We start from the raw sequence: 48,626 nt of genomic DNA, 5'->3' as shown, positions 1-48,626 counted from the left end.
CCCCACTGAACCGCCGCCTGGTCCCCAGCCCCGGTGGCACTCCCCCACAGCCGTCCCAGCGAACCGGCCCTCTCCTGTGAAGGCTCGCGCGGGGCAGCGGGTGGTAGGACGCCTCCGCCCACGTCGGTGCCCGCACGATCCGCGGCGCCCTCCTGCGCACGCACGAGTCCGCTCGCTGCCTCACCTTCGTGCCAGCTCATGGCAGCAGGTAGAAGAACACCTCCGCCTAGGTTGGTGACCTCACGGTTCACGGCAGAGCTTTCCTGCACCTGGCTCGCATATCCATCCGCCAGAGAACTTGCTGAACGCCCGCGCATTACGGCGAGTGGGAGAACAGTCCCGCCTCTACCTGCGCTTACGTCCACGCCCCCACCCGCCTCGGCCGTGCCCTCCTGCGCCCTCACGGATCCACCCGCCGGAGAACCGGCCGTCTCCGGTGGAAGTTCGTGCAGTGCGGCGGGGAGGAGAACACCCCAGCCCACTGCGCCCAGGTCGGCGGCTACCCCGCGCGTATGCATAGGGATGGCGTTTCCTGGGGTGAGCGTGCCGTCATCACGGGGCGATACCTCGGAGGTGTCCCATCCTTCGGTGGCCGTGTCTGTCGCGCTCTGAGGGAGCCGGGAGGCGGCATGCCTTTCCGCCGCCACCCACTGGACCGCGCCGGGCTTTCCCGGGACGGTCCATGGGGTTTCCGCGATCGGGCTCGTCTGGGGGACGAGGGTGACGCCCGGAGGCAGCTCGATGGCGGCGTAGATGTCCCGGGTCGGCGCATTGCCGATGTTGCGGACGCGCATGGCCACGATGCCGTCCTCGCCCCGTACCAGGGAGCCCATCGCCGCTACGGAGGCGCGCAGGCGGGCCGTCCTGCGCTCACTGGACGCCCCCACCCGCTCGCGCTCCGGACGGCTGGCGCGTTCCCCTCCAGCCTCGTCCGAGGAGGACCGGGCGCGGTCCCTCCTCGGCTCACCGGACGAGGAGCCATCGCGATCCCGACCGGACGAGGAACCACCGCGATCCCTTCTGGCCTCACCAGGCGAGGAGCCGGCACGCTCCCGATCAGGCGTGCGTGACGAGGACCCGGCGCGATCCCTTCTCGGGTCACGGGACGAGGAACCACCGCGATCCCGGTCAGGCATGCGTGACGAGGAACCAACGCGGTCCTCTCCCGGGTCACCGGACGAGGAACCGGCACGCCCTCGATCAGGCCCACCGGGTGAGAAACCACCGCGCTCCCTTCTCCGGTCGGACGAGGAATCACCGCGATCCCGGTCAGGCTTGCCGGACGAGGAACCGGCACGCTCCCGAGCAGGTCGGCCGGGTGCGGAACCGTCGCGGTCGGCGCTGGCCCCGCTGGACGAGGAACCCGCGTGCTCTCGGTCAGGCGGGCCCGTACGGTCGCGGCTCGCCTCGCCGGGGGAGGCACCGGTGCGGTCCCCGCTGGCATGGTCGGGCGGGGAGCCTGTGTGGTTCCCGTCGGGGTCGTGGTGTGGGACGAGGGCGGGTGGGCGGCCCGAGGGGACGCCTGCGCGGGACGGGCCGTGCGGGCCCATCGCTGACGGCCGGTCAGCGGTGCCTGCCTCGCCGTGCAAGCCCGAGGCCTTGGAGTCCGACGGCGAGGCGGCGGCTGGGGTCCCCGAGCCTTGCGTGCTCGTGTCCTGGGGGGCCGCGTCCGACGGGCCGGCGGACTTCGAGCCTTGGGAACCCGTACCGCTGGAGGACCGCGCTTGCGCACCAGAGCCGTTCGCGTCGGAGCCGCCTGGGCCGGATCCGTCTTCACCCGAGCCATCCGAGCCTGGGCCGTCCGCGCCTGACCTGTCGCCGCCGGAGCCGTCTGAGCCCGAGCCACCCCCAGTGGAGCCGTCCGAACCCGAACCGCCCGTACCGCCCGCACCCGTATGGGAGAGGTTCTCGCCGTACGGGCCGACGTGGTCGTACTGGTCGGCGGCGGAGCGGGGGTGGGTGCCGGGGCGGGCTCCCACGTCCTGGCCCGACACCACGGCGAAGGCCGCCGCCACCGCCATCACCGTGGCCGCCCCGCCCGCCACCGCGACGTGCGTCCGCCGCATCCGGCCCAGCGTCCGCCGGGGAGCGGGGGCGGGCCGGGACAGAGCCTCCAGATAGCCGGCGGCCACGTCGCCCAGCACCAGGGGCCCGATGACCGTGCGCAGCCCCCGGTTGACGTCGGTGAGCTCCCGCAGGACGGTGTGACAGTTGGGGCAGTCGCGCACGTGCTCGTCGACCGACCGCGAGTCGCGCCGGGTCAGCCCGCCGCGCACGTACGCGCCCAGCTTGCCGATCACCGCCTTGCACTCGGGCGGCGGCGACCCCGTCAGGTAGAGCTGCAGGTACGCCTGCCGCAGCCCCTCACGAGCCCGGTAGGCCAGCGCCGAGACCCCGTTGGCCGACAGCCCGAGCAGCGGCGCCACGTCGGCGGACCGGGCGTTCTCCACCTCGGTGTGCCACAGCACCGCCCGCCACCGCTCCGTCAGCGACAGGTAGGCCTGGGCGATCAGCGACCCCTCCAGGCGGGCCGACGCCGGGTCGGCGGGCATGGCGGTGTCGGACAGCTCGATCTCGCCCGTCACGCGGGTGCGGTCGTGGACGGTGCGCCGGACCACGATCAGCAGGTAGGTGCGGAAGGCCGACGCCGGCCCGCCGCCACGGCCCACGTGGTCGAGCACCCTGGTGAACGACTCGGCGACGACGTCCTCGATCTCCGCCTCGCCGTACACGAGCTGCCCGGCCAGGGCGCGTGCGGCGGCCACGTGACGCTCGTAGAGCTGCCCGTACGCGGTGGCATCACCCCCTCTGACGGCATGCAGCAGGTATGCGTCGCTCTGCGGTGTTTCCACACTCATGGTGACCTCGCGGTTACGAACCGTTGCCCGTTCAGTCATTCCGCACTCACGCCCATGGCTAAACCGAGCGCGTCTCTTTGCCGTCGAGGACCGGCTCTAAGCTGAACCCATGAGCGACCGTGACAGACTGCTGGCCGAGATCGAGAAGAAGGCCGTCGTGCACGGCCGGGTGGTGCTCTCCTCAGGGCAGGAGGCCGACTTCTACCTCGACCTGCGCCGCATCACGCTCGACGCCGCGGCGGCCCCGCTGGTCGGCGGCGTGCTCCTCGACCTGACGGCCGACCTCGACTACGACGCGGTGGGCGGGCTCACGCTGGGCGCCGACCCGGTGGCGACGGCCATGCTGCACGCCGCGGCGGCGCGCGGGCGTTCGCTGGACGCGTTCGTGGTGCGCAAGGCGCAGAAGGCCCACGGGATGCAGCGCCGGATCGAGGGCCCCGAGGTGAAGGGCCGCCGGGTCCTCGTGGTCGAGGACACCTCGACGACCGGCTCGTCCCCGCTGACGGCGGTGGAGGCGCTGCGCGAGGAGGGCGCCGAGGTGGTCGCGGTGGCCACGATCGTCGACCGGGGCGCCGCGGCCAGGATGGCCGAGGAGGGCCTCGACTACCGTTCCGCCTTCACTCTGGCGGACCTCCGACTGTGAACGCCTCCCGCTCCCCCTGCTCGCCCCGCGGCCGGAGGGTGCCGTTCTCGGTGACGCGGACGGTGCCGGCGTCGGAGATCACCACGTCCAGCTCGGGCTCGAAGTAGCTGACCTCCTCGCCCTCGGTCATCTCTCGGTGCTGCAGCACGTCGCCGCCGGGGACCCGTACGGTGACGAGCGGGCAGGTGGCGGCCACGCACTCGATGCGCACGGTCGGCACCGGAGCGGTGACCGTGGGCGTGGCGGACGTCCGCTCGGGCGCGGCGTCCTCTGTGTCGAGCGAGTCGAACAACGCCCGCCCGCCGATGACCAGCAGCACCACGAGGGCCGCTGCCGCCAGGACGGCGAGCGCCAGTCGGGCGAGGCCCATCGGATCTGACCTGTGGCGTCCCACGCGCCGAGACTATCCAATGGTAAGACGGCTTTCCCGATGTGTTTCGAATGCCGACGGCCGACACCGAGACCGGGACGGTCAGCTTCTCGGCCGTGAACGACCGAGCTTGCGGCTCCTCACCGTCCATGGCTTCGACGGTTCAGCCGCTTCAGCAACCGCTTAGCCGATGTGGTCTGCTTGGCCTGCAGGCGGCGGCGCAGCCGCCCTCCCAAGCTGCCGTTTCCTCCCGGACGTGAACGCCCGCGGGGTTCCATGCCGGATTATGCTGAACAGCGCGAAGCCGTTACTTCTAGGGAGATGACTCATGCCCATCGCGACTCCTGAGGTCTATGCGGAGATGCTCGATCGAGCGAAGGCAGGCGGGTTCGCCTATCCGGCGATCAACGTGACCTCTTCCCAGACGCTGAACGCCGCTCTTCGCGGCTTCGCCGAAGCGGAGAGCGACGGCATCATCCAGGTGTCCACGGGCGGCGCCGAATACCTGTCCGGTCCGACGGTCAAGGACATGGTGACCGGTGCGACGGCGCTCGCCGAGTACGCCCGGGTGGTGGCCGCGAAGTATCCCGTCACGGTGGCGCTGCACACCGACCACTGCCCCAAGAACAAGCTCGACGGTTTCATGCGCCCGCTCGTCGACATCTCGCTGGAGCGGGTGTCGAAGGGTCTCGACCCGCTGTTCCAGTCCCACATGTGGGACGGCTCGGCCGTGCCGCTGGAGGAGAACCTGGAGATCGCCAAGGAGCTCCTCGACAAGTGCGCCCGCGCCCGGATCATCATGGAGATGGAGATCGGCGTCGTCGGCGGCGAGGAGGACGGCGTCGTCGGCGAGATGAACGAGAAGCTCTACACCACGACCGGTGACGCGCTGGCCACGGCGGAGGCCGTCGGCCTGGGCGAGCAGGGCCGCTACATGCTCGCCGCCACGTTCGGCAACGTCCACGGGGTCTACAAGCCGGGCCACGTCAAGCTGCGGCCGAGCGTGCTGAAGGAGATCCAGGAGGCGGTGGGCGGCAAGTTCGGCAAGGAGAAGCCGTTCGACCTGGTCTTCCACGGCGGCTCCGGCTCGGCGCTGGAGGAGATCCACGAGGCGATCTCGTACGGGGTCGTCAAGATGAACGTCGACACCGACACCCAGTACGCCTTCACCCGGCCGGTGGCCGACCACATGTTCCGCAACTACGACGGCGTGCTGAAGGTCGACGGCGACGTCGGCCAGAAGAAGACGTACGACCCGCGTTCGTGGGGCAAGTCGGCCGAGACGGGCATGGCCGCCCGCGTCACCGAGGCGTGCGAGCACCTCAAGAGCAGTGGGACGAAGCTCTCCTAGCCACGAAGACGGCCCGGCGGGTATGACTTGTCCTATGGATAACCTTCTCGCCGGGCCGCCCCCGACGCAGCTGCCGGACACGCCCGAGGCCAGGGAGGCCCTCGATTCCGGCGTCAAGGCCTCCGACGTGGCCGCCCGTTTCCCCGCCTACCCGGCGGCCTGGGCGGCGCTCGCGGAGGAGTACTTCGCCCAGGGCCACGCCGTCACCTCCTACGCCTTCGCCCGCACCGGCTACCACCGCGGGCTCGATCATCTGCGCCGCAGCGGGTGGAAGGGGCATGGGCCGATCCCATGGGAGCACGAGCCCAACCGCGGGTTCCTGCGCTGCCTGTACGCGCTGAGCCGGGCCGCCCAGGCGATCGGCGAGAAGGACGAGGCCGAACGGTGCCTGCAGTTCCTCAAGGACAGCAGCGAGAGCGGCTATGACGCGCTGACCAAGGGGTAGCTCTTGGGACGATAAGCCCCACTCGGGTAGTCTCTCCACGCAAGAGCCCCTGTCGCGCTTGCGCCAGGGGTTTCGTTTTGTGTTCGGGAGACTTCACCATGCCGGCTGCCGTTCTCGTGGGTGCCCAATGGGGCGATGAGGGCAAGGGCAAGGCCACCGACCTGCTCGGTGGCGACGTCGACTACGTCGTCCGTTATCAGGGTGGCAACAACGCGGGCCACACCGTGGTCATCGGCGACCAGAAATACGCGCTGCACCTGCTGCCCACGGGCATCCTGTCGCCACACGTGGTGCCGGTGATCGGCAACGGTGTCGTGATCGACCCAGGGGTGCTGCTGGGCGAGATCGACGGCCTGGCCAAGCGGGGCATCTCCGCCGAGCGGCTGCTCATCTCGGCCAACGCGCACCTGATCATGCCTCACCACAAGGCGCTCGACAAGGTGACCGAGCGCTACCTGGGCAAGGCCAAGATCGGTACGACCGGCCGCGGCATCGGCCCGGCCTACGGCGACAAGATCTACCGGGTCGGGGTGCGGGTGCAGGACCTGCTCGACCCCGGCATCCTGGCCAAGAAGATCGAGGTTGCGCTGGGCGAGAAGAACCAGGTGCTCACCAAGGTTTACAACCGGCGCGGCATCGAGGCCGACGCGGTCGTCGAGGAGTATCTCGGCTACGCCGAGCGGCTCAAGCCGCACATCGCCGATACCTCCCTGGTGCTGAGCAAGGCGCTGGACGAGGACAAGTTCGTGCTGCTGGAGGGCGGTCAGGGCACGCTCCTCGACATCGACCACGGCACCTACCCGTTCGTCACCTCCTCCTCGCCCACCTCGGGCGGCGCCTGCGCCGGCGCGGGCATCCCGCCGAACCGGCTCACGAAGGTGATCGGCATCCTCAAGGCCTACACCACCCGTGTCGGCTCCGGTCCGTTCCCGACGGAGCTGGAGGACGAGATGGGCGAGTGGCTGCGCCGGACGGGCGGCGAGTACGGCGTCACGACCGGCAGGAACCGGCGCTGTGGCTGGTTCGACGCGGTGATCGCCCGCTACGCCACCCGGATCAACGGCGTCACGGACTTCTTCCTCACCAAGCTGGACGTGCTGTCCGGCCTGGAGCGGATCCCGGTGTGCGTGGCGTACGACGTCGACGGGACGCGGCACGACGAGATCCCGATGACGCAGACGGAGTTCCACCACGCCAAGCCGATCTACGAGGAGCTGCCGGGCTGGCAGGAGGACATCACGGGCGCCAAGACGTTCGAGGACCTGCCGCCGAACGCCCAGGCGTACGTGCGCGCGCTGGAGGAGATGAGCGGCGCGCCCATCTCCGCGATCGGCGTGGGCCCGGGCCGCGACCAGACCCTGGTGATCCGTTCCCTGGTCTGACCAGCGGTCAGCCGGTGAAGACCGCCGCCGTCATGGGTGAGCGGAGCCGCCAGCCGAGGCTCTCGTAGAGCTTCCTGCCCTCCGGGGTGGCCACCAGGACACCTGTGGTGGCGCCCCGGGAGACGGCGGTGGCGGCGAGCGTCTTCATGACGACGACGCCCAGGCCGCGGCGGCGGTGGTTCTCGGCGGTCTCGACCCGGTCCACCACGGCCGCCCAGCCGGCCGTGGCGAGCTGGCCGCGGGCCGCTATCTCGCCCGCGTCGGTCAGCAGGCGGGCGACGGTGACGCCGGCCCGGGTGGTCACGGCCAGCGTGTAGCCGGGCGGCGCCGCCGCGTGCTCGCGGGTGAGCGTGCCGGTCATCAGATACTCGGGCGGGTCGATGGCCCAGCCCGGAGGCAGCCAGGGGGCGATCAGCTCGGCCGGGGCGCAGAGCTTCAGCCAGGTGCCTGGCACCTTGATCGCGGACGTCAGCCGCTGGATGAGGGCGGGCGTCGGGTCGGGGACGACGTGGCGGGCGACGTGGCCGGGCAGGCCGGTGTCCACCCGCAGCCCCCAGGGCTCGGTCACGGGCGGCGGGGTGCCGCGCGAGACCGTCCACCCGTCCACCCAGGCCCGTACGGTGTCGAGCCGGGTGGATTCGAGAGCCTTGGTCATAGTTGCTCAGCTTATTGCAATATTGTTGTATTTTTTGCCAAAAAACTGGGTGCACAGTGGGGTAACGCCTGCTTAACCTCCTCCCATGGACATCCGTCGCGTCACCCGGTCCGAGGCCGTCGAGGAGGCCGGTCACCTCTTCGACGCGGCTCCCCAGAGGTTCGCGGACGAGGGCTGCCATCTCCTCGTCGCCTACGTGGACGGGTTCCCCGCGGGGATGGTGACCGGGGTGGAGATGACGCACCCCGGCAAGGGCACCGAGATGTTCCTGTACGAGCTCTCCGTGGACGACCGCTTCCGCGGCCGCGGCATCGGCCGGTCACTGGTCACCGCGCTCGCCCGGCTGGCCCGCGAGCGGGGCTGCCAGGGGCTGTGGACGGCCACCGGCGAGGACGACAGACCGGCCGATGACGAGGACCAGGCCGTCCACACCTGGGAATTCGGCCGGCCGTAGCTCCGGTCGGGCGTGGCACTGCCTGAACACGGCCCGCGCCAGATAGGGTCCCGGTGTGCGCGTTGAGATACATGGTCATCGGGGGGCGAGGGGCCTCTGGCCCGAGAACACGCTGCCCGGAATGAGCCGGACGATGGAGCTCGGGGTGCACGCTCTGGAGCTCGACGTCGCGCTCACCGCCGATCGCCGGCTCGTGCTCACGCACGACCTGACGGTCTCCGCCGTCACGAGCGCCGACACGCGACCGGTCACGCCGGACGACCCGGCTTTCCCGTACGTCGGAAAACCGATCAACTCGCTCACCCTCGCGCAGCTCCGCACCCTCGACGTGGGGGTGCGCTTCCCGCGCCATCCGCAGGACCCGTTCGCGCTGACCCAGGTGGCGATGCCCGAGACCCGCATGCCCACGCTCGGGGCCGTGCTCGGGCTGGTCAACGCCTACCAGGCGGCGGGCGTACGGCTGCACATCGAGCTGAAGTCCGACCCGACGCGGCCCGCGCTGTCGGCCGCCCCCGAGGAGTTCGCCGAGCTGGTGCTCGACGAGCTCGACCGGCACGGCAGGCTGCACAACGCGGCGATCCTGAGCTTCGACTGGCGGATCATCTCGCGGGTGGCCGAGCTGGCGCCCGACGTCCGGCGCTTCGCGCTGGTCGAGCTCGACACCCTCGGCTGGAACGGCCCGCTCGGCGACGACGTCCCCGCCGCCGCCCGCGCCGCCGGCGCCACCACGCTCTCGCCCGAGCACGTGATGGTCGACGAGCGGCTCATGGCCCAGGCCGCCGCGGCGGGGCTCGACGTCGCCGTCTGGACCGTCAACGACACCGCGCTCGGCGCCCGCATGCTCGACCTCGGCGTCTCCGGGATCGTCACCGACTATCCCGACCGGATGCGCGAGCTGTGGCGGGAGCGCGGGCTTGAGCTGCCCGAGCCGGTCGGGCCGCTCAAGCCGGTCGGCGTCTGACTAGAGCCAGCCGTTGCGGCGGAAGCCGCGGTGCAGCAGCACGCACACCGTGACCATCACGGCCAGCACCGCGGGATAGCCCCACACCTGGCGGGTCTCGGGCATGAAGTCGAAGTTCATGCCGTAGATCCCGGCGATCATCGTCGGCACCGCCAGGATGGCCACCCAGGACGAGATCTTGCGCATGTCCTCGTTGGCCAGCGCGTTCGAGCGGGCCAGCGCGGCCTGCAGGATCGAGCTGCACAGCTCGTTGGACGACTCCACCTGCTCGCACACCCGCGCCAGGTGGTCGCCGACGTCGCGGAAGTATTCACGCATGTCGGAGGGGATCACCCGGCGCTGCGGCAGCGCGGCCAGCGGCGCCTGCAGCGGGGTGACCGCCCGCTTCAGGTCGAGCATCTCGCGCTTGAGCTGGTAGATCCGGTTGATGTCGCGGGAGCTGACGTCGGCGAACACCGTGGCCTCGACGTCCTCCAGCTCCAGCTGCATGAGGTCGGCGACCTGGAGGTAGCGGTCGACGACGTGGTCGGCGATCGCGTGCAGCACCCCGGCCGGGCCGCGGGCCAGCAGGTCGGGACCGTCCTCGATGCGCTCGCGCACCTCCGTCAGCGGGCAGTGCTCGCCGTGGCGCACGGTGACCACGAAGTCGGGGCCCAGGAAGATCATGATCTCGCCGGTGGCGATGATCTCACCGGCGGGCTCGGCGCTGTCGAGGTACGCGATCGTCTTCAGCACCATGAACATCGAGTCGCCGTAGCGCTCGACCTTGGGGCGCTGGTGCGCCTTGACGGCGTCCTCGACGGCGAGCGGGTGCAGCCCGAAGACCTCGGCCAGCCACTCGACCTCCGGCGCCGCCGGCTCGTGCAGGCCCACCCAGACGAACGCCTTGGCGCCCTCGGTGATCCTGTTGTGCCGGCGGACCAGCTCCAATGACTCGACGATGCCCGCGGCCCGGGTCTTCTCTCCCTCGATGTACGCGGCGTACTCCACGATGGAGTCGACAGGTGGCACGCACGCCTCGGTCACGGTCTGGAGGCGCGGACGCGGCTGGTGCCGCTGAACGGGGTGACGGTTGATGCGACGGAAAAGCGTGGACGAGCGCATGGCAGTCCCTTTCCGCCCGACCTGGCACGCTCCACGCGCGTGATGCGACATCACCTCTTAAAAGCGGGAATGCGTGGAGGCACGATCAGGCTGCCGGATTGGAGTGGTCGGGGGTATTCGAGATGTACGTGAACGAGCACGTACTGCTGGGATCACCAGGATTCATCCCGGACCACCTCCAATCACACGAGAAGCCATAAAGCCGCCCCAATTTACCACGGGGCGGGGAACGCACCTGACTGTACTAGCCTGACGGCCGCCGGATCCGGTAGAAGCTGCCGAAGAAGCCGGGACCCTTCTGGCATGTCCCGGCAGCTTGCTTCTGCCCCCGCCGCAGCCTTCCAATCCAGCCCCGAGGGGCTGAGGGGGGCGCGGGGCGCCGGGGCTGCGAGAATGGGCGGGTGCGCGTACTCGTTATTGGTTCCGGAGGGCGGGAGCACGCCCTCTGCCGTTCGCTCAGGCTGGATCCGCAGGTCACCGAGGTGCACTGCGCGCCCGGCAACCCGGGCATCGGGCAAGTCGCCGAGCTGCACGCCGTCGATCCCGTCGCCCCGGAGGCGGTCGCCGGGCTGGCGAAGCGGCTGGGCGTGGATCTGGTGGTCGTGGGCCCGGAGGCGCCGCTGGTCGCCGGGGTCGCCGACGCCGTGCGGGAGGCCGGCATCGCCTGCTTCGGCCCGTCCAGGCAGGCGGCGATGATCGAGGGCTCCAAGGCCTTCGCCAAGGAGGTCATGCTGGCCGCCGGGGTGCCGACGGCCGAGGCGCGGGTGTGCGACAACCCCGACGAGGCCGCGGCGGCGTGCGCCGAGTTCGGCGCCCCGTACGTGGTCAAGGACGACGGCCTGGCCGCCGGCAAGGGCGTCGTGGTCACCGGCGACCTGGAGGAGGCGCTGCGCCACGGGCGGGCGTGCGGGCGGGTGGTGATCGAGGAGTTCCTCGACGGGCCCGAGGTGTCGCTCTTCGCGCTCTGCGACGGGAGCACGGCGGTGCCGTTCCAGCCGGCCCAGGACTTCAAGCGCGCCTACGACGGCGACGCGGGCCCCAACACGGGCGGCATGGGCGCCTACACGCCGCTGCCGTGGCTCCCCGAAGGGCTCACCGAGCAGGTGATGCGCGAGGTCGTGCACCCGACGATCGCGGAGCTGGGCCGGCGCGGGCTGCCCTACCAGGGGGTGCTCTACGTGGGGCTGGCGCTGACCGCCAAGGGCCCGAAGGTGGTGGAGTTCAACGCCCGGTTCGGCGACCCGGAGACGCAGGTCCTGCTCGACCGGCTGGAGACGCCGCTGGGCGGGCTGCTGATGGCGTGCGCGACCGGCGAGCTGGGGCTCGACCCGGTGTTCAGTCCGGGCGCGGCGGTGACCGTGGTGCTCGCGGCCGAGGGCTATCCGGCCGCCCCGGTCAAGGGCGACGCGATCACCGGGCTGGAGCCGACGGACGACGCGTACGTGATCCACGCCGGCACGGCGCTGAAGGACGGCGAGCTGGTCTCGGCGGGCGGCCGGGTGCTCAACGTCGTCGGCACGGGCCCCGACCAGGAGACCGCCCGCCGCAACGCCTACGAGCTGGTCGAGCGGATCCGCATGCGCGGCGCCCACTACCGGACGGACATCGCCGGATGAGACACCTCCACTCCGGCAAGGTCCGCGACCTCTACGAGACCGGCGAGGGGACGCTGCTGATGGTCGCCTCCGACCGGATCTCGGCCTTCGACCACGTGCTGGAGTCCGAGATCCCCGGCAAGGGCGCCATCCTCACCCATCTGTCGCTGTGGTGGTTCGACCAGTTGCGTGACGTGGTGCCCAACCATGTGGTGTCCGCGGGGCCCGACACGCGCAGCGTGCTGGTGAAGCCGCTCAAGATGGTGCAGATCGAGTGCGTGGCCAGGGGCTACCTGACGGGTGGCGGGCTGGGCGAATACCGCGCCACCGGCGCGGTGTCGGGCATCCCGCTGCCGCCGGGCCTCGAAGACGGGTCGCGGCTGCCCGAGCCGATCTTCACGCCGTCCACGAAGGCGCCCGCGGGTCAGCACGACGAGCCGATCCCGTACGAGCGGGTGGTCGCGGAGGTGGGCGAGGAGACCGCGGCGGAGCTGCGCCGCATCACGCTCGCGGTCTACGCGCGGGGGGCGGAGATCGCCCTCGAGCGCGGCATCATCGTCGCCGACACCAAGATCGAGCTGGGCTACGACGCCGACGGCGTGCTGACGCTGGGCGACGAGGTGCTGACGCCCGACTCGTCGCGGTTCTGGCCGGCCGACCAGTGGAAGCCGGGCCGGTCGCAACCGTCCTATGACAAGCAATATGTCCGCGATTGGCTTACTTCGCCGGAATCGGGATGGGACAAAGATTCCGGAACTCCACCACCGCGGCTGCCCGATGTCGTGGTCGAACGCACCCGCGATCGATACCGAGAAGCGTATGAGCGCATCACCGGGGTTGCCTTTACAGGATGATTCGGCCGGGTCAAGTGGTGTTACCGGCTACTGTTGGCCGGGCCTAGCCTCACGCTGAACTCTCAAGGAGCCGCCCGAATGGTCCGTTACCGCGTGCGCGGTGGCAACCCCCTGCGTGGAACCGCTTTCATCCAGGGCGCCAAGAACGCCGTGCTGCCGATGATCGGTGCGGCTCTGCTCACGGCCGAAGGCCGCACCGTCCTGCGCAACGTACCGATCATCGAGGACGTGCGCCGCGCCGTCGAGCTGGCCGAGGCCGTGGGCGCGTACGTCGAGCTGCACGAGTCCGAGCGCACGCTCGTCATCGACGCCTCCCGGCTGACCAGCCCGGTGCTGCCCGCCGAGATCGCCCGCCGGTTCCGCGGCTCGGTGCTCTTCACCCCCGCCCTGCTCCACCGGCTGGGCGAGGCGATCGTGGAAGGCGTCGGCGGCTGCAACCTCGGCAGCCGCAACCTCGACTTCCACTACCTGGGTTACAAGCGCCTGGGCGCGGTGGTCGACGAGGGCGAGACGGTGATCCACGTCAAGGCGTCCGGGCTGACCGGCGCCACGCTCTACCTCGACACCCCCTCCCATACCGGCACCGAGAACCTCATCATGGCCGCCGCCCTGGCCAAGGGCACCACGGTCATCGAGAACGCGGCGCTGGAGCCCGAGGTCCTCGACGTGATCGACATGCTCACCAAGATGGGCGCGCGGATCAGCGGCGGCGGCACCGGCTTCATCACCGTCGAGGGCGTCGAGGAGCTGCACGCCGTCGAGCACACGGTGATGCCCGACCGGCTCGACGCGGGCGTGTTCGCCATGGCCGCGGCCATCACGCAGGGCGAGGTGAGCCTCGTCGGCACCGGCCTCGACCTGGGGGTGGTGCGCTACAAGCTGGAGCAGATGGGCGTCGACTTCGCCCGCCAGGGCGCGGTGCTGCAGGTGCGGTGCGACGGGCCGCTGCGGCCGATCAACATCATCACCGACACCTATCCCGGCTTCGCCACCGACCTCCAGTCGCCGATGATGACGGTGGCCGCGCTGGCCGGCGGCACCAGCTACATCCACGAGCGCATCTTCGACGGCCGCTTCGCGCTGGCGGGCGAGCTCAACAAGATGGGCGCCAACGTGGAGGTCGACGGCAGCCGGGCGATCGTGCGCGGCGCGACCCCGCTCACCGGAGCCGGCGTAACCGCTCACGATCTGCGTTCGGGTATAGCGCTGGTGCTCGCCGGACTGGCCGCCAATGGCGAGACCGTCATCGACTCCGGATACCTCATCGATCGCGGTCACGCACATCTCGCGCCCCGAATGCGAGCTCTCGGCGCGGACATTACACGAGAGATTTCTGAGCGTTGATAACGGCTGGAAAAACCCCGTTGAGCTGCTGATACATCTTCTCGGGCGGTCAACCAGAACGTCTTTCCGGAAAAGTCGGGCGTGACATTACGGCCCCCGCGAGCGATCGTTCCAAAAGAGAGCACTGCAACGGATCGCAGGATGGGACGAACATTGGTCGAGAGGGCGGAAGAAACTTCCCGAGTGTCACGCCCGGGCGCTATGACACCGGATCTCACCATTGGCGTGGTCGGACCTCATGACCTGGTGGAGCGGGTCATGTTGATGGGTCACGCCGCAGCGCCGCTTCCCTGCCGCCTGGTGGCCGCCGCCTATCGCGACGAGCAGGAAGCGCCCGACAAGGTGACACGGCTCGGTCCCGGCGTCGACGCCTGTCTGTTCGCCAGCCCGGTGCCCTACGACCTGGCAAGGCGTTCCGGCGTGCTGACGATGCCCGCCACGTACGTGCAGGTCGGCGGGGCGGCGTTGATCGCGGCACTGGCGAAGGCGGCGCTGGACACGCGGGTCGACCCGCAGCGGGTGAGCGTCGACGTGGTCAGCCGGGCCGATGTCGAGGAGGCGTACACCGACCTCGGCATCCCGGCGGCGGACGTGCACAGCCGCGACGAGCCGGGCGCCACCGGCACGATCGCCGCCTTCCACGAGCGGCTGTCCCGCCAGGGCACGACCACGGGGGCGCTGACGTGCCTTCCCGCCGTGGCCGAACGCCTGCAGGCGGCGGGGGTGCCGGTCATCAGGATCAGGCCGACGTCGGCGGCCATCCGCACGGCGCTGCACACCGCGGCGCTGCTCGGCGCGCACCACCGGCTGGAGGAGTCACAGCTCACGGTCGTGCTGGTGGAGGTGCCGACGCTGCGTGAGCCGGTGCGCCGGGCGGCGCCCCGCTACTGGCGCGACGAGCTGCGGCTGTCGCTGCACCGGCTGCTGGTCCAGGAGGCCAACCGGATCAACGCCACCGTCTGGCCGATCGACGACCACAGCTATCTGGTGACCGCCACCAGAGGATCGGTCGCGACGGCCACCGACGGGTTCAGGGTGCTGCCGTTCGCCGCCAGGATCCGCGACGAGCTGGGGCTGGCGGTCGAGGTGGGTGTGGGCATGGGTCGCACCACCCACGACGCCGAGTCGCACGCACGGGCCGCGCTGGCGCGCACGCAGGCGGGCAAGCAGGCGCAGGGGTTCGCGGTCGACCGGGAGGGCCGGGCGCTCATCCCGGCCCCGCGGATGCCGCCGACCGGCGCGGCCGCGCTCAAGCCCAAGGGTGTGGAGGTGCTGTCGCGGCTGGCCGCCAAGCTGGAGGGCGGCGACACCGTGGTGGACGCGGAGGGCGCGGGCAAGATGCTGGGGGTGACGCCGCGTACGGCGCGGCGGCTGCTGCGCACGCTGGTTGACGAGGGACTCGCGTGGCCGTTGCCGCCCAACCGCACGCCGCAGCCGGGCCGGCCGCGCCAGCTCTACCGTCTCATCGTGGAGAAGCTGGGGCCCCGCTGACGTCCATGGGCCGGGCCCGCCGCCCTTCCTTCCCCCCTCCGGCGGCGGACCGGTTCATGGACTGTCTACTTCTGGTTGATTCGCGGTTGGGGCGTGGAGAGACGGGTATGAATTTCGTCGCCCCCGATCGATGGGATTCGGACGGGGGCGCCAACCGTTCTGGGGGCGCCCCGCCGACCATCACCCCGTCCGGGCCGAAGCCCGGGGGTCCACACATCTCAACGTCTGATACCCGCATGCGCTCTGTCGGCGGCGAGGACTATCGTCATGAGTCATGACAGCTGACACACCTGACCGGCGGGTCTCGCTCGCCGTGTGGACGGCGCTGGGCATCGTCTACGTGGTCTGGGGTTCCACCTACCTCGGCATCGCCATCGTCATCGAGACGATGCCGCCCATGTTCAGCGGCGCCATGCGCTTCCTCTCCGCGGCGCTGTTGCTGGGCGCGTTCCTGGCGATCAGGAAGGGCCCCGCCGTCTTCCGGATGACGCGCCGCCAGTTCGGCAGCGCGGCGCTGGTCGGGCTCCTGCTGCTGACGGGCGGCAACGGCATGGTGGCCGTCGCCGAGCAGCACATCTCCAGCGGCCTCGCCGCGCTGCTCGTGGCGTCCGTGCCGCTCTGGCTGGTCGTGTTCAGGATCGCGGTACGCGACAGGCCGATGGTGCTCACGCTGGCCGGGGTGCTGGTCGGGTTCGCCGGGGTGGCGGCCGTGTCGCTCAGCGGCGGCGGGGCGAGCGGCAGCGCCACCGGGATCGCGGTCATCCTGCTCGCCTCCGCGTCCTGGTCCGTCGGCTCGTTCCTGTCGGGACGGATCGCGATGCCGGCCAACACGTTCGCGGCCAGCACCGTCGAGATGGTCGCCGGAGGCCTCGGCATGGTCGCCGTCGGCGCCGTGGCGGGCGAGCGGCTCGACCCCGCGCTCGTCTCCGGCCGTTCCTGGGCCGCGCTCGCGTATCTGATCGTGATCGGCTCGCTGGTCGGGTTCACCGCCTACACGTGGCTGCTGGGCAACGCGCCGATCTCGCTGGTGTCGACGTACGCGTACGTGAACCCGATCGTGGCGGTGATCCTTGGCGTGCTGGTGCTGCAGGAGCAGGTGACCGTGCAGATCCTGCTGGGCGGGCTGGTGATCCTGGTGGGCGTCGCCCTGGTCGTGTCGACGGAGCGGCGACGCCCCAAGAAGGCCCCCGAGCCGGCCGCGGCGGTGTCTACGCCTTCATGAAGGCGGCCGCGGCGGTCAGGAAGGCGTCGTTGGCCTCCGGGTCGCCGATGGAGACCCGGGCGCCCTCCCCCGCGAACGGCCGCACCGCGACGCCCTCGGCGGCGCAGGCCGCGGCGAAGTCCATGGTGCGCTCGCCCAGCCGCAGCCAGACGAAGTTGGCCTCCGTCGGCGGCACCTCCCAGCCCTGGGCGATGAGCGCCTCGCGGACGCGGGTGCGCTCCTTGACCACCCGCTCCACCCGCTCGAGCAGCTCGTCCTCCGCCGCCAGCGACGCGATGGCCGCCACCTGGGCGAGTTGGTTGACCGCGAACGGGATGATCGTCTTGCGCACGGCGGCCGCGACCGGCTCCTGCCCGACCACGTAGCCGACGCGCAGCCCCGCGAGCCCGTACGCCTTGGAGAACGTGCGCAGCACGCAGACGTTCGGCCGGTCGCGGTAGAGGGTGAGGCCGTCGGGCACCGACTCGTCGCGGACGTACTCACGGTAGGCCTCGTCGAGCACCACCAGCACGTGCTCCGGCACCCGGTCCAGGAACGCCACCAGCTCACGCTCGCGGATCGAGGTGCCGGTCGGGTTGTTCGGGTTGCACACGAACACCATGCGCGTCCGGTCGTTGATCGCCTCGGCCATGGCGTCCAGGTCGTGGTCCTCCCCGGCCAGCGGCACCCGTACGGACGTCACCCCGGCCAGGTCGGCGAGGAGCGGATAGGCCTCGAACGACCGCCACGCGTAGACCACCTCGGCGCCCGGGTCGCCGACGCTCTCGAACAGCTGCTGCGCCACCGTCACGGACCCCGCGCCCAGCGCGATGTGCTCCGCCGGCACCCCGAACCGCTCCGCGATCGCCTCGGTCAGCTTGACCGCCCCCGGATCGGGATAGCGGTGGATCAGCCGCGCCCCCTCGGCGATGGCCTCCACGACGGACGGCAACGGCTCGTAGGGCGACTCGTTGGACGACAGCTTGTAGGACCGGCCGTCGGGCGTCATGACGGCCTTGCCCGGCTTGTAGGCCGGCATGGTGTCGAGGATCGGGCGGAAACGAGGCATGTCCATACGATAGGCCAGCCCTCGCCAGGGCATCACCGGCCCTGGTCATTCCTTGAGCGAGCGGAGCATCGGGGGGTGCAGGAGCTCGGCGGGGCCGCGGCGGTAGAGCTTGGCGGGGCGGCCGCCGTCGCGGGTCGTGGTGGCGCCCGTCTCCACGAGGAAGCCCTCCGCCTTGGTGACCTTGCGGTGGAAGTTGCGCGGGTCGAGCGTGCGGCCCCAGACGATCTCGTACACCCTCCGCAGGTCGGCCACCGTGAACTCCGGCGGGCAGAAGGCGGCCCCCAGCGAGGTGTATTCGAGCTTGGCCCTGGCCCGCTCGACCCCGTCGAGCATGATGCGGCGGTGGTCGAAGGCCATGACGGCGAGGGATTCGACGGGCTGCCAGCTCATGTGGGCCTTCTCCGAGGCCGGCAGGTCGGGGGCGATGCCGAGGTAGGCGACGCTGAGCACGCGCTGGCGGGGGTCGCGGTCAGGGTAGCCGTAGGTCTGGAGCTGCTCCAGGTGGACGGGGGCGCCGGGGAGGCCGGCGCGCTCCGACAGGATGCGCTGGGCGGCCGCCGGAAGGTCCTCGTCGAGCTGGATGAACCCGCCGGAGAGCGACCAGCGGCGCAGGAAGGGCGGGTTGTCGCGACGCCAGGTGAGCGCGCTGAGCGCGTGGTTACGGACCGTGAGCACGACCAGGTCGACGCTGACCGGAATGCGCGGGACCATGCAGGCACGTTACACGCTGCCGCACGACCTGGTGACCGTCAGGTGTCGATGCGGACGTGCAGAGGCTCGCTGGTCGACTGCCCGGAAGGAATCTTGACCTTGACGCGGACCCACTCCCCGGACGGCACCCGGCTCCAGTCGAAGGGCACCCAGGCCGTCTGCATGTGCTCGGGCAGCTCGTCCAGAGGGTCCTCGTCCAGCCAGCCCACCTCGGAGACGACCAGGTCGGCCGTGCCGCCCGACCACTCGACGGTGACGGTGCCGTCCTTCAGGTTGTAGCCGCGCACCTCCATCCCGTCCTCGGGGGCACGGGCGCGGCGGATGGCGTCGACCGCGATCGGCCGCTGCCAGTCGCGCATGATCTCCGACTCCACCGACGGCGACCCGCAGGTCATGAAGTCGCTCCACATGTAGGAGACGATCTTCTGGACGTAGCGGCCCGCCATGGCGACGGCCTGGTCGAGCCGTTTCTTGTCGGTCTTGCCGCGGGTGCCGTGCGCCGCGCAGGGCTCGTCGCCCGACGGCTCGAAGGCTTCTACGTTGGCCCAGAGCTGCACGTCGTGGCCGCCCTCGATCATCTCCTCGCGGGCCGCCGCCATCTCGCGGTAGTAGTCGCGGGTGGACCCGTGGTAGGCGGTCTTGTAGGTGGTCTCGCCGACGACGGGGCGCAGCCGCTCGTCCACCTCGTCGCCGCGCTCGTCGGGCCAGTAGAGGCCGACCTTGCCGGTGCCGCGGCTGTCCTGCGGGGCGATGATGCCGACGCCGGTCCGCGCCAGCGCCTTGAAGCCCTCGGCGACCTGCGCGGGGGTCTGGCCGAAGGCGACGCGCTTGCGGGCGTCGAGGTAGGGGCTGATCAGGATGGGCTTGCCCGGCAGCTCCTGGCGGACGATGCGGTGCTGGTCGGCGTACACCTCAAGGGTGGGGTTGTCGGCCAGCGTGTCGGCCATCTGCACCTCGAACGGCTGATAGACGCCGCCGAGCGACTGCCGCTCGGCGAAGCGCGCGCCGTAGTCCTGAAGGATGCGGCGGGTGACCGTGGTGAGGGTGCCGATGTGCTTGCGGTTGGCCCTGATCGGGCTGGCGGGGTCGCGCGGCGCCAGCGGCAGCGCGGGGAAGACCTGCACGCCGAATTGGTCGCCGAGGTCGAGCAGCTTGGTCAGGCTGTCTTCCGGCGAGCCGGCGATGAGGATCAGATCGTACGTGGAGCCCTTGGAGAAGTCGCAGGTCGGGTCGTCGGAGCCGTCCGGCGGGGCGATGAGGCGGAAGTAGGTGCGCTTGCCGCCGTCGATCGAGCGTTCCATGGGCCGGCACCTGAACAGGCCGTCGCCGAACGACTCGTCGGTGCGGTAGACGTACACGCGCCCGATGCGGTTGTCGGGGTGCGCCTCCTTCAGGTCCCGCTCGGCGGACTCGTAGCAGGTGACGCCGTCCTCCTCGCACGCCTTGTAGAGGGAGTCGACCTCGCCGTCGCGGGTCTTGACGCGTCCCTTGCGGTCGACGGTGCGGAACTGCAGGCCGTAGCCGATTCTGATGACCGTGTCGCCGCCGACGCGGTGGATCTCCTGGAGCTGGCTGCGCCAGGTGCACGGGTTGGACGTGGGGGTGATCCAGTAGCCGGTGACGGCGTAGGGCGCCTTCTCCTGGGTCTCGAACGTTCCACAGGGGTCGGTGAACTCGCTGACCATCGGCGTCGGCTGGACGCGCGTCGGCGAGGCCTCGGCCTGCGGGGTGGCGGACTGGAGGGGTTCGTCGTCGCCGACAGGCAGGACGACGATCACCGCCGCGACCGCGGCCAGGATCGCTGCCCCCAGGAGAACGAAGAGCCAGCGCACGTTGGGAACCCTACCGCCGCTTCACCCCGGCCCAAGCTTCGAGCTGGGCGACGAATCGCTTGGCCGAGTTGGGCCAGTGGTGGTTGGCGCGGGCGGCCGCGTAGCCGCGCGCGCCCTGGGCGCGGCGCTCGCGCACGTCGTCCCTGAGGGTCAGCACGGCCTGGGCCACCGCCTTCGGGTCCTCCCAGGGCACCACGACGCCGCTCTCGTAGCGGTCGACCAGCTCGACGGCGCGGGGTGAGGGGGTGGTGATGACGGGGATGCCGTGCGCCATGTACTCGATGATCTTGGTGGGCATGGAGTGGCGGTAGTTCGGCTCGTCGTGCAGCAGCGACAGGCCGGCCAGCGCGCCGTCGAGCCGCTTGAGCGCCTCGTCGTTCGGCATGAAGTCGCGCCACTCCAGCACGCCGTCGTGCACGGCCTTGTTGAGCACCAGACGGCTCTGCGGGTCGGCGTAGCCGATCAGCTCGACGGCCACCCGGTACGGCTGGAGCAGCCGGGCCACCTCGATCGCCTCGAACACGCCGCGGGCCCTGGACAGCCAGCCCAGGTAGACGATCCGGTCGTCGCCCGGCGGGGTGACCGAGTCGGGCACCCAGGTCTCGTTGGGCACGATCAGGTGGGCGTGCTTGAACCGGCCCGCGTACGCGGTCTCGGCCAGCAGCAGGTGCAGGTTGCGCTCGGCGATGCTCTCCAGCATCCGGGCGAGGAACCGTACGGGCGGGCGCAGCAGAGACGGCAGCCACGGCTTGAGCGAGAGCGTGGCCGGGGTGTCCTCGTGCACGTCCCACACGACCGGCGGCCGGTTGCGCATCCCCCAGACGGCGAACAGCAGCTCGGGGTCGTGGATGAGGGCCAGGTCGACCTTGTCGCGCATGCGCTTGAACAGCCTGCGCGCGGCCCACATGGCGGAGATCCGCTTACGCTGCACCGCTCTGGGCAGGTCGACGCCGGTCACCCAGGGACGGGGAACGACTCCGTGGGCGGTGTAGGAGGCGGCGTACGTGACCTCATGACCGGCATCCACCAGGGCGCGGATCTGCCGGTGCAGGATCCTCGCGTCCTCGGGGTTATGCACCACCGTCATGACGAGCACGTGCACGCGCGTTGCCTCCGGTCGCTACAGCCGCTCGACGCGTTCACCCTCGGTGAGCACACCGCGGGTGTCGAGCACGAGCCTGGCCTTCGCCTCGACCATCCCCAGGTCGAACGCGGCGTGCTGTTGCAGCAGCACCGTCACGTCGGCATCGGCGACGGCCTCGGCCAGATCTTCCTCACGCCGCACGGGCGTGCCGTCCACTGACCACTCCTTGACGTGCGGGTCGGCGAACGTGAGATCGGCGCCCAGCTCCAGCAGCGCACGCGCCACGGGCAGGGCCGGGGTCTCGCGTTCGTCGGCGATGTCCGGCTTGTAGGTGACGCCGAGCATAACGACTCTGGCGCCGTTCACCGCCTTTTTGTGTCTGTTGAGCAGACGTTGCACACGGGCCACCACGTAGGACGGCATCCGCTCGTTGATCTCCTGGGCCAGTTCGACGAACCTGAACGGGTAGCCGAGCTTGCGGACCGTGTAAGAGAGGTACGAGGGATCGACCGGTATGCAGTGGCCGCCGACGCCGGGGCCGGGCAGGAACTTGTGGAACCCGAACGGCTTGGTGGCGGCCGCCTCGATGGCCTCCCAGAGGTCCACGCCGAGCTCGTCGCAGAAGATCGCCATCTCGTTGACGAGAGCGATGTTGACGTGCCGGTAGGTGTTCTCCAGCAGCTTGGCCATCTCCGCCTCGCGGGTGCTGCTGACCGGCACGACCTGCTCGACGAAGCGTCCGTAGAAGGCGGTGGCCCGGTCGCGGCAGGCGGACGTGTAGCCGCCGACGACCTTGGGGGTGTTGCGCAGGCCGTACTTGGGGTTGCCCGGGTCGATGCGCTCCGGCGAGAAGGCCAGGTGGAAGTCGACGCCGGCGGTCAGCCCCGAGGATTCGAGCAGCGGGCGGACCAGCTCGTCGGTGGTGCCCGGCCAGGTCGTCGACTCGAGCACGACGAGCGTGTCCTTGCCCATGTTGCGGGCCACGGTCTTGCTGGCGCCCTCGACCGCGGACAGGTCGGGCCTGTGGTCCTCGTCCAGCGGCGTGGGCACGCAGATGACGATCGTGCTGCACTCGGCCAGGACCGTCTCGTCCAGCGTGGCGGTGAACCCGTTGGCCAGCATGTGGTCGAGATCGGCGTCGGTCAGGTCATCGATGTAGGACTGCCCGGCCTTCAGAGCGTCGACCTTGCGGGGGTCGACGTCGAGGCCGACGACCTTCAGCCCGGCGGCCACCGCCTCTTTGGCGAGGGGCATGCCGACGTAGCCGAGGCCGATGACAGCCAAGTCGATTTCTGTCACAGCTGTGCCTTAGAGAGCCGGATACAACACTTCATGGTCGCAAAGGTTATCTCAAGTCCACCTAGCTCACGCCTAATGCGACGGAACCCGTCAGAACAGACAGCCCAAGAGAAGGTCATCTTTCCGCAAGGCTCCTGTACAGGGCTTGATAAGTCTCGGCAACGCGGCTCCACGTGCGCTTCGCGGCCACTTCCGCACGACCCGCCTCGCCCATCTCGGCCCGCTTGGCGGGATCGTCGGCGAGCGCGCCCAGCGCCTTGGCGAACTCGCCCGGGTCGCCGGCGGGCACGAGCATGCCCGCGCCGTCGCTGCCGACCAGCTCCGACAGAGCGGGCAGGTCGCTCAGCACGACCGGCTTGCCCAGCGCCATCGCCTCGACCGGCTTGAGCGGCGTGACGAGCCTGGTCACCCGCAGGTCCTCGCGCGGGCAGACGAAGATGTCGATGGCGTCCTGCGCCTGCAGGGCCTCCTCCGGCCCCACCCGGCCGGGCAGGATCGCGTCGGACAGCCCCAGCTCGGTCACGAGCTCCAGCAGGTTCTCGCGCTCGGCGCCGTCGCCGACGATGAGCACCCGCACCGGGTTGCCCTGGTCACGCAGGAGCGCCGCGGCCCGCAGCAGGGTGGCGAAGCCCTCGTACGCCACGATGCTGGAGACCGAGCCGACCACGATCTCGCGATCCTCGATGCCCATCTCGCGGCGGAACGAGGCCCCGTCGTACTGGGCGGTGAGCAGCGAGTCGTCGACCGCGTTGGGCGCCAGGTGGATCCTCTCGCGGGGGACGCCGCGCTCGACGATCTCGGTGGCCATGGTCTCGGCCAGCGTGACGACCGCGTCGGCCTCCCGCATCAGGAACGCCTCGCGCTCGCGCTGGAGCACGTGACGCTGGCTGCCCACCCGTTTCGGGTCGCGCGAGGCCCAGGTCTCCTCCAGGAACCCGCGTACCTCGTACACGAACGGGGTGCCCGTGCGGTCGCGCACGGCGTGCGCGACCGAGCCGTTGCGGTGGTCGGTGGCGGCGTGCAGCACCTGCGGGCGGAGCTGGGTGACGAGCTTGGTGACCGCGTCGGCGCCCTTGATCATGCGGCCGCGCATCTCGAACGGCACCTCGCCGCGCCCGTCGGGCAGCATCCGGTAGTAGGGGACGCCGTCCAGCTCCTCGTACGGCGCCGCGTCCGCGTGGCCCTGGAGCATGGGGAAGCCCCAGCTGGTGACCACGTGCGGGTCGAGCCCCGCGGCCTTCTGGGAGGTGACGATGCGGTGGGTCCTGACCGTGTAGCCGGCCTGGGTGTACGGGAGCGAGTTCGTGATCAGGTGGACCACGCGGCCGGCGACCCGCTCCAGGATGGCCACCTTGGGGCCCGGCGGGATCGGGTCGGGGCTGATCGCCTCCAGCTCGCCGCGGTAGTAGGCGGCCCTGCGCTTGACGAACGGGTATTTGGTGAAGGGTTCGAGCACCTCGGCGGCCATGCTGACGCGGCCGGAGTCCCAGTGTTCCTTGGCTTCGTCCCACGGCGCCCTGATCATGCGCATGCCCAGCTTGCGTACGACGCGGCGGGCGCGGCGCGCGGCGGGCCAGGCCACCTTGCCGATGACGGGCCGCAGGCGCGGCGGCATCGCGTCGGCGGCCGCCTGGGCGGCCCGGACCGGGTCGGCCCTGACCTTGGTCACGACCACGCGGGAGACGATGATCGGATGCTGGATGAAGCCCTTCAGAAGCCCACCGACGCCGGCACGGGCGGACTTCGCGGACACCCCAGCGGAACTTTTCGAGGAGTCTTGAGGACTGGCGTCGGATGCCACGCGGTGACCGTACCATAGGCAGCGTTTTTTCCCTTCCGCTATGAAAGGCGAGGTCATGGGGGACAACGTCCTGGTGCTGCACGTTCTGGGAGCCCGGCCCAACTTCGTGAAGGCGGCCCCGGTGGTGCGCGCGCTCGGCGAACTCGGCGTGCGGCAGGGCATCATCCACACCGGCCAGCACTACGACGCGCTGATGTCGGACGTGTTCTTCGCGGACCTCGGCCTGCCCGACCCGGTGGCGAACCTGGGGGTGGGCTCCGGCAGCCACGCCAGGCAGACGGCGGCCCTGCTCGTCGGCCTGGAGGACACCTTCCAGGAGCACGACCCGGACCTGGTGGTCGTCTACGGCGACGTGAACTCGACGCTGGCCGCGATCCTCGTCTGCGCCAAGCTCGGCATCAAGACCGCGCACGTGGAGGCCGGGCTGCGCTCGTTCGACCGGTCCATGCCGGAGGAGGTCAACCGGGTCGTCACCGACTCGCTGTCCGACCTGCTCTTCGCCACCTCGCCCGACGCGCTCTCCCACCTGGCGGCCGAGGGCGTGCCCGCCTCCAAGGTGCACCTGGTGGGCAACCCGATGATCGACAGCCTGTTCTCCGCGCTGCCGTCGCTCGACCCGGCCCCGGTGGTGGAGCGGCTGGGCCTGCCGGAGCGGTACGCGGTCGCGACGCTGCACCGCCCGGCCAACGTGGACACCCGGGAGGCGGCGCGCGAGCTGGTCTCGGCGGTGCTCGACGTGGCCCGCCAGATCCCGCTCGTGGTGCCGATCCACCCGCGTGGCCGCACCCGCCTGGCCGAGGCCGGGCTGGTCGACGGCCCCTCGGTGCGCGTGGTCGACCCGCTGGGCTATGTGGACTTCCTCTCACTCGTCCGGGGCGCCGCGCTGGTCGTCACCGACTCCGGGGGCGTGCAGGAGGAGACCACCATGCTGGGCGTGCCCTGCCTGACCGTGCGGCCCAACACCGAGCGCCCGGTCACGATCACCCACGGCACGAACCGGCTGGTCACGCCCGCCCTGCTGCCCGCGGCGGCGGAGAAGGCGCTGGCCGACGGGGCGGTCACGCCCTCCGGTGAGCTGCCCCCGCTGTGGGACGGCGCCGCCGGGCCGCGCATCGCCCGGGTGATCTCCGCGTGGCTGAAGGGGGACAACCTCTCCCCCGCCGCCCAGGGGGCGCGTTCCGAGTAACCCCACTTTTCGTACGGATCTCGCCGTACTATGACATACCCCGCACCAGCGTTAGGCGATGCCCCATGGCCGAAACCCCTGAAGAGCCCACGTTCCAGCGCCTCGGACCGGTGAACTGGCTGCCCGAGGAGCGCAAGGTCGTCGAGCGCCACGAGGCGGAGATCAGGGAGCTGCGCCGCCGGCTGGAGATCGCGGAGGCCAAGGCCGCCTACGCCGCCTGGAAGCTGGAGGCCACCCAGGCCAAGCGGACCTTCAAGCTGGGCGAGGCCATCGGGTCCAGGAGCCCCGGCAAGATGCTGGAGGCCGTCAGGTCCAGGGACCGCGCGCCGAAGGCGCCGATGCCGGTCAACGAGGCCATCGAGCTCGCGAACCACAGGGCGCCCGAGGTCAAGGTGCCGGCGGTCAAGTGGCCGGCGGGGCCGGTGAACCGTCCCGACCTGAAGGTGGCGGTCATCCTGGACGACTTCTCCAGGATGGCCTTCCGCTACGAGTGGGACCAGATCGAGTTCGGGCTCAAGGACTGGCCGGAGATCTTCGCGGAGAAGCGGCCCGACCTGCTGTTCTGCGAGTCGGCCTGGCACGGCAACCAGGGCCGCTGGCGCTACCAGATGACCGGCACCAACGCGCCCAAGGAGCCGCTGCGCGACCTGGTCTCCTGGTGCAGGGCGGCGGGCATCCCGACGGTCTTCTGGAACAAGGAGGACCCGCCGAACTTCGACTTCTTCATCGACACGGCCAAGCTGTTCGACTACGTGTTCACCTGCGACGGTGACATGTTGCCGAAATATCGCGAAATTCTGGGCCACGACCGGGTGGACGTGCTCCAGTTCGCCGCCCAGCCGCGCGTGCACAACCCGGTCCAGCAGCGGGAGGGCCGGCTGCACGACGTGGTCTTCGCCGGCATGTACTTCCGCGACAAGCACCCCGAGCGCCGCGAGCAGATGGAGACCGTGCTGGACCCGGTGCGCGAGCTGGGCCTGCACATCTTCGCCCGCAACGGCGAGGTGGACGAGAAGTACGCCTGGCCGGAGAAGTACCGCCCGCACATCGTGGGCGAGCTGCCCTACGACCAGATGCTCGCCGCGTACCGGATGTACAAGGTCTTCCTGAACGTCAACTCGGTGCTCGACTCGCCGACCATGTGCGCCCGCCGCGTGTTCGAGCTGTCGGCCTGCGCCACCCCGGTGGTGTCGGGCTGGTCGCGGGCCGTCGAGGAGACGTTCGGCGACCTGATCCCGATCGCCCGCGAGCCGATCGAGTCGTACAACCAGGTGCTGCACCTGATCAACAGCCCTGAGCTGCGCGCCCGGCAGGGGCATCTGGCGATGCGCGAGGTGTTCGACAAGCACCTGTTCACCCATCGCGTGGACCAGATACTCCAGCTGCTCGGCCGCCCGGCGACGCCGCGGTCACGGTCGATCTCGGTGGTGCTGCCGACCAACCGCGCCGCCCAGATCGAGCACGCGATCTCGTCGGTGGCCAAGCAGATCCACCGGCCGGTGCAGCTGGTCATGGTGCTGCACGGCCTGGACATCGACCCGGTCGTGGTGGCCGACAAGGCTCGCATGGCGGGCATCACGGACGTGACCGTGCTCCCGGCCGACCCTGGGCTGTCGCTGGGCGCCTGCATGAACCTGGGCATCGACGCCGCCGAGGGCGAGCTGATCGCCAAGATGGACGACGACAACCTCTACGGCGAGCACTACCTGTCGGACCTGCAGCGCGCCTTCGACTACACCGAGGCGGAGCTGGTCGGCAAGGGCGCCCACTACTCGTTCTTCGAGGGCTCCAACACCACCATGCTGCGCCTGCCGGGCCTGGAGCACCGCTACTCGTTCCTGGTGCAAGGCGGGACGTTCCTCGGCAAGGCGGACATGTTCCGCACCTACCGCTTCCCCGACCTGACCCGGGGCGAGGACACCCACCTGGTCCGCCGCCTCAAGGAGGACGGGGTCAAGATCTACTCGGCGGACCGGTTCAACTTCGTCTACTGGCGCAGCGCCGACTCGGCGATGCACACCTGGCAGGCCGACCACATCAAGCTGACCAGGAACGCCCAGTTCTCCTTCGTCGGCCGTCCCGACGACCACGTGCTGATCTGACGGCGTGTTGCGGGCGCCGTGCCGTGCACCCGGCGGGGAGCCGTGCCTATGGTGGCGCGATGAGGGACGATTGCGGCCTGGTGACGATCAGCGGTCACGAGGCGTTCGACAAGACGGTCGACGACGTGTGCGCGGCGGTGACCGCGGCCGGCTACCACGTGTTCGCGCGGGTGGACCACACGGAGAACGCGGTGCGGGCCGGCAGGGAGCTGCCTCCGACCACGCTGGTGCTCTTCGGCGAGCCCACCGTCGGCACCGATCTGATCGCGGAACGCCGCACCGCGGCCATCGACCTGCCGTCCAAGATCCTCGTGTGGCAGGACGGGGACGCCGTGCGGCTGACGTACAACACCGCCGACTGGCTGGTGCGCCGCCACGGCGTTGAGCGGGAGGGCGCCGCCGCCGCGCGGACCCTGGAGGAGGCGACCGAGCAGATCTGCCGGCGGACGGCGGCCTCCGCGCGCGCGTAGGCGGCGGCTGGGTCTCCGCGGCTCAGACGGCGGCCCGCGAGAGGTTCTGGTCGGCGAGCTTGCCGAGCTCCATCAGGCCGGCTCGTTTCACCTCGCGGCCGACGACCATGAGGCTCATGACGAGGGTGCCGCGCCTGATCGTGACCGTGCCGATCTGGGCCTGCCGGTCGCCGCCCGACGCGGTGGTGAGGTAGGCGCGCGACTCGTCGCCCTGCTTCGGCATCTTCAGGTCGCGGGTGCGGTAGACCACGTCGATGCCGCGCACGTGGGCGTGGTACGCGTCGCACTCGCTGGGCAGCGGGCCGGGGAACACCCCGGCGGGCAGCGAGACCACGGCCTGGGTGATCGACCCCTTCGGCGAGGCGAACCCGACGACGGCGGCCGGGGCCTTGGCGACCTCCGGCTGGGCCACGTCGAGCAGGGCCGCGCCCGCGCACTCGGGGTGGTCCAGCTTGGCCTGGCGGACCGACTCCAGGCCCTGTCTGGTGGACCGGAGCGTGCTGTAGGTGCCGACCTCCGGGCCGTACGCGACCTGCATGCCCTTGGGCGCCGGCAGCAGCGCGGCGCGGAGCTTGGCCGCCTCGGCGGGCTTCGGGGCGGACGCGGGCGGCGGGGTGGACGCGGCGGGCGCCGCGGCCTTCTCCGAAGAGCAGCCCGCTATGACCGTCATGCTTAGAAATGCGGCGGAAAATGCCTTAAGCATGAGTTCTCCATTTCACTTCAACGGCATCGGGTAGACGCTAAAGGAAACGCGGGCCGCGCGAACTGGCAACGGCGCTATCCACCGGATTCAACGCATTCGACAAGACCGCCCAACCCACCTTCTAGCAGCGACTACGGCCCGCGATCGGCGAATCGGACGGCATTTACCCAACGGCATTCACCGTCACAAGTAGCGCAAAGACTCAGCCACCCGCAGCGCGGCGCCATTGGCCTTTTCCGACGAGTCCCGATGATCGGCCCCATGGGGGACATCGGCCGTTCGGCGGCGGGACGCGAACTGGGCATGGGGCGCGCCATCTCGCGCCGCGACTTCTTCGACGGGGTGGCCGTGACGGCGGGCGCCGCGGCCCTGGGCGCCTCGGGAGGAGCCGGAACGGCCTATGCCGCCTCGTCGGCCCCGGCGGCGCCGGCGTTCCGCGGCAACACCTCCCAGGCGCTCGGCGTGCTCCACGCGCTGCGCGACGGCCGGTTCTGGCAGCAGGCGGACCCGCCCGTGCCGACGGGGGAGGCCTACGACCTCGTGGTGGTGGGGGCCGGGCTGAGCGGGGTGAGCGCCGCCCACGAGTGGCTGCGCCGCCATCCCGGGGCGCGCGTACTGATCCTGGACAACCACGACACGATCGGCGGCCACGCCCAGCGTCCCGGCTCGGGTTCGGTGGCGGCGCCCGTGTCCTGGACGCCGGAGTTCCGCGAGCTGCTCGACCGGCTGGGCGTCGTGGCCGCCCCCTGCCAGGAGTGCGGCGCCGACGACAGCGTGATGTGCGACCGCGAGACGTTCCCCGTCGAGACGCTGGTGTCCACCGGCGCGAGCGCCGCCGGGTGGATCGGCCGCCTGCCCGTCGCCGACGCCGCCAGGCAGGACCTGATCCGCCTGCACACCGACCCGCCCGACCCGTTCCCCGGGCTCGGGCCGGAGGCCAAGCAGGAGCGCCTGGCCGACCTCACCTACTCCCGCTACCTGCTGGACTCGCTGCGGGTGCACCCGGACGCCGAGCGGTTCCACCGGACCCTGCCCAGCGCCTCCTGGGGGTACGACACGCGTGTCCTGGGCGCGGTGGACGCCTGGGGGCTCGGCTACCCGGGGTTCGGCGGGCTCGGGCTGGACGAGGGCAAGCCGTCGCGGTTCAGCGCGCCCACGATCGCCAAGGAGTGGGGAGTGACCGGCCGGGTGGCGCACCTGCCCGGCGGGGTGCACGGGCTCGTCCGGGCGATGCTGGACGCGATGGGCGGCAGGGCCAGGTTCCGGCTGTCGAGCCCCGTCGTGTCCGTGCGCAACGACGGCCCGCCCGAGACCGCGACCACCGCCACCGTCGGCTACTTCGACGGCCACGAGGTCAGGTCCGTCGGCGCCGGGGCGGTGATCCTCGCCTGCTGGCACTCCGTCGTCCCGTACCTCGTCCCCGACCTGCCGGGCGCGCAGCGCACGGCGCTCCGCGCGGCGGTGAAGACGCCGCTGGTGGAGGCCGTGGTGCGGCTGCGCAGCGCGGACGCCTGGCGGCGGCTCGGCGTCTCGCGCACCCGCTGGACCGGCGCGTACTGGTGCATGAGCGAGCTGACCCACGACTCCGGCGACGGCGTCACGGCGCGGCTGGTGGCCGCGCCCTCCCGTTCGGAGCTGGGTCCCGCCGAGGGGGCGGCCGCCGGGCGGCAGGCGCTGCTGCGCACCCCGTACGCGATGCTGGAGTTCGGGGCGCGCGACCAGCTCGCGCGGCTGCTCGGCGCCGGCGGGTTCGATCCGGGCAGGGACGTCGAGGCGGTGGCAGTCTACCGGTGGGGTCATGGCTACTCGCCCGAATACTGCCGTCCGTGGCACGGGTTCCATCCCGACGGGCCGTCGCCGGCCGAGGCGGCGCGCAGGCGGTTCGGCCGGATCGGGCTGGCCGGATCGGACGCGGCTCCCTCTGCCAGGGCGGACGCCGCCGTCACCGCCGCCCATCGGGCCGTCGGGGAGCTCTCAGGGTGAGACGGAGAGGTAATACCCTCGTGTCCTACTCGGTACCTTCCTGGGGTCCGCTTCGGTAATCGCAGAAAACATCCCTGTTCCTCCCACTGCGGCGGGTGCTTAATCGGTGCTAGTCTCCTGTGCGATCTTCCGGAGGTGTATTTACACAGAAGTTGTGGAAATGCCCTCGACTCCGAGGTTGGGACATGGGCTCGCAAAACCGGTCAATTCGGTTCAAGATCTTTATATTGCTGCTGTTACCCCTCCTGTCCTTGAGCGCGCTCTGGGGCTTCGTGCTCAACCTCACTGTGAGCGACGGATGGTCGTTGCTGCGCGGCGACTCCCTTCACCAGACGGTCGGCGTCACCTCCACTGAGCTGGGCGTCGAGCTCCAGGCCGAGCGGGAGCGCTCACTTCTCAAGCTCACGGACGGTGAGCCCAGCGCCGAGCTCGGCGAGCAGCGCGCCCGCACCGACACCGCGGTCGACGCCTTCCGCGAAGCCGTCATACGGGCCGAGGACGACCTCGCCGACGACATGCGCGCGCCGCTCAACACCGTGCAGGCCGAGCTGTCGCGGCTGCACGCCATCCGCTCGGGCATCGACGGCGGCTTCAGCACCAGGATGCTCGGACTCAACGAGTACAACCGGCTGCTCGACGCCATGTTCCGGTTCTACGACCACCTCGCCCCCGCCCCCGAGCTGACCATCTACCAGCAGGTCACCGCGCTGCAGACGATGAGCAACGCGCACGAGTTCCTGCTCAGGGAGCACGCCCTCGTCCGGGCCGCCCAGCTCGACGGCCGGCTGATCGAGCCCGAGGCGGCCGCCTTCACCGAGTACGCCTCCTCCAGGAAGTTCCTGCACGCGCGCGGCCTCGCGGGTCTCGACGTCGAGCTGCGCCAGCCGTACGAGGAGCTCTTCAAGAGCCAGACCTTCCTGACCTTCGCCACCATGGAGGCCCGGGTCATCAGGTCCGGCGCGCCGCCGCCCGACGGCGGGAGCTGGAACGACAACACCGGCAAGGTGATCACCGAGCTGGAGAGGATCAACGGCCTGGCGGCCGAGGAGCTGGGCGGCAGGGCCGCCGGCGCGGTCACCGCCACCAGGGTCCAGATCGGCGTCGCCGGCGGCGTCGGCCTGGTCGCCGTGCTGGCCTCGATCATCATCTCGGTGCGTTTCGGCCGCCGGCTCGGCGCCGAGCTGGCCGGGCTGCGCTCGGCCGCCGTCGAGCTGTCCGAGCAGCGCCTGCCCGACCTGGTCAGGCGGCTCAGCAGGGGCGAGGAGGTCGACGTCGCCCAGGCGGCCAGACCGATCCAGGTCAGCGGCTCGGCCGAGATCAGCGACGTGGCCGGCGCGTTCGGCGCGGTCCAGGCCACCGCGGTGCGCGCCGCCGTCGGCCAGGCCGCGCTGCGCCGCGGGCTCGGCCAGGTCTTCCTGAACCTGGCCCGGCGTAAGCAGGGCCTGCTGCACCGCCAGCTGTCGGTGCTCGACGGCATGCAGCGGCGCACCCACGACCCGGACCAGTTGGAGGAGCTCTTCCGGCTCGACCACCTGACCACCCGCATGCGGCGGCACGCGGAGAGCCTGATCATCCTCTCGGGCTCCGCCCCCGGACGGGCCTGGCGCAAGCCGGTGCCGGTGATCGACGTCGTCCGGGCGGCCATCGCCGAGGTGGAGGACTACACCCGGGTCGACGTGGCCGGCATGCACGGCAGCGCGGTGGACGGCTCGGCCGCGGCCGACCTCACCCACCTGATCGCCGAGCTGGTGGAGAACGCCACGATCTACTCACCGCCCGACACCACGGTCCACGTCCGCGGCGACCGGGTCAGCAACGGCTACTCGGTCGAGGTGGAGGATCGCGGGCTCGGGCTGCAGCCGGAGGAGTACGACGCCTACAACCGCGTCCTGACGGAACCTCCGGAGTTCGACCTGGCCGACAGCGACAGGCTCGGCCTGTTCGTGGTCGCCAAGCTGGCCCAGCGGCACGCCATCAAGGTGCTGCTGAGGCGATCACCGTTCGGCGGCACCACCGCCATCGTGTTCGTGCCGGACAGGCTCGTCACCGACCAGCAGGAACTGCCCCCCGCCAAGAACGACGGGCTGCCCTCGCTGCCGGGCCGGACCAGGAAGAAGGCCCTGGCGGTGGTCAGCGGCACGCACGCGGGCTTGCCAAGGCGGGTCCGGCAGGCCACATTGTCATCCCGGCTCAAGGACGGCCAGCCGCCCGAGCCGGAGCCCGAGCGGAAGAACGAACGCTCTCCCGACGAGGTACGCGACCTGTTCTCCGCGTTCCAGCGGGGAACCCAGCGCGCCCGAGAAGAAGCTGATGAGGAGGGGGAGGCATGAGTGTGCCGACGACCAACACCGGTGAGCTGAACTGGCTCCTTGACGACCTGACGACCAGGGTGGGCGCGGTCAGGCAAGCGGTCATCCTGTCGACCGACGGCCTGGCCGTCGGTTATTCCAAGGGTCTGACCCGCGAGGACGCCGAGCATCTGTCCGCCGTGGCCGCCGGTTTCCAGAGCCTGGCCCGGGGCACCGGCCGCCATTTCGGCGGCGGTGACGTACGCCAGACCATCGTGGAGATGGAGTCCGCGTTCCTGTTCGTGACGGCGGCGGGCCAGGGCACGTGCCTCGCGGTGCTCGCCGACGCCAACGTCGACGTGGGCCACATCGCCTACGAGATGGCGATGCTGGTCAAGCGGGTGGGCCAGCACATCACGACCAACCCGCGAGCCATGCCATGAGCGATACCCCGCAGTGGTTGGACGAGGACGCGGGGCCGATCGTGCGGCCCTACGCCCTCATCCGAGGTCGTACGAGGTCGTCGGGGGACAATCTCGACCTCGTCGCGACCGTCCGCGCCGTGGGGGAAGCTCCGGGCAGCCTCTCCCCCGAGCAGTCGCTCATTCTCCGGGCGGCTCGCAACCCGATCTCGGTGGCCGACGTGGCCGTCGAGCTCGATCTGCCTGTCGGCGTCGTCCGGGTGCTGCTGGGCGACCTGCGTGACCAAGGCCTCATCTCGGTGTCGGCCCCCTCAGCGGCGGGATCGCGCCCGAGTGAGGGCATTCTCAAGGAAGTGATCAATGGACTCCGTGCTCTCTGAGGACCCCGTCGCGCTCAAGATCCTCATTGCCGGGGGCTTCGGCGTGGGGAAGACCACCCTGGTGGGGTCGATCAGTGAGATCAGGCCGCTGCGCACGGAAGAGGTGCTGTCCGACCGCGGGGTCGGCGTCGACGACCTCGACGGCGTCGAGGCCAAGACCACCACGACCGTGGCGATGGACTTCGGCCGCATCACGATCCGCGAGGGCCTGGTCGTCTACCTGTTCGGCACCCCCGGCCAGGAGCGGTTCTGGTTCATGTGGGACGAGCTGTCCTACGGCGCGCTGGGCGCGGTCGTGATCGCCGACACCCGGCGGCTGACCGACTGCTTCCCCTCCGTCGACTACTTCGAGCAGCGCGGCACGCCGTTCGTGGTGGCCGTCAACTGCTTCGACGACGCCGAGCAGCACAGCGTGGAGGACGTGCGCATCGCGCTCGACCTGGACCCGGACGTCCCCGTGATGCTGTGCGACGTGCGGCGGCGCAACTCGGCCAAGGAAGTCATGATCACCCTTGTCGAGCACTCGCTGCGCACGCTGACCACGACAGGTTAGAGCGCGCGCAGCCCGTTGATCACTTCACGCAGGAGGCTCTCCGTAGGCGTCGCGGCCTTCGACCGCGGCGCCTTCACCACGACCAGGCCGTAGTCGATCAGGTCGCCGATCAGCACCCTGACCACCGCCACCGGCAGGTCGAGCTCCCCCGCGATCTCGGCGACCGGCCTGGCGTGCTGGACCACGCAGTTCAGCAGCCGCCGGTGCTGGGCCCCCAGCTCCGCGTTCGCCGGAGCGGGCTGCCCGGTGAGCGACACGGTGGCCAGCATGTCGAGCACGGTGGACAGCGCCTTGGCCGCGGGCCTGGTGCGTCCGCGGGTCACCGCGTACGGGCGCACGACAGGCCCGGCCTCCTCGTCGACCCACTCACGCTCGCGACTCACGATGGCGTCCCCCCGTCCTGGTCACTGTCCTGACGTCCGCGCTGCCAGCCCGACTGGAGAGACGAGAGCAGGGCCCTGGTCTCCTCGGGCGAGCGCTCCTGCGCCGGCTCCCGCGGCTCCTCCGCGACCGGCGCGCTCTGCTGCTTGAGCCGCTCCGGCAGGTTGGCCTGGCGGACCCGGCGGGGCAGCCCTGATCCCCCCGACGACTCGGCGTTGCGCTTGGCGGTACGGACCCGGCGCGGCAGCTCGCTCGGCCCCGGGCCCGCGGGAGGCCGGTTGTCCTGCGGAGCGCTCTGCGTCTCCGTGCCCTCCCTGCCCTCCCTGCCCTCTCTGCTCTCCCTGCCGACCACCGACACCGTGACGGACTCCAGCTCGGGCGGCTCCGGCGTCCGGATCGACGGCATCTGCTGGACCAGCTGCACGGGCACCAGCACGATCGCCGTGGTCCCCCCGTACGGCGAGGGCTTGAGCGTGACGCTCACCCCGTGCCTGGCCGCCAGCATGCCGACCACCGCGAAGCCGAGCTGCTCGGTCCGCGCAGGGTCGAACTCGGGCGGGCTGGCCAGCCGCCGGTTGACGGCCTCCCTGGCCTCGTCCGTCATGCCCAGCCCGCGGTCCTCGACCTCGACCGCGAAGCCCTTGCCGACCAGCTCGCCGCGGACCGACACCTCGCTGCCTGGCGCGGAGAAGGTGGCCGCGTTCTCGATCAGCTCGGCGAACAGGTGCATGAGGTCGGCCACCGCCTCACCCGGGATGCCGCACTCCGGCATCGGGTAGACGCGCACCCGGGTGTACTCCTCGACCTGGCCCGCGGCCCCGTTCAGCATGTCCTCGACGCCGATGACGCCGCGCCAGCGCCGGCCGGCCGCGCCGCCGGACAGCAGCACCAGGCCCTCGGCGTGCCGGCGCATGCGGGTCGTCAGGTGGTCGAGCTTGAACAGGCTCTCCAGCGCCTCCGGCTCCTCGGTCTGCCGCTGCATCTCGTCCAGCAGCTTGAGCTGGCGCTGGACCAGCGACTGGCTGCGCCTGGCCAGGTTGCGCAGCGCCTCGGCCACGCCCTCGCGCAGCCTGGCCTGCTCCAGCGCGGCGTCGACCGCGGTGTGCCGGACGCTGTCGAACGAGGCCGCCAGGTCGGTCACCTCGCTGGTGGCGCCCGCCTCCACCTCGATCGGCGGAACCTCGGCGGCCTGGTCCACCGGCTCGCCGCGGCGCAGCTTGGCGACCACGCCGGGCAGGCGCACCTCGGCCAGCTCCTGCGCGGAGCCGCGCAGCGCCGCCAGCTCGCGCGAGAGCCGCCGGCCGACCCGTACGGAGACGACGACGGAGAAGACGACCGCGATGAGCCCGAGCGCGCCCGCGACGGCGGCGCGCACGATGATGACCATGCCGGCGGGCTCCATCCGGGCCAGCAGGATGTCACCGGCCGTGTAGAGGCCCTGGGTGTACTCCTCCAGCACCGGCTCGACCTGACCCCGCCACACCTGCAGGTCCACCGGCTGGCCGGAGACGTACGAGTGCAGCAGCCGCTCCACGGAGCCGTAGTTCCCGGTGGCGGCCATCCTCTCCAGCGGGGCCCGCATCTCGGGGTCCAGGTTGGCCATGACCTTGGGGAAGAGGTACGTGCGCGCGCCGTCGATGCCGGCCAGCAGGTGGATCTCGGCCATCGTCCACCCGTCGCCGCCGGGGACGGCGTTGCCCGCGACGATCAGGGCGTGCTCGCGGCTGAGGAGCTCGCGCACCTGCGCGGCCATGATCAGGGCCTGCGACTGCCGGGACAGCTCGACGTCGGTGCTGACGGTGAAGGCCGCGTACAGGCGGTCGATGGCGTCCGGGATGGTGGCGTACTCGGTGATCAGGGCGTGCGGGGTCAGCGTCCGGCTGTCGACCTTGCTCCTGATCTCCGTCAGCCGGTCGACGGCCTTGAAGACGTCGGCGAGCTGCGTCTTCATGTCGTCGTCGAGCGCCGCCTGGGTGTCCTCGGACAGCGCGCCGTCGGTCAGGTTCTTCCTGACCCGGTCCACCGTGGCACGGGCGTCGGCCAGCTTCTTGGCGTTGACGGGAGCGCCGGACAGCAGCTCGGCGGAGGCCAGGCGCTCGGCCTGGAGGTTGACCACGAGGAAGTCGGCGTGATCGATGATCCCGGTCCAGAAGGTCTCGACCTTGAGGAGGTTCAGCGCCTCCCTCGACGTCGTGCTCGCGGCGAATCCCCAGAGCGCGACCAGGGAGACCAGCGGGATGACGAGCAGCGTCGAGATCTTGAATCGGATGGATCTGCCCGATGCCATGACACCTGCTCCCGGTTAGAAGATCGCGGGAGAGAATAGCACTCATCGAGGCCGAGATAAGATCAACTAGCGATAAATCTGTGATATGTCGTGATTTTGACTGTGGTACTGACCCAGACCACGCGCACCAACCATGCTGCCAGCACGGCCAGCAACGCCACCTCCGCGCCCAGCAGCGCCCGCTCCACCAACCCGATCATGACCCGCTCCCCGGGCAGCGCCACGTACGTGATCGCCAGCACCCCGAGCCCGCCCGCCAGGGCCAGCCACTCGACGACCCTGGCCACCGGCCGCCACACGGGGTCGCGGGCCAGCCTGGGCACCAGCAGCGCCCCCGCCGCCGGCAGGCTGACGAACGCCGCGATCGACACGTACTGGTGAACCTGCGCGGCGAACGTCGGGTCGGCGCCGAACGGTGTGGTCGGGACGGCCGCCGCCACCAGCAGCGCGCCCGACCACACCAGGAGCAGCCTCTCCGGCATCCCCCTCACCGGAGCCCCCACAGACCGCAACCCCGCCAGCAGCGCCAGCGAGCCCAGGGCCACCACCGCCATCGCGACCTCCGTAACGCCCCCGCGGTCGGCCACGGCGTACTCGCTCACGGTCACGTGCAGCGGGTTCAGATCGGAGTCGAGTTGCGCGAACCCGATCCCGGCCACGCCGGACACGATCGCGGCGAGCGCGACGAGCGGGTAGGCCCGGGAACCGGCGGGGAGTCCGCCCGCCGGCCGCCCCGCCACGCCCCCGCGCGGCCGGGACCCCTCCACGTCGGCATCGGCCTCGGTGGCGGGCAGTTCCTCGGTGACTCCGGTCATGGCAGAGAGTCTTCCGGGAGGACGGCGCCGCGACATCCGGCGTCGTCCCTTACCTCACCCTGACCGATCCCTGAGTTGCCGGGCCGCGCTGTCGAGGAGCATGTCCAGGGCCGCCGGGTAGCCGCTGTCGTTCATCCTGGCCACCAGGAGGGGCGCCGTGGCGGCGATGTGGGGGTGGGTCTCGGCCGGGAGGCGGGCGTAGGTCTCGCGCCAGACCTCCTGGTCGGCCTGCCGTGCCGCCTCGGGCAGCGCCAGGGAGGCGGCGTCGAGCACGGCGAAGGCCAGGCTCTGGTCGATGAAGGCGTGGTAGACCCGCACGGCGTCGGGGTCGGGGAAGCCCTCGGTGCGCAGGATGCCGAGGATCGTCTCGTCCACCGCCACCTCGTGCGGGCGGCCCGCCACCCGGCTCGCGGTGAGCACGGCCGCCTGCGGGTGCGACAGGTAGGCCCGGTAGATGCTCAGCCCCAGCGCCCGCAGGTCGGCCCGCCAGTCGCCGGTCGCGCGCCAGCTCTCCAGCGCCGCGGCGAACAGCGCGTCGGCGATGGCCAGGGTCAGGTCGTCCATGCCCCGGAAGTAGCGGTAGATCGTGCTGGCGTCGGCGCCCAGCGCCAGCCCCAGCCGCCTGGCCGTCAGGCCCGCCGCGCCGTGCTCCTTGAGCATGCGCAGGGCGGTGGCGATGATCAGCTCGTGGCTGAGCACCCGGCCCTGCCGGGTGGGCCGGCGCCGCCGTCGTGCCGCCTCGGGCACTACGCGCTTCGGCATACCTCTCCTTATGCCAACACCATTGACGTTGATGAGCGTACTCGTCTTTCCTTGAAGGGCACCCCCCGCAACCAGGAGAGATCATGCGTATTCTTCTTGTGGGCGCCGGCGGTGTGGGCACCGCCATCACCCGCATCGCCACCCGCCGCGAGTTCTTCGACCATATGGTGGTCGCCGACTACGACATTTCCCGGGCTCAGGCGGCCGTCGCCGCGCTCGGCCCCGGCGAGACCCGCTTCACCGCGGCCGCGGTCGACGCCTCCGACACCTCGGCGGTCGTCGGCCTGCTTCTCGGCCACCGGTGCGACGTCCTGCTCAACGCCACCGACCCCCGCTTCGTGATGCCGCTGTTCGAGGCGGCGCTCGCGGGCGGGGCGCACTATCTCGACATGGCGATGTCCATGTCCAGGCCGCACCCCGAGCACCCGTACGAGCAGGTCGGGGTGAAGCTCGGCGACGAGCAGTTCGCCCGCGACGGCGACTGGCGGCGGGCCGGCCGGCTGGCGCTGGTCGGCATGGGCGTCGAGCCGGGGCTGTCCGACGTGTTCGCCCGCTACGCCGCCGACGAGCTGTTCGACGAGATCGAGGAGATCGGCGTACGCGACGGCGGCAACCTCACCGTCGACGGCTACGAGTTCGCCCCGTCGTTCTCCATCTGGACCACGATCGAGGAGTGCCTCAACCCGCCGCTCGTCTACGAGCGCGACCGGGGGTGGTTCACCACCGAGCCGTTCAGCGAGCCGGAGGTGTTCGACTTCCCCGAGGGCATCGGCCCGATCGAGTGCGTGAACGTCGAGCACGAGGAGGTGCTGCTGGTCCCCCGCTGGGTGGACGCCGGGCGGGTCACCTTCAAGTACGGGCTCGGCGAGGACTTCATCTCCAGGCTCAAGACCCTGCACGAGCTGGGCCTGGACGGCACCCGGCCGGTCACCGTGCGGACCGACCGCGGCCCCGCCCGGGTCTCGCCGCGCGACGTGGTGGCCGCCGTGCTGCCCGACCCGGCCGAGCTGGGCGACCGCATGCACGGCAAGACCTGCGCCGGCACCTGGGTGAAGGGCGTCAAGGACGGCCGGCCGCGCGAGGTGTACCTCTACCACGTGGTCGACAATCAGTGGTCGATGCGCGAGTACGGCTCGCAGGCCGTGGTCTGGCAGACCGCCGTCAACCCGGTCGCCGCGCTGGAACTGGTCGCCGGCGGCACGTGGCGGGGCGAGGGCGTGCTCGGCCCCGAGGCGTTCCCGCCGCGCCCGTTCCTGGACCTGCTGGAGGAGTACGGGTCGCCGTGGGGCCTGCGCGAGCAGGAGCCCGCCGGAGTGGGGTCAGAGGCCTGACGGGTCGCGGCCCACGCTGATCTCCTCGGCGATGCGCCGGATGTCGGCGCCGGTGAAGCCGGGGGCCTGGGGCAACTGCCGCAACAGCGCGTCGATCACCACGGGCACCGGCTGGCCGGCGAACCGGCCCGCGATGCCGTGAACCGTGCGGAACAGCGCCTCTTCGTCGTGCATCCCCGTCTCCTCATACGACTACCCGGGACACGGTACGACGGGGCGCCGACAGTTTCCGGCTATCGCTTCAGCGTGTCCCGTACCGTGGCGCAGATCTCATGCAGGCTGCCGGCCTGCTCGGGCGTGAGCACGTCGAACAGGACGCGGCGCACCTCCTCGACGTGACCGGGCGCGGCGGACTCCAGCGCCGCGAAGCCCGCGTCGGTGAGCACGGCGACGTTGCCGCGCCGGTCCTCGGGGCAGCGGTCGCGGCGGACCCAGCCGCGCTCCTCCAGCCGGGCCACCGCGTGCGAGAGCCGGCTCTGCGAGCTCTGCGCCTTCGCGGCCAGCTCGCTCATCCGCAGCGCGCGCCCCGGCGCCTCCGACAGCGCCACCAGGATCATGTAGTACGCGTGCGGCATCCCGGCGTCGCGCTGCAACTGCCGGTCGAGCGCCTCATGCACGAGCTGGGTCGCCGCCATGAAGCTCCGCCAGGTGCGCTGCTCTTCGTCGTCCAGCCATCGGGTCACATCTGACAATTTACTTGAACTCTCATATACTTGGGAACGAATCCGGCCAAAGGAGATCATCATGCCCGTCCAGCGGCTCAATCATGCGGTCCTCTACGTTCGGGACGTCGAGCGCAGCGTCGCCTTCTACCGCGAGGCCCTCGGCTTCGAGCCGGTCATGGAGATGCCCGGCGCCGCGTTCCTCCAGGCGGCCGGCTCGTCCAACGACCACGACCTGGGGCTGTTCCAGATCGGCGCGCAGGCCGGGCCGTCGCCCGCCGGGCGCACCGCCGTCGGGCTCTACCACCTGGCGTGGGAGGTCGACACGCTCGACGAGCTGGAGCGCGTCGCCGCCAAGCTGAGCGAGCTCGGCGCGCTGGTGGGCGCCTCCGACCACGCCACCACCAAGGCGCTCTACGCGCACGACCCTGACGGGCTGGAGTTCGAGGTGTCCTGGCTGGTGCCGGCCGACATGATCGACGACGAGCTGCTCTCCGCCAGGACCCGCGTCCTGCCGCTCGACCTGGCCGCCGCCAAGGAACGGTTCGGCGCACACACGCGCGGCGGCGTCGGAGTGTCGATCCCGGTCTGACGTGATCGGGCGGGTACGGGTTACCGTGGTGTTAATCCGATTCCCCTCCTGGAGAACGTCATGCCGAGGGATCCAGACCACGTGCTCGACGCCATCGACGGCGTCGTCGACGAGTGGGAGACGCTGAGCGCCGACGCCATGCGCTGGGCGCCGCCCGAGGACAAGAGCGACGACCTGCTGCGCGAGGTGAGCGAGATCTTCGGGCCGCTGGCCAACGCGCTCACCCAGGCGTTCCGCCCGCTGGGCGACGCGGTGAACCGCGTCCTGGACGACCTGCTCCCCGACGACGAGGGGCCCGCCTACGACCAGGACGACGACGAACGCTAGCCCGTCCGGCGCCGGCGGGTCCGGCGCGGGTAGGCCTTGGCGGTCTCGGCCAGTCTCGCGGCGTGCTCGGCCTGCTTGCGCCAGTGGCCGTAGGCGTCGCCGCGCTGAGCCAGCCGGTCGAGCTCACGCACCGTGGCCAGGGGGATGAACGCGGGCTCGGCGTCGCGCCACGGAGTGCCCGGCAGCGGCATGAAGGTGTGGGTGTGGATGCGCGCCCCCAGGTCGGCCAGATCGGCGGCCAGCCTGAGCGAGGCCTCCTGGTCGTCCTCCTGCTCGCCCGGCATGCCGAAGATGAAGTCGACGTTCGGCCGGAAGCCGTGCTCCACCGCGATCCGCACCGCGTCGCGTACGGGTGAGGTGTCGTGGCCGCGCCCCGAGGCCGCGAGCACGCGGTCGGAGCCCGACTGAGCGCCGATGATCAGGTTGTCGTTGGCGACGTAGCGCTTGAGCAGCCGCATGGCCTCGGGCGTCACGTGCTCGGGCCGCACCTCGGAGGGGAAGCTGCCGAAGAACACCCGGCCGTGCGGCGGCAGCTCCTCCTTGACCCCGGCCAGCAGCTCCTCCACGGCGTCCAGGTCGGGGCCCGGCCCCGGCGACCCGTACGAGAGCGAGGTCGGCGTGATGAACCGGACGTCGCGCAGCCCGTGCCCGGCCATCTCCCGCACGTGTTCGCGCACGCTCGCCACCGATCGGTGGCGGAACTGGCCGCCGAACATGAAGGGCGTCTGGCAGAAGCGACAGGTGTAACGGCACCCTCTGGTGATCTCGATCGGCCCGAACCGCCCGCGCCGGGCCGGGAAGGACGGGAACGCGTCCAGCGGGAGCTGCGGCGCCGGGCGGGTGCGCAGCGCGACCCCGTCGGCGTCCCTGAGCGCGAGCCCGGGGACGCCCGTGAGCGGGTCGCCGCCGCGCAACGCCTCGACGAGCGCGACGATCGTCGACTCGCCCTCGCCGACGCCGGCCAGGTCCCATCCGGCGTCGATGACCTGCTGCGGCTCGGCGGTGGCGTGCACGCCGCCCGCGATGTGCAGGACGCCGTCCCGATCTGCCAGCGCCCGCACCGCCGCCAACTCGGCGGCCATCGCGTCGGCGTCGGGCGAGTAGAACGACCACAGGACCAGCACCCGGTCGGCCCGGCTGGCGGCGATCTGCGCCGCCGTCTCCTCGACGGTGGTGCCGAGGCGCAGCCCGTGCTCGACCCCCGCGGTCTCCAGCGCGGCGAGCAGGGCGTGCACGCCGTAGGTCACGGCCTTGCGATATCGGACCACCACGTCAACAGCGAGCGCCACGCCGTGCAGCGTAGCCGACGACCACCCGGATGTGCGGCGCGCGCCGTTCACCCGGGATCGTCGTGGGGTCCTTACCGACGGCCGGATGCGCGACGCGCCCGGTCAACGGCCCTTATCGGGCGAACCGCTCGACCGCCGCCTTCAGGGCGTCGCGCATGCCCGGCTGACCGCCGCTGTGGCCCGCCTCCTCGACGATCACCAGCTCGCAGCCCGGCCACGCTCTCGACAGCTCCCACGCCGTCCGCAGCGGGCTGCTCAGGTCGATCCGGCCGTGTACCAGGACGCCGGGCACGTCGCCCAGCTTCTCCACCCCGGCCAGGATCTCGCCGTCCTCCAGCCAGGCGTGGTTGCTCCAGTAGTGGGTGACCAGCCGCGCGAACCGCATCCGGAACCGGGGGTCGGCGTAGCGCGGGTCGGGCTCCTGGTCGGCGCGCACCCGTACGTGGGAGTCCTCCCAGTCGCACCAGTCGCGGGCCGCCTTCTCCCGGACGGCCGGGTCGGGGTCGGCGAGCAGCCGGGCGTAGGCGTCGACGAGCCGCCCGCCACCCGGGGCGCCGTCGCGGAACCGCTCCCATTCCCGGGGGAAGTAGTGGCCGACGCCCTCGGTGATCCACTCCACCTCCCACCGGGTGGTGGTGGCGACGCCGGACATGACGATCTCGCTGACCCTGTCGGGGTGGCGGATCGCGTAGGCCAGGCCGAGCGTGGTCCCCCACGAGCCGCCGAACAGCATCCACCGGTCGATGCCCAGGTGCTCGCGGAGCAGCTCCATGTCGGCGATCAGATGGTGGGTGGTGTTCACGGACAGGTCCGTGTCATGGTCGGCCGCGTCAGGCGTGCTCCTTCCGCAGCCGCGCTGGTCGAACAGCACGACCCGGTACTTCTCCAGGTCGAAGAACCGCAGCCAGCCGGGACTCGCCCCCGACCCGGGTCCGCCATGGACCACCACGGCGGGTTTCCCACCGGGCGCGCCGTGGACCTCCCAATGCACGTGGTTGCCGTCACCCACGTCAAGCATGCCGCTCTCATTGATCATGACCCCATCCTCACCCCTTCTGAACGGAAACCGCCTCACACGCAGGGTCCAGGGGCGAACAGTCCGCTCCCTGCTCGACGGGAACGGCCTCACACACGGGGTCCGGGGGCGGGGGTCGATATCGCGCCGTCCCCTTCCTGTTTGACGGAGGCCGCCTCACACCAGGTCCAGGGGCTAACCGTCCGCTCCCGGCTTTGACGGAAACCGCCTCACACACGGGGTCCGGGGGCGGGGGTCGATATCGCGCCGTCCCCTTCCTGTTTGACGGAGGCCGCCTCACACCAGGTCCGGAGGCGAACCGTCCGCCCCCTTCTGAACGGAAACCGCCTCACACACGGGGTCCGGGGGCGGGAGCCCCTGGCAAGGGGGTGTGGGGGAGCTTGGCTCCCCCACAGAGCGCGGCCCGAGTCGGGTTCGCGCGCAGCGCGCTGCCTTGCGAGGACCTTGCTGTCGGCGTGGGCATGGAAAACCGCCTGATCTTGTCGGTGGCGGCTGCCATAGTGAGGGAGTGTTCCACACCTCCTCCCTAGTCCCCTGCCATGTCCGTCACCTGCCCGGCGGCGCCATCGAGCTGATGCCGATCGTGCTGCCGATGACCCTCACGGCCGCCCAGCGCCGCAGCCTGGCCGCCGTCCTCCTGGAGGGTCTCGACGACGACACCGCCCCCGCCGGCGCGGACCTCTGCCTGGCCTAGCCCAGCCTGGCCCGGTAGACCTGCCGCGCGCGGTCGTAGAGCGCCACGTGGTCGTCGTACTGGTCCTTGGTCGCGAAGACGCCCGACTCTCGCAGCACCTCCTCCAGCCGGTCCAGCCAGTCCAGGCACCACCGCACGTCCTCGGGCCGCGCCACGCGCGTGCCCGCCACGTTCAGATAGACCGGGCTCGTGTGCGCGTACGCGCCGCTTCCGTGGAAGGCCCGCGGGTGCGGCCCTCCCGTGGCGACCGCGACCACGTACGTGGGCTCGCCCGCGGTCAGCGTGGCCGTGAGGCGGCCGGGCGGCCCCTGGGCCACCACCCCGTCGGCGGTGCGGATCTCCAGGGTCTCGACCTCGGGCCCGACCGAGGTGACGGTGATCTCGACGTGCTCCCCTGGCGCCAGGTCCAGCGTGTCGCCGGGGCCGTGGCCGTTCACGGTGAGGTCGAGCCACGGGCCGGTGGTGGCGAACGTGCGGCCCATGAGGATCGCCTCGGCGAACGACTCGGCGGTGAGCGGGCCGTCCACCCGCGCGTACACCCGCTCCCACCCGGGCGGGCCCGACGAGGTGCCGCGGTGGCAGAACGACAGCACCGCGTCGGTGCCGGCGGTCACCGTCAGCCGGTTGCCGGCCCCGATCAGGCGCCGGTAGACCGCGGCCGTGGCGCTGATCGACGAATGGTTGAGCACGTCCAGCGTGTCGATCAGGCCGAGCGCCGCGTCGGCGACGATCTCCCTGGCCGAGCAGTTGCGCCCGCGCGCCACCGCCGCCTCCGGCGGGTCGGTGTCGGAGACCGGCAGGTGGAACGGGTGCCCGTAGCCGAGCACCGCGCCCATCTCGTGCAGTTCCTCGCAGGCGACCGCGTTCGGGGGCCAGTCGGCGTCGCCGGAGAAGCCCGTGTGGAAGCGCTCGGGCAGCCCGCGCAGCCCGAAGGCGCCGACGTGGCCGACCAGGTCGTTGCGGTACTCCACGCCGATCCTGGCCAGGTGGCGCCCGTCGGACCACGGCAGGTCGCGGCCCAGCCAGTGTTCGAGCGCCTCCCGGTCGTAGACCCGCGCGCTCGCCACGTTCCCGGCCACCAGGTTGAGCACGTGCAGGTCCTCGCCGTGCTGGGCGGCCGCGGCCAGCTCGGGTGCGGCCGGTTCCTCGCCCATCCAGTTGAGGTGGACGTGCATGTCGCCGCCGTACCAGCCGTGCGCCGCCGCGTCGTACAGCCGCTCGGGGGTCAGCTCGACCAGCGTCTCCCCGCCCGCGGCCGGGGTCAGCGCGACCTCGGACTCGGCGTACTCCATGCCCCTGGTGACCGTCACCGTGATCGGCTCGGCGGGCACGGCCACCACCAGGTCGTCGCCGTGGAAGTACGGTCTGCCGTGCCCGTCGACCTTGGGCGGGGCACCTTCGGGATACCAGCCCTGCCCGCCGGCCGACGTCACGCTCCACCGGCACGGGAACCCGGCGCGCAGCCGCACCGCCGCCGCCTCCGCCCGCCTGGTCAGCGGCGCCAGATCGACCGGCGCCCCGTCGGCGACGACCTCCCGCCGCACGCCGACGATCTTCGCTCCGCGTGGCGGGATCTCGTACGCGTCGCCGTCCACGAGCACCGTGACCGGCTCGTCCCGGCTCGAGTCCAGCAGCAACCACGTACGGCCTGGCTCGTCACCGAGCACCACCCGCGCGCGGGCCTCCAGCGTGACCGCGCCGGGCCGGAGCCGCAGCGCGGGCAGTGAGGTGAGCACTTCGCCGCCGAGCGCGTCGCGGACCACCCGGTCGACGTCCACCTCGCCCATCCGGTCGTCGATCTCGTCCTCGGACGCCCCGGGCAGGCGCTCGGCGAGCTGCCGCATCCCGGTGGCCCAGTAGTCGTGGCTCCGGTCGAGGAAGACGGTGGCCCATGCCTGGACCACGTACGACAGCGGCTCCTCGCCCCAGCACACGCCGTGCTGATCGCGGAGGTCCCGGTAATCGGTCAGCGCGCGGGCGACAGTCTCGGGAAGCAGCGGATCGTCACACATCGGACACTCCTCGAAGTCACCGACATCGTGTCACGAAACGCTGGACCCGTCAGGTACTTACCACCCACCGCCCGACTGCACGGCCGAGACGACCACGGCGAGCCCACTCATCCCGACCATCCCGATGATGACCATAAGGGCGACGATGCGACGGTTCACATGGCGGATGCTACCCGGCGTCCAGGGAGAAGACGGCCAGGCCAGGAGGAGGTGTGCCGGAAATAATGGGACCCGGGCACCGGTTACCTTTTGGTACCCGCTCAAGGAAAGGTACGTCCCATGCCCCTGCCTCTCTCCATTCTCGATCTCGCGTACATCGGCAAGGGAGAGACCGCCGCCGACAGTTTCGCCGCCAGCGTGGAGCTGGCGCGGCGTGCCGAGCAGTGGGGATACCGGCGCATCTGGTATGCCGAGCACCACAACATGCCCTCGATCGCATCCTCGGCCACCAGCGTGCTGATCGCGCACGTGGCCGCGCGGACGAGCACCATCCGTCTCGGCGCCGGCGGCGTCATGCTGCCCAACCACTCCCCGCTGACCATCGCCGAGCAGTACGGCACGCTCGCCACGCTGCACCCCGGCCGGATCGACCTGGGGCTCGGGCGGGCGCCCGGCAGCGACCAGAAGACCATGCGGGCGCTGCGCCGCACGCCCTCCTCGGCGGACAGCTTCCCGCAGGACGTGCTGGAGCTGCAGGGCTACCTGACCGGCGACTCCCGCATCCCGGGCGTGGACGCGACACCGGGCAAGGGCACCGACGTGCCGCTGTACATCCTCGGGTCCTCGCTGTTCGGCGCGCAGCTCGCGGCCATGCTCGGGCTGCCGTACGCGTTCGCCTCGCACTTCGCCCCCGCCGCGCTGGAGGAGGCGGTCGCGCTCTACCGGCGCGAGTTCAAGCCGTCCGCGCAGCTCGCCGAGCCGTACGTGATCGCCGGCGTGAACGTGATCACCGCCGACACCAGGGAGAAGGCGGAGGAGCAGTTCCTGGCCGCCAAGCGCAACCGGGTGAGCCTCCTGCTGGGCCGCGAGCGCGAGTTCACCGCCGAAGAGGCGGACATGATTTTGGAGTCGCCCGCTGGCCAGCAGATCCTCCAGATGACCAAGTACTCGGCCGTCGGCACGCCCGGCGAGGTCAAGGAGTATCTGGGCCGGTTCGCCGAGCATGTCGGGGCCGACGAGCTCATCACGGTGTCGGCGGCCCCCGACCGGGAGGCCTGGCTACGCTCCTTCGAGCTTCTCGCCGAGGTCCAGGGCCTCGTCCCCGCCTGACGGCTCCAGGATCACCAGCGGGATGTCCCGGTCCGTTCTGGACTGGTACGTGTCGTACGTCGGGAACACGGTGGCCATGCCCGGCCACAGCTCCTTCTTCTCCTGCTCGGTGGCGGTGCGGGCGCGGGCGGCGAACCTGTCGGCCCGCACCTGCACGGTGACATCCGGATCAGCGATCAGGTTGAGATACCAGGCGGGGTGCTGCGCGGAGCCGCCGTTGGAGGCGACGAGCAGGTAGCGGTCGCCGTCCTGCCCGTAGATCAGCGCCGTGCGGCGCAGTTGCCCCGACTTCCTGCCCCGGGTCGTGAGCAGCAGCGTGGGCAGCCCCTGGAACAGGTGCCCGCTCTCTCCGTCCGTCTCCACGTAGCGGCGGATGTGCTCGGCCACCCAGCCCGTCGGGCTGTCGATTACCTCGTCCATGCGATCAAGTGTGGAACTTCGACCGGGGTTGAGGTCAAGTCGCCCAGCCCATGACATTCGTCAGGTCTGCGCCCGGAGTCCCCCGGTTAGGGTGATCGGCATGAAGGGCCGGCTCTGGACCTCCGTCTACCTCGCCGTCCTGGTATGGCCGCTCCCCG

Annotated in this window: 46 protein-coding genes (1 of these 46 running past the window's edge); 25 read left to right on the top strand and 21 right to left on the bottom strand. The window is 71.0% G+C overall.

The features are described from left to right. The coding region (locus ACIBF7_RS06555) for a zf-HC2 domain-containing protein (protein WP_397196592.1) at positions 1-2,858 on the bottom strand (2,858 nt) is incomplete at its 3' end. A 109-nt stretch (positions 2,859-2,967) separates the two neighbouring features. Between ACIBF7_RS06555 and pyrE the strand changes: the two genes are divergently transcribed. Further along, positions 2,968-3,501: an orotate phosphoribosyltransferase gene (gene pyrE, locus ACIBF7_RS06550; RefSeq protein ID WP_271278350.1), complete on the top strand. Its 534-nt coding sequence runs from the start codon at positions 2,968-2,970 to the stop codon at positions 3,499-3,501. On the opposite strand, the gene ACIBF7_RS06545 is transcribed toward pyrE, so the two are convergent. Further along, positions 3,476-3,871 carry a hypothetical protein gene (locus ACIBF7_RS06545; RefSeq protein WP_148036231.1) on the bottom strand — a complete coding sequence of 132 codons (396 nt, stop codon included), beginning with the start codon at positions 3,869-3,871 and terminating at the stop codon, positions 3,476-3,478. The two genes, pyrE and ACIBF7_RS06545, sit on opposite strands and share 26 nt — an antisense overlap. Positions 3,872-4,199: 328 nt before the next feature. Here ACIBF7_RS06545 and fbaA point away from each other — a divergent pair, with 328 nt between their 5' ends. The 3 genes from fbaA to ACIBF7_RS06530 all read left to right on the top strand — a co-directional run bounded on the left by fbaA (position 4,200) and on the right by ACIBF7_RS06530 (position 7,049). Next, positions 4,200-5,222 carry a class II fructose-bisphosphate aldolase gene (gene fbaA, locus ACIBF7_RS06540; protein ID WP_148036230.1) on the top strand — a complete coding sequence of 341 codons (1,023 nt, stop codon included), beginning with the start codon at positions 4,200-4,202 and terminating at the stop codon, positions 5,220-5,222. Between the two features lie 34 nt (positions 5,223-5,256). Beyond that, on the top strand, positions 5,257-5,667 hold the full coding sequence (locus tag ACIBF7_RS06535) for a DUF3151 domain-containing protein (protein WP_148036229.1): 411 nt from the start codon (positions 5,257-5,259) through the stop codon (positions 5,665-5,667). 98 nt (positions 5,668-5,765) lie between these two features. Next, the gene (locus ACIBF7_RS06530; RefSeq protein WP_148036228.1) at positions 5,766-7,049 is read left to right on the top strand and encodes an adenylosuccinate synthase; all 1,284 of its coding nucleotides are present in this window, start codon (positions 5,766-5,768) and stop codon (positions 7,047-7,049) included. A gap of 7 nt (positions 7,050-7,056) precedes the next feature. On the opposite strand, the gene ACIBF7_RS06525 is transcribed toward ACIBF7_RS06530, so the two are convergent. Continuing rightward, positions 7,057-7,704, bottom strand: a complete 648-nt coding sequence (locus tag ACIBF7_RS06525; RefSeq protein ID WP_271278351.1) for a GNAT family N-acetyltransferase — start codon at positions 7,702-7,704, stop codon at positions 7,057-7,059. Positions 7,705-7,789: 85 nt separating this feature from the next. Here ACIBF7_RS06525 and ACIBF7_RS06520 point away from each other — a divergent pair, with 85 nt between their 5' ends. Both ACIBF7_RS06520 and ACIBF7_RS06515 read left to right on the top strand, forming a co-directional pair. Continuing rightward, positions 7,790-8,158: a GNAT family N-acetyltransferase gene (locus ACIBF7_RS06520; RefSeq protein WP_271278352.1), complete on the top strand. Its 369-nt coding sequence runs from the start codon at positions 7,790-7,792 to the stop codon at positions 8,156-8,158. 55 nt (positions 8,159-8,213) lie between these two features. Beyond that, on the top strand, positions 8,214-9,119 hold the full coding sequence (locus ACIBF7_RS06515) for a glycerophosphodiester phosphodiesterase family protein (RefSeq protein WP_148036226.1): 906 nt from the start codon (positions 8,214-8,216) through the stop codon (positions 9,117-9,119). Here ACIBF7_RS06515 and corA read toward each other — a convergent pair whose 3' ends face one another. Beyond that, on the bottom strand, positions 9,120-10,130 hold the full coding sequence (gene corA / locus ACIBF7_RS06510) for a magnesium/cobalt transporter CorA (protein ID WP_261809017.1): 1,011 nt from the start codon (positions 10,128-10,130) through the stop codon (positions 9,120-9,122). 494 nt (positions 10,131-10,624) lie between these two features. On the opposite strand from corA, the gene purD reads away from it, so the two are divergent. From purD to ACIBF7_RS06485, 5 genes are all read left to right on the top strand, one after another. After that, entirely contained in the window at positions 10,625-11,839 is a 1,215-nt protein-coding gene (gene purD / locus ACIBF7_RS06505) for a phosphoribosylamine--glycine ligase (RefSeq protein ID WP_397196591.1), read from the top strand. Next, on the top strand, positions 11,836-12,672 hold the full coding sequence (locus ACIBF7_RS06500; protein WP_397196590.1) for a phosphoribosylaminoimidazolesuccinocarboxamide synthase: 837 nt from the start codon (positions 11,836-11,838) through the stop codon (positions 12,670-12,672). The genes purD and ACIBF7_RS06500 overlap by 4 nt, the downstream gene beginning before the upstream one ends. A 78-nt stretch (positions 12,673-12,750) precedes the next feature. Next, positions 12,751-14,016: a UDP-N-acetylglucosamine 1-carboxyvinyltransferase gene (gene murA, locus ACIBF7_RS06495; protein WP_148036222.1), complete on the top strand. Its 1,266-nt coding sequence runs from the start codon at positions 12,751-12,753 to the stop codon at positions 14,014-14,016. Positions 14,017-14,217: 201 nt separating this feature from the next. Continuing rightward, on the top strand, positions 14,218-15,507 hold the full coding sequence (locus ACIBF7_RS06490) for a GTP cyclohydrolase IIa (protein WP_219545485.1): 1,290 nt from the start codon (positions 14,218-14,220) through the stop codon (positions 15,505-15,507). Positions 15,508-15,781: 274 nt separating this feature from the next. Next, positions 15,782-16,729, top strand: a complete 948-nt coding sequence (locus tag ACIBF7_RS06485) for an EamA family transporter (RefSeq protein WP_397196589.1) — start codon at positions 15,782-15,784, stop codon at positions 16,727-16,729. Here the strand turns inward: ACIBF7_RS06485 and hisC are convergent. From hisC to ACIBF7_RS06455, 6 genes are all read right to left on the bottom strand, one after another. Beyond that, a complete protein-coding gene (gene hisC / locus ACIBF7_RS06480) occupies positions 16,716-17,777 on the bottom strand; it encodes a histidinol-phosphate transaminase (protein ID WP_219545483.1) in 1,062 nt (353 codons plus the stop codon). The two genes, ACIBF7_RS06485 and hisC, sit on opposite strands and share 14 nt — an antisense overlap. A 45-nt stretch (positions 17,778-17,822) precedes the next feature. Beyond that, a complete protein-coding gene (locus ACIBF7_RS06475) occupies positions 17,823-18,488 on the bottom strand; it encodes an NrtR DNA-binding winged helix domain-containing protein (RefSeq protein ID WP_148036218.1) in 666 nt (221 codons plus the stop codon). Positions 18,489-18,526: 38 nt separating this feature from the next. Further along, positions 18,527-20,320, bottom strand: a complete 1,794-nt coding sequence (locus ACIBF7_RS06470; RefSeq protein ID WP_397196588.1) for a DUF4434 domain-containing protein — start codon at positions 20,318-20,320, stop codon at positions 18,527-18,529. A gap of 10 nt (positions 20,321-20,330) precedes the next feature. Next, positions 20,331-21,422 (bottom strand): glycosyltransferase, encoded by a 1,092-nt coding sequence (locus tag ACIBF7_RS06465; RefSeq protein ID WP_148036216.1) that lies wholly within the window; start codon positions 21,420-21,422, stop codon positions 20,331-20,333. An 18-nt stretch (positions 21,423-21,440) separates the two neighbouring features. Continuing rightward, the gene (locus ACIBF7_RS06460; RefSeq protein WP_397196587.1) at positions 21,441-22,688 is read right to left on the bottom strand and encodes a nucleotide sugar dehydrogenase; all 1,248 of its coding nucleotides are present in this window, start codon (positions 22,686-22,688) and stop codon (positions 21,441-21,443) included. 130 nt (positions 22,689-22,818) lie between these two features. Continuing rightward, positions 22,819-24,456 (bottom strand): glycosyltransferase family 4 protein, encoded by a 1,638-nt coding sequence (locus ACIBF7_RS06455; protein WP_261809016.1) that lies wholly within the window; start codon positions 24,454-24,456, stop codon positions 22,819-22,821. An 88-nt stretch (positions 24,457-24,544) separates the two neighbouring features. On the opposite strand from ACIBF7_RS06455, the gene wecB reads away from it, so the two are divergent. From wecB to ACIBF7_RS06440, 3 genes are all read left to right on the top strand, one after another. Continuing rightward, positions 24,545-25,690 carry a non-hydrolyzing UDP-N-acetylglucosamine 2-epimerase gene (wecB, locus tag ACIBF7_RS06450; RefSeq protein WP_397196586.1) on the top strand — a complete coding sequence of 382 codons (1,146 nt, stop codon included), beginning with the start codon at positions 24,545-24,547 and terminating at the stop codon, positions 25,688-25,690. Positions 25,691-25,755: 65 nt separating this feature from the next. Continuing rightward, positions 25,756-27,792, top strand: a complete 2,037-nt coding sequence (locus tag ACIBF7_RS06445; protein ID WP_271278359.1) for a glycosyltransferase — start codon at positions 25,756-25,758, stop codon at positions 27,790-27,792. A gap of 59 nt (positions 27,793-27,851) precedes the next feature. Continuing rightward, complete coding sequence (locus ACIBF7_RS06440; protein WP_271278360.1) at positions 27,852-28,262, top strand: DUF302 domain-containing protein; 411 nt, start codon at positions 27,852-27,854, stop codon at positions 28,260-28,262. 22 nt (positions 28,263-28,284) lie between these two features. On the opposite strand, the gene ACIBF7_RS06435 is transcribed toward ACIBF7_RS06440, so the two are convergent. Then, on the bottom strand, positions 28,285-28,932 hold the full coding sequence (locus ACIBF7_RS06435) for a hypothetical protein (RefSeq protein WP_219545478.1): 648 nt from the start codon (positions 28,930-28,932) through the stop codon (positions 28,285-28,287). A 294-nt stretch (positions 28,933-29,226) separates the two neighbouring features. Here ACIBF7_RS06435 and ACIBF7_RS06430 point away from each other — a divergent pair, with 294 nt between their 5' ends. The 5 genes from ACIBF7_RS06430 (at position 29,227) to ACIBF7_RS06410 (ending at position 34,591) form a co-directional block, all read left to right on the top strand. Continuing rightward, on the top strand, positions 29,227-30,948 hold the full coding sequence (locus ACIBF7_RS06430; RefSeq protein ID WP_397196585.1) for an NAD(P)-binding protein: 1,722 nt from the start codon (positions 29,227-29,229) through the stop codon (positions 30,946-30,948). A gap of 227 nt (positions 30,949-31,175) precedes the next feature. Further along, positions 31,176-33,278, top strand: coding sequence for a nitrate- and nitrite sensing domain-containing protein (locus tag ACIBF7_RS06425; RefSeq protein ID WP_271276685.1), 2,103 nt, complete (start codon positions 31,176-31,178; stop codon positions 33,276-33,278). Next, entirely contained in the window at positions 33,275-33,679 is a 405-nt protein-coding gene (locus ACIBF7_RS06420; RefSeq protein WP_148036208.1) for a roadblock/LC7 domain-containing protein, read from the top strand. The genes ACIBF7_RS06425 and ACIBF7_RS06420 overlap by 4 nt, the downstream gene beginning before the upstream one ends. Beyond that, positions 33,676-34,038, top strand: a complete 363-nt coding sequence (locus tag ACIBF7_RS06415; protein WP_148036207.1) for a DUF742 domain-containing protein — start codon at positions 33,676-33,678, stop codon at positions 34,036-34,038. Before ACIBF7_RS06420 ends, ACIBF7_RS06415 begins: the two co-directional genes overlap by 4 nt. Then, positions 34,019-34,591: an ATP/GTP-binding protein gene (locus tag ACIBF7_RS06410; RefSeq protein WP_148036206.1), complete on the top strand. Its 573-nt coding sequence runs from the start codon at positions 34,019-34,021 to the stop codon at positions 34,589-34,591. Before ACIBF7_RS06415 ends, ACIBF7_RS06410 begins: the two co-directional genes overlap by 20 nt. Here ACIBF7_RS06410 and ACIBF7_RS06405 read toward each other — a convergent pair. The 4 genes from ACIBF7_RS06405 to ACIBF7_RS06390 all read right to left on the bottom strand — a co-directional run bounded on the left by ACIBF7_RS06405 (position 34,588) and on the right by ACIBF7_RS06390 (position 38,836). Further along, positions 34,588-34,974: a DUF742 domain-containing protein gene (locus ACIBF7_RS06405; RefSeq protein ID WP_148036205.1), complete on the bottom strand. Its 387-nt coding sequence runs from the start codon at positions 34,972-34,974 to the stop codon at positions 34,588-34,590. The genes ACIBF7_RS06410 and ACIBF7_RS06405 overlap by 4 nt on opposite strands. Then, complete coding sequence (locus tag ACIBF7_RS06400) at positions 34,971-37,259, bottom strand: nitrate- and nitrite sensing domain-containing protein (protein WP_364231834.1); 2,289 nt, start codon at positions 37,257-37,259, stop codon at positions 34,971-34,973. The genes ACIBF7_RS06405 and ACIBF7_RS06400 overlap by 4 nt, the downstream gene beginning before the upstream one ends. A gap of 62 nt (positions 37,260-37,321) precedes the next feature. Further along, positions 37,322-38,074 (bottom strand): DUF998 domain-containing protein, encoded by a 753-nt coding sequence (locus ACIBF7_RS06395; RefSeq protein WP_397196584.1) that lies wholly within the window; start codon positions 38,072-38,074, stop codon positions 37,322-37,324. Positions 38,075-38,128: 54 nt separating this feature from the next. Beyond that, on the bottom strand, positions 38,129-38,836 hold the full coding sequence (locus ACIBF7_RS06390; protein ID WP_148036202.1) for a TetR/AcrR family transcriptional regulator: 708 nt from the start codon (positions 38,834-38,836) through the stop codon (positions 38,129-38,131). Positions 38,837-38,919: 83 nt separating this feature from the next. On the opposite strand from ACIBF7_RS06390, the gene ACIBF7_RS06385 reads away from it, so the two are divergent. Next, complete coding sequence (locus ACIBF7_RS06385) at positions 38,920-40,167, top strand: saccharopine dehydrogenase C-terminal domain-containing protein (protein WP_364231840.1); 1,248 nt, start codon at positions 38,920-38,922, stop codon at positions 40,165-40,167. Here ACIBF7_RS06385 and ACIBF7_RS06380 read toward each other — a convergent pair. Further along, entirely contained in the window at positions 40,156-40,341 is a 186-nt protein-coding gene (locus ACIBF7_RS06380) for a hypothetical protein (protein WP_148036200.1), read from the bottom strand. The two genes, ACIBF7_RS06385 and ACIBF7_RS06380, sit on opposite strands and share 12 nt — an antisense overlap. A gap of 59 nt (positions 40,342-40,400) precedes the next feature. Beyond that, the gene (locus ACIBF7_RS06375) at positions 40,401-40,850 is read right to left on the bottom strand and encodes a MarR family winged helix-turn-helix transcriptional regulator (protein WP_271276680.1); all 450 of its coding nucleotides are present in this window, start codon (positions 40,848-40,850) and stop codon (positions 40,401-40,403) included. A gap of 61 nt (positions 40,851-40,911) precedes the next feature. Between ACIBF7_RS06375 and ACIBF7_RS06370 the strand changes: the two genes are divergently transcribed. Both ACIBF7_RS06370 and ACIBF7_RS06365 read left to right on the top strand, forming a co-directional pair. After that, positions 40,912-41,421, top strand: coding sequence for a VOC family protein (locus tag ACIBF7_RS06370; RefSeq protein WP_271276679.1), 510 nt, complete (start codon positions 40,912-40,914; stop codon positions 41,419-41,421). Positions 41,422-41,481: 60 nt separating this feature from the next. Beyond that, entirely contained in the window at positions 41,482-41,748 is a 267-nt protein-coding gene (locus ACIBF7_RS06365; protein WP_148036198.1) for a hypothetical protein, read from the top strand. Here the strand turns inward: ACIBF7_RS06365 and ACIBF7_RS06360 are convergent. Both ACIBF7_RS06360 and pip read right to left on the bottom strand, forming a co-directional pair. Further along, positions 41,745-43,037 carry a TIGR04013 family B12-binding domain/radical SAM domain-containing protein gene (locus tag ACIBF7_RS06360; RefSeq protein WP_271276678.1) on the bottom strand — a complete coding sequence of 431 codons (1,293 nt, stop codon included), beginning with the start codon at positions 43,035-43,037 and terminating at the stop codon, positions 41,745-41,747. The genes ACIBF7_RS06365 and ACIBF7_RS06360 overlap by 4 nt on opposite strands. A 112-nt stretch (positions 43,038-43,149) precedes the next feature. After that, a complete protein-coding gene (pip, locus tag ACIBF7_RS06355) occupies positions 43,150-44,073 on the bottom strand; it encodes a prolyl aminopeptidase (RefSeq protein WP_397196583.1) in 924 nt (307 codons plus the stop codon). A gap of 508 nt (positions 44,074-44,581) precedes the next feature. Between pip and ACIBF7_RS06350 the strand changes: the two genes are divergently transcribed. Next, on the top strand, positions 44,582-44,767 hold the full coding sequence (locus ACIBF7_RS06350; protein ID WP_219545470.1) for a hypothetical protein: 186 nt from the start codon (positions 44,582-44,584) through the stop codon (positions 44,765-44,767). On the opposite strand, the gene ACIBF7_RS06345 is transcribed toward ACIBF7_RS06350, so the two are convergent. Then, positions 44,764-46,779: a CehA/McbA family metallohydrolase gene (locus ACIBF7_RS06345; protein ID WP_397196582.1), complete on the bottom strand. Its 2,016-nt coding sequence runs from the start codon at positions 46,777-46,779 to the stop codon at positions 44,764-44,766. The genes ACIBF7_RS06350 and ACIBF7_RS06345 overlap by 4 nt on opposite strands. Before the next feature lie 279 nt (positions 46,780-47,058). On the opposite strand from ACIBF7_RS06345, the gene ACIBF7_RS06340 reads away from it, so the two are divergent. Beyond that, on the top strand, positions 47,059-48,048 hold the full coding sequence (locus ACIBF7_RS06340) for an LLM class flavin-dependent oxidoreductase (RefSeq protein WP_148036195.1): 990 nt from the start codon (positions 47,059-47,061) through the stop codon (positions 48,046-48,048). Here ACIBF7_RS06340 and ACIBF7_RS06335 read toward each other — a convergent pair. After that, positions 47,998-48,468, bottom strand: coding sequence for a nitroreductase family deazaflavin-dependent oxidoreductase (locus tag ACIBF7_RS06335; protein ID WP_187281577.1), 471 nt, complete (start codon positions 48,466-48,468; stop codon positions 47,998-48,000). The two genes, ACIBF7_RS06340 and ACIBF7_RS06335, sit on opposite strands and share 51 nt — an antisense overlap. Positions 48,469-48,568: 100 nt before the next feature. On the opposite strand from ACIBF7_RS06335, the gene ACIBF7_RS06330 reads away from it, so the two are divergent. Next, on the top strand, positions 48,569-48,626 hold the beginning of the coding sequence (locus tag ACIBF7_RS06330) for a sensor histidine kinase (RefSeq protein WP_397196581.1). It continues 1,070 nt past the right edge of the window; only the first 58 of its 1,128 coding nucleotides appear in the window; its start codon is at positions 48,569-48,571; the stop codon falls past the right edge of the window.

Origin of the sequence: Nonomuraea sp. NPDC050478 (assembly GCF_044458265.1) — a bacterium.
In the GTDB taxonomy this organism is placed as follows: domain Bacteria; phylum Actinomycetota; class Actinomycetes; order Streptosporangiales; family Streptosporangiaceae; genus Nonomuraea; species Nonomuraea ferruginea.
This window is presented reverse-complemented; position numbering and strand designations above follow the sequence as displayed.

Excerpts from the sequence above, each read along its gene's own strand:
- ACIBF7_RS06365 (WP_148036198.1), top strand. The coding sequence starts at position 41,482 with ATGCCGAGGGATCCAGACCACGTGCTCGACGCCATCGACGGCGTCGTC.
- ACIBF7_RS06390 (WP_148036202.1), bottom strand. The coding sequence starts at position 38,836 with ATGCCGAAGCGCGTAGTGCCCGAGGCGGCACGACGGCGGCGCCGGCCC.
- ACIBF7_RS06395 (WP_397196584.1), bottom strand. The coding sequence starts at position 38,074 with ATGACCGGAGTCACCGAGGAACTGCCCGCCACCGAGGCCGATGCCGAC.
- fbaA (WP_148036230.1), top strand. The coding sequence starts at position 4,200 with ATGCCCATCGCGACTCCTGAGGTCTATGCGGAGATGCTCGATCGAGCG.
- ACIBF7_RS06500 (WP_397196590.1), top strand. The coding sequence starts at position 11,836 with ATGAGACACCTCCACTCCGGCAAGGTCCGCGACCTCTACGAGACCGGC.
- ACIBF7_RS06525 (WP_271278351.1), bottom strand. The coding sequence starts at position 7,704 with ATGACCAAGGCTCTCGAATCCACCCGGCTCGACACCGTACGGGCCTGG.
- ACIBF7_RS06370 (WP_271276679.1), top strand. The coding sequence starts at position 40,912 with ATGCCCGTCCAGCGGCTCAATCATGCGGTCCTCTACGTTCGGGACGTC.
- ACIBF7_RS06440 (WP_271278360.1), top strand. The coding sequence starts at position 27,852 with ATGAGGGACGATTGCGGCCTGGTGACGATCAGCGGTCACGAGGCGTTC.
- ACIBF7_RS06475 (WP_148036218.1), bottom strand. The coding sequence starts at position 18,488 with ATGGTCCCGCGCATTCCGGTCAGCGTCGACCTGGTCGTGCTCACGGTC.
- wecB (WP_397196586.1), top strand. The coding sequence starts at position 24,545 with ATGAAAGGCGAGGTCATGGGGGACAACGTCCTGGTGCTGCACGTTCTG.
- ACIBF7_RS06435 (WP_219545478.1), bottom strand. The coding sequence starts at position 28,932 with ATGACGGTCATAGCGGGCTGCTCTTCGGAGAAGGCCGCGGCGCCCGCC.
- pip (WP_397196583.1), bottom strand. The coding sequence starts at position 44,073 with ATGATCAATGAGAGCGGCATGCTTGACGTGGGTGACGGCAACCACGTG.
- ACIBF7_RS06385 (WP_364231840.1), top strand. The coding sequence starts at position 38,920 with ATGCGTATTCTTCTTGTGGGCGCCGGCGGTGTGGGCACCGCCATCACC.
- ACIBF7_RS06445 (WP_271278359.1), top strand. The coding sequence starts at position 25,756 with ATGGCCGAAACCCCTGAAGAGCCCACGTTCCAGCGCCTCGGACCGGTG.
- ACIBF7_RS06535 (WP_148036229.1), top strand. The coding sequence starts at position 5,257 with ATGGATAACCTTCTCGCCGGGCCGCCCCCGACGCAGCTGCCGGACACG.
- ACIBF7_RS06340 (WP_148036195.1), top strand. The coding sequence starts at position 47,059 with ATGCCCCTGCCTCTCTCCATTCTCGATCTCGCGTACATCGGCAAGGGA.
- ACIBF7_RS06430 (WP_397196585.1), top strand. The coding sequence starts at position 29,227 with ATGGGGGACATCGGCCGTTCGGCGGCGGGACGCGAACTGGGCATGGGG.
- ACIBF7_RS06335 (WP_187281577.1), bottom strand. The coding sequence starts at position 48,468 with ATGGACGAGGTAATCGACAGCCCGACGGGCTGGGTGGCCGAGCACATC.
- murA (WP_148036222.1), top strand. The coding sequence starts at position 12,751 with ATGGTCCGTTACCGCGTGCGCGGTGGCAACCCCCTGCGTGGAACCGCT.
- ACIBF7_RS06530 (WP_148036228.1), top strand. The coding sequence starts at position 5,766 with ATGCCGGCTGCCGTTCTCGTGGGTGCCCAATGGGGCGATGAGGGCAAG.
- hisC (WP_219545483.1), bottom strand. The coding sequence starts at position 17,777 with ATGCCTCGTTTCCGCCCGATCCTCGACACCATGCCGGCCTACAAGCCG.
- ACIBF7_RS06415 (WP_148036207.1), top strand. The coding sequence starts at position 33,676 with ATGAGCGATACCCCGCAGTGGTTGGACGAGGACGCGGGGCCGATCGTG.
- ACIBF7_RS06485 (WP_397196589.1), top strand. The coding sequence starts at position 15,782 with ATGACAGCTGACACACCTGACCGGCGGGTCTCGCTCGCCGTGTGGACG.
- ACIBF7_RS06545 (WP_148036231.1), bottom strand. The coding sequence starts at position 3,871 with ATGGGCCTCGCCCGACTGGCGCTCGCCGTCCTGGCGGCAGCGGCCCTC.
- ACIBF7_RS06410 (WP_148036206.1), top strand. The coding sequence starts at position 34,019 with ATGGACTCCGTGCTCTCTGAGGACCCCGTCGCGCTCAAGATCCTCATT.
- ACIBF7_RS06520 (WP_271278352.1), top strand. The coding sequence starts at position 7,790 with ATGGACATCCGTCGCGTCACCCGGTCCGAGGCCGTCGAGGAGGCCGGT.
- ACIBF7_RS06400 (WP_364231834.1), bottom strand. The coding sequence starts at position 37,259 with ATGGCATCGGGCAGATCCATCCGATTCAAGATCTCGACGCTGCTCGTC.
- ACIBF7_RS06345 (WP_397196582.1), bottom strand. The coding sequence starts at position 46,779 with ATGTGTGACGATCCGCTGCTTCCCGAGACTGTCGCCCGCGCGCTGACC.
- pyrE (WP_271278350.1), top strand. The coding sequence starts at position 2,968 with ATGAGCGACCGTGACAGACTGCTGGCCGAGATCGAGAAGAAGGCCGTC.
- ACIBF7_RS06380 (WP_148036200.1), bottom strand. The coding sequence starts at position 40,341 with ATGCACGACGAAGAGGCGCTGTTCCGCACGGTTCACGGCATCGCGGGC.
- ACIBF7_RS06420 (WP_148036208.1), top strand. The coding sequence starts at position 33,275 with ATGAGTGTGCCGACGACCAACACCGGTGAGCTGAACTGGCTCCTTGAC.
- ACIBF7_RS06490 (WP_219545485.1), top strand. The coding sequence starts at position 14,218 with ATGACACCGGATCTCACCATTGGCGTGGTCGGACCTCATGACCTGGTG.